Here is a 57,671-nt window from a genome sequence, read left to right on the forward strand (position 1 = left end):
TAGGTTTTAACATCTAGATGTGTATTTTATATCGCCCATTCGATTTGTAATACATTCAGCGTTTTTAACATTTTGTCATATTGTTGCTGCGAAAAAATATGCTTGAATACATTACAAATGCGCAAGATTATGCATAATGGAATGGTCTCTAGTTACACAGGTTAAATTTATGGATCCGTCGCCGTGCGTTGGTCTGATTGAAGATATTCTTACAATCCAGAATGAGGAAGAGAGCTAATGGAATTTTTGTTAGATCCCGGAATCTGGGTTGGTTTACTTACATTAATTATTTTAGAAATTGTACTAGGGATTGATAACCTAGTCTTTATTGCCATTTTGGCAGAAAAACTCCCTCCAGAACAACGTGATAAAGCCCGCGTACTTGGTCTTTCACTCGCATTATTTATGCGATTAGGATTGTTATTTGCAATCTCTTGGTTGGTCACATTAACAAAGCCCCTGATTACCGTTTTTGATTGGACATTCTCTGGTCGAGATCTCATATTATTGTTCGGTGGATTGTTCTTAGTTTATAAGGCAGTCACAGAGCTACATGAGAAATTAGAAGGAAAACCAGAAGTTCAAGTGACAACAAAAGTGGCATATGCCAGCTTTACAGCAGTTGTTGCGCAAATTGTTGTCTTAGATGCGGTTTTCTCTTTAGACTCTGTCATTACAGCGATCGGTATGGTCGACAACATTTATGTCATGATGGCTGCAATGATTGTGGCAATGGCAGTGATGTTACTTGCATCTAAACCGCTAACGGCTTTTGTAAACCGACATCCGACCGTCGTGATCCTATGTTTAAGCTTCTTATTGCTTATCGGTATTAGTTTGATAGCAGAAGGTTTTGGTTTCCATATTCCGAAAGGCTATATCTACTCAGGTATTGGTGTTGCGATTGTCATCGAAGCCTTTAACCAGTTTAGTCAACGCAATGCTCAAAAACACGAAGCGAAAATTCCATTACGCCATCGTACTGCAGACAGTATTTTAAAACTGATGGGTGGGCGCTTAGAAGCTGATCAAGTCGGTAATCAGGCGCAAGAAACCTTTGCAGACGAAGAGCGTTACATGATTGGGGGGGTGTTGACGCTTGCAGAGCGTTCAGTTGCGTCGATCATGACTCCCCGTAATCAAATTTCTTGGGTGGATTTAAATGACACACCTGAGCAAATTCGTGAGCAAGTCCTTTCTGTGCCGCACAGTTTATTCCCTGTGTGTCGTGGTAGCTTGGATAAAGTGATTAGTATTGTCCGCGCGAAAGAACTTATTGATGTTCTAGACAGTGAAGATGATCTAAAAGCATTGATTAAACGTCATCGTCCAATCTTTATTTTCCAAAAGATGAAGGTGATTGATGCGATTAATACCTTGCGTACCTCTAAAGGCTCTTTGGTATTGGTTACGGATGAGTTTGGTGCGGTACAAGGTCTGATTTCACCACTCGATGTGTTTGAAGCGATTGCTGGTGAATTCCCTGATGCTGATGAACAACTAGATTTGATTAAAATCGATGATGCATATTGGAAAGCTTCAGGCATGCTCGATCTGTATCAGTTAGAACTTGAATTGGAAATGCTGGATTTGATCGAAGAAGATGATGGTTATATCAGTGTTTCAGGTCTTATTTTAGATCAGACCCACGGCAATGTTGAAGTCGGGACTGTAGTTGATTTTAAAGGCATCCAATTTAAAGTTACGGCAATGGATGAAAACCGCATTAAAACGGTTGATATCTATTACCAAGCTTAATGCTTAAATTTTAAAATAACTCAAAGACAGCTTTTCGAAGCTGTCTATTTTGTATGACTAGAAAGTATAAGAAATCCTATCCAAGGGGGCTGTAATTCACGATGTTAAAACGTATTATATTTACATGATGTAACAGTCAAAAAACGCTGCATCTTTTGAGCTTTTAGAGGGCTAAAACGGTTCAAAAGTAAAAAATATTGATATGGTTGGTTTTAAAAAAGCATGAGGTTAAATAGTGATTCAATTTAACTCGGGGTTTTAATCATCATAGATGATCTATGAATAATTTTATTTCATTTAATACCGCTTCGGAAAACTTTATAACTAGGTACTTTGAAGAAATTCAAAGTTAATCCATTAAAAAAATGGGTGTTGGTATGGCGATCACTGAGAATATCATTGATTTTTGCAAACTCACGACTGAAGAAAAACATGAGTTGTTTCAACGGCTCTGGGAGTTTGATCAATGTATTTTCCCGACTTCGAAAATTGAGCAACTCTATCAATACATGCATGACCCCGATATTGTTGCATTACCAATTATTCAGTATTTTGAGCAGGATAAACTGATCGGGCAAAACATTGTGCGTATATTAAAAATTATGCATCGCAATCGGCCGATTTTTATTTTTAATTCACGAGCTGGGGTATTGGTTGATTATCGTCGGAAAAACCTGACCTTAAATTCGGCGATTAAAGTGGCGATGCAGCATCAGATTCGATTTCCAGCGATTCCTATGTGGTTTGTGGCTACATTGGCACAACCAAAGGTATATACATTATTTGCCTCGCGCTCTGTTAAGTTTTATCCAAGGCATGGTGTCCCGATGCCCACTGAGTATGCGGATGTTTTAAATAGTTATAAAATCCGTCAGCATGATGTGCAGCATCGCGCTGAGGATATTTTTGTTCATCGTTGTGATTTACCGAAGGTGACGCCTGAGCAATTGGTTCGGCTACGGAAAAAATCTGATGAACATGGTCAATTTTTTATGCAGCACGTGCCAGATTATTTTGATGGCATGGGTTTAATGTGTATTTGTAAATTAAATGTTTCAACTATTTTTGAAGCAAGTATGAATCTGGCAGTTGGGCGGGCAGTTTAATGATGGACATGGATGTGTTATGCGACAAATGACGATATATCGATTATTCGGTTTCGGCGCGGCGATCTTTTTAACGGCTTGTCAGCCAGCAGAGCAAAAAGTACAGGAGCAATCGCAGAAATGTGTTGCCCCCGAAAAACTGGTCAAACAAATTTATGATCAAGAGTTGAAATTGCATGCTTTGAGTAAAGATCAACTTACTGCCTATTTTGAGCCATCGTTAGCGGAACGTATGCAAGCAGAAATTAACTGTAAGCAGTCGCAACAAGCGTGTAATGTGGATTTTGATATTTTCACGGATAGCCAAGATCCGCAGCAAGATTCGAAAAAAGGTGTTCAGCCTAAACTGAGTTTTGATGAAAATAAAAACGTCGTTCGTGCTGAGTTTAAAATTGGTGATGAAGCCAAAGTATTAAATTATGAAATGAGTGGTGGAGACTGTTCAAAAATCAAAAATATTGTTTATGCGGGGGACTATGACCTCGACATGATTTTGAGTAATCCAACAGAAATGATCGAAGATTCAGAAATGTTTGATGCCAATGCTGCAAGTGATAGTACGGCACAGTAAATTTTTTCGCATATTAATTAGTACAAAACAGTATGAATCCCTGAACAGCTTGAGTCCTATACTCAAGCTGTTTTTGTTTTCTCAAGCTATCATAGCTTCATAGTGCATAAATTTGCATGTTGGCAAGTTGATTGAAATCATCTTCATTGAGATTATAAATTTCATCTAAAAATGCAACATTAAAACTGCCGACACTTGAGCTAATTTCATAGGCTTTTTGACCCGCAATCGCAAAGTGCAAATGTGCTGCGACCGTGCCAGCAGTTAGCGTTTCACTCACGGCGCAATAAGCCGCTGTTAACGCACCTAAAGCGCAGCCAGAAGCCGTCACTTTGGGTTGTAAGTAAGATCCACCATTAATCTGTATCACCGCATTCATTTCTTTCGATAAGATGAAATCCGATTCGCCTGAAATTGCCACACATTCACAGTGTTCTAATAAGGGTGCAGCATTTAAGTAAATTTCTGCACTATTGAGCGTGCTATCGACACCGCGTGACTCACCTTGATTACCTGCAAGACCACTGATTTCTGATGCGTTGCCACGGATTATGCTTGGCTTGTACTGGAGTAATTGGTCAACCATTTCAGATCGCCACGGCAAAACGGGGCCATAACCGACAGGGTCAAGCACCCAAGGTTTATTTAAATTTTGTGCTGTTTGTGCAGCAATTTGCATGGCCTGCATTTGTTCAGACGTTGGCGTGCCTAAATTGATATTCAAGGCACTGGCAATTGAGGCAAAGCTTTCGGCTTCAAAGGGATTGTCAATCATTGCAGGAGAAGCACCCGCAGCCAAAAGGACATTGGCGACGTAATTGCTCGCAACTGCATTGGTGATGATGTGCACCAAAGGTTGTTTGGATTGAAGTTCAATCCACGCATTAATGACGCTTTGCAAAAGCGGGCTATTTAAGTCAGTCAATTCACTGTTCATGGTCGTTTCAAAATTTTCAGATTGATTCATCGGTTTCTCCCTTAGCGGGTGAAGTAATGGTCTTGATGTTTACAATTACGGCAGAACAGGGTCACATAATCTGCGGCATCATAATCGACAGAGAGCTCTTGTGAACCACAGTACATGCAGCGCTTTGTGGAATAAAAATTTAAGCGAGGTTCGATTTTTTTCCAAGCATGGCGTATCGGTTGCACAAAGATACTTTCATCGAGTCCTAAAAAGTGAAAGAGCAAAATTTCACTCATTTTATTAAAGGGGAGTTGTGGCGGACGAGGTAGAGTAAAGGTTTCCCATTTTTCCTGTAAGCCACGTTCACGATATTGCTGTAAGGTCTTTTTTAACAGATTGGTGTTAATGAAATTTTCATTACGGACTTGCAGGGCTTTTTGTTTATGTAGGTATTCGAGTGCTGACTGAATCATATAATAAATCTGCCCAACCGCTAGATGGTCGAGTAGGCGATAACAGAACACTTGAAAGCTTTTATTCCCTGCAATTTGAATACCCCATGTCTTACAGTAAAACTGCATGAATTGCACAATTTCTTGAAAAAGTAGGAGATACAAGCATTCTTTCACTTCGTCAGCACTTTTAAAGGGAACACCCAAGGCTAAATTTTCATAAAACCAATGACGGAGTTGCTGCGCTACGCTAAAAAGACTGGGCTCCGAATAGCCATCCAGACGGACATTGATATAATACTGCTCAGCTTGCAATGCATCATCTTTCACAATCAAAATTTGCTCATGTACGAGATGCTTTTTGAGCGACTGTTGAAAGAGATAATTCGGGCTGATGTTGTGATATTTAATCGTATCCCAGTCGATAAATTCTTGATGTGCCGTATGTTCTTGGACATGATTATCCAATAAAGCCAGCAAAAAGAGTTTCTGTAAAAAACTCAGTTCACTTAATTCACGCTCAACGATATCTTTATTTTTAAGTTTACGCTGTTCTTGTAAACGGGTTTCTTTCAGGAGTTTTTTTCGCGCAGCCTGACAGTTTTCACAATGACAGTTGTATTGCTGTTCTGGAAATATTTGATGATGACAGTGGCTACACTGATAAAAATTAAATTCTTGCTCATCTAATTTTTCAGCATCTACCCAATACATAGATGCACGACACAACGGGCATTGCGTACTTTCATCCATTTGTTTGCGTAGAATATTGAACATGTTTCCAGCGTTTCTTGAAAGATTAAATTGATTATACACATCTCTGTTTAAAGACGGGGTTGCAATTTGAGTTGCGGCAGCTCAGGCGAGAAGTCGACATATAAAAAAAGCTGCATAGTGATGATGCAGCTTTTAGTCAGAATGGATTATTAATAGGCGGCTGGGCATGGGATCGATTCGTCCTCCTCTCCAAGTTGTTTGGCTTGTATTAAGGCTTGCACTTTTTTAGACGCGACTTTTTTAGTGCCTAATGCACTATATGAGTTAAGTAATGAACTGACCTCAAAGGCTTTGAGCGGAATCCCTTCGCAAGTCATAAACATTGCAATTACTTGATGGTCGATATTTGCAGCATCAAGCGCTTGCAGGGTCTTCATATTTTCAATACGGATGATGTGTTCTTTAATAAACATAATGCACCTCTTTTTGTTTTAGCCTGATGATTTTGCTTTTGGCAATTAAGTAGATGCAAAACGCATGCTCAAATGTTTTGAGTAGACATTTTAAAGCAGATAAACTTTATAATTATTTACTAAGATATTGAAAATAAATTATTAATTTAAAAGTAACAAAATAATATTGATGCGTATGGCTATGTCTAATGAATTCTCAAAATGCTTAAACTGTTGAAAAAGAAACATCTTGGTGCATCGTTTAAACAGAAGTATGCAATCAAATACAAATTAGAAGATTGATATGAATTACGTACTAAGGTGCTTTTTGGAAGGAATCACCTAAGCGATTGGATTTGAAAAGTATATTTGTATATATTGAGCTTATAATTTTTAATGATCTAGGCTTCTAGGATTGAAACCAAGCGGAATCTACTGAACTTGATACACAGCATGATTCAGCTGGATTTCTAAAGGTTTTGATCTTTTTTTATCCTTTCTTTGTATGGAATACATATGTCAGACGCACTTAAAAACAGCAATATCACCCGTATGCAATTATATAAGCAGCCACAGGGTACGGTTGGTGCGCTGATTATTGGGCATGATCAAACACTGGAAAAGACGATCGAGTTACTTGGCCTGGCGCAGCAACATCAAGTATCTAAAATTTATGTGGCGGGTGCGACGGAAGAAATTCAGCAATTCCTCACCTCAAAAGTCACGGCATTTCAATTTTACTTTGCTGCAGACTATGACAGCGCGCTCGATTTAATTTTCGAAAATCAATAATCCTCTAAGTCTTAAGCAGGAAAGTTTGAGCGCAATAATTTGAAGTTACAGAAGTATATAAAGCACCTGTACTTTCTCTTTCTAGTATCTAGGTACTTTATTTATTTGATGTAGATAAATAATTTCCATATTGCAGTAGCTGTGCTCAACTCAGGCATTTATTTTGCTTAAACATGGCGAAAATATGTGCCAGCCTTTAAATTATTCTATAAAGATGATTGAAAACAACATGCGCTGAGCCCATATATAAATCATTGTAAATGCGAAGACAGCTTATGCATCTTGTCGTATGATCAAGTCATTCACAATGTGTTCAAAAAGCTGATGAAGCAATAACTAAGGAATAGGACGAGATATGAACATTGCGGCAAATCCAGTGGTCGAAGCAGACCAAACTGTTTATTTAAAAGATTATCAAAAACCATCATTTGTCGTAGATAGTATCGATCTTGATATTCAAGTCTTTGATGACCATACCAATGTAAATGCAAAATTAGTGATGCAGCGTCAAACGGCAGGGGATTTGGTGTTATTGGGTCGTGATTTGGAACTCAAATCAATTCGCTTAAATGGTCAAGTTTTGCCAGCAGATGCCTATGTTGTAGATGCAGAACAACTGGTGATTTCAAATGCACCTGACCAAGCTGTCATTGAAACTGAAGTCGTGATTCATCCTGAAAGCAATACTCAACTCGAAGGTTTATACCAAGCGGCAGGCGATTTATTCGTTACTCAAAACGAGCCTGAAGGCTTCCGTAAAATTACCTATTATCCTGACCGTCCTGATGTGCTATCGGTATTTACCACACGTGTCGAAGCGGATAAAAAATTCCCTGTATTACTTGCCAATGGTAATTTGATTGAAGCGGGTGAAACCGGTGAAGGTCGTCATTATACCGTTTGGCAAGATCCAACCAAAAAACCATCGTATCTATTTGCTTGTGTGATTGGTGATTTGGCAGTACTTAAAGACACTTATGTGACGTCTGAAGGTCGTAATGTTGCTTTAGAAATCTATGCAGAAGAAAAAGACATTCCAAAATGTCATATTGCCATGGAAGCTTTAAAACATTCGATGCGTTGGGACGAAGAACATTATGGTCGTCCTTATGATTTAGACAATTATATGATCGTGGCAACCAGTGCATTTAACATGGGTGCAATGGAAAACAAAGGTTTGAATATTTTCAACACCTCTTGTGTGCTTGCTGATGAAGAATACACCACAGATGCAGCGATCATGCGTGTTCAGTCTGTGATTGCACATGAATACTTCCATAACTGGACAGGTAACCGTATTACATGTCGTGATTGGTTCCAACTTTGTTTAAAAGAAGGTTTGACGGTATTCCGTGATCAGTCGTTCTCAGAAGATTTACAATCTGCTGCGGTACAACGGATCGATGACGTTGCTGTGTTAAAAGCTCATCAGTTCCCAGAAGATTCAGGCCCGCTTTCACATCCACCGCGTCCAGATCATTTTGTTGAAATTAATAACTTTTATACCGCAACTGTGTATGAAAAAGGTGCGGAAATTAACCGCATGATGGCGACACTCCTGGGCAAAGAAAAATTCCGTGCAGGTACTGACGAATATTTCAAACGCCACGATGGTCAAGCCGTGACTGTTGAAGATTGGGTGGCAGCACTGACAGCAGGTTCAGGTGTAGATTTATCGAGTTTCTTGATTTGGTATAACCAACCGGGCACACCAAAACTTGAAGCAAAAGGTGAGTACGATGCTGCAAATCAAACCTATACTTTAAGCTTGAAACAAAGCTTAAAAGCGCATCCGAAATATCCAAATTTAAAAGCTGTGCCTATTCCTGTGGCTTTGGCATTGTTTGATGCCACGAGTGGTGAACAGTTACTTCTCAGCTCAGATGCATTGGTTGAAAATGGCATCAAAGATGGCGTGTATTTATTTGATACCGATACTGCAACAATTACATTTAGCGGTGTAAAAAACCAGCCTGTTGTGTCTTTACTGCGTAACTTGTCTGCACCTGTTAATCTTGAATTTAACTATTCAGATGAAGAGCTTGCATTCCTTATGCAGTACGAGCCGAATGGTTTTAACCAATGGCAAGCAAGCCAAACCTTGTTAGAACGTATTTTGTTAAATGGCCATGATGCCGACATCTATGTTCAAGCCATTCAAAATACATTACCGGCATTGGTTGAGCGTGATCCATTACTTGCTTCACGTTTATTCGATGTACCGACAGAGGGTTATTTAGGTAGCCGTATTGATACCGACTACAGTCCTGCCAAAGTGCAGGAACAGCGTGAAGCACTTTTAAGTCGTGTGGCACGTGAGTTAGGTGCTTTCTTTAAAGAGACTTATGCAACTTTAGACCCAGATGCGCAGAAAGAGTTTTCACAAGCTATGGGCGTTCGTGCATTGAAAAACATCATGTTGAGCATGATGGCACGTCAAGGCGATGCATCTGTATTTGAATTGGCTTATGAACAATTCAGCTCAACAGGCAATATGTCTGAACGTCTTGGTGCTTTAAAAGTATTGGTTTGGAATGATGCACCACAAGCACAGCAAGCTTTAGAAACCTTTTATACACGCTTTAAAAATGAAGCTTTGTCGATGGACCAATGGTTTATGTTGCAAGCGGCACATCCGAAAGCAACTGCGGAAACCATTAAGGCACTGACTGCTCATCCTGATTATGACTTGAAAGTACCGAACCGTATTCGTGCGGTTACTGGTGGCCTGAATAGCAATCCTGTCAACACATGGAGCTTTGGTGTGCAGCATATTGTTGAATTAGCTAAATTCCTTGATGAGAAAAATCCAATTGTCGGTTCACGTTTACTGCAAATTTTGTCCCGTTGGTACACTTTGGCAGAACCGCAGCGTAGTGAAGTCAAAGCAAAACTTGAAGCACTTAAACCTGTTGTGAAATCGAAGAATGTGTCAGAAACATTAAACAGTATGTTGAGTGTTTAATCGTTCAACCACATTGTACGATTGATTTGAGTTAAATCAGTCGTACTGAAATGAGCCTATTGCCATGGCTATGGCAGCAGGCTTTTTTATATCCAGTCTTTTTATCCAATCTTTAGCTAGGATTGAAAATCAATCATGTTTAGATGACTGGAACTGAATGATTTTCTCTAATTATTCATTTAAATCACATAATAATTGCAACACAAATCACATAATGGCGTTACAATGATTTCGGTTTATCCTATTTATAACTGTATGCGGTAAGGCATCCAAGTTTATGAATGTTTAGATATTTTTATCTATTTCATTATGCAAGATTTTTGAGGCGAGTCATGTTAGTTAAGGTTGATGATGGTTTTTATTTAAACTCACATCATATTATTGCAATTCGGATTAATAGAGATTTGCTTGATACCTTTGTTGTTTCGGTAGAATACACACCGAACAGTGTGCAAAACACAGGTGTATTTGAAAAGAAATTCAATGCGCGCCGTGACGCAGAACAATACCTACAGACTCTGAATCAAATCATTGGTAAATCGTAAAAGCTAAAGTGCATATCGAATATTGTCTAGATTGAAAGCGATATGATATGCATTAGACTTAGATTGACGTCTAGCAAAAGGGATGAAACGCATCCCTTTTTTTGTGCTTATCTGAGCGAAACTAATGTGAAGAATTGAAAATAAATCATTCTATCGATACAACTCGATTTGCACGTCCGATATTTTCCTGACATGCTGTAGCCATCGAAAATGAGTTAAAACTATATGCGAATCAGTATTGTGGGTGCAGGTCGTGTTGCACATCATTTGCTCAAAGTACTTCATCCACAACATCACATTGTGCAAGTTTATGCGCGAAATCTTGAAAAGGCAGAAAAACTTGCAGCAAGTGTAGGTGCAAAAGCCGTTGATACCCCGACAAAGTTGAATGCTGAGATTGATCTTTTGATCATTGCGGTGAGCGACCAATCGATTGCAACCGTTATTCAGCAAGTTACAGCCTATCTGCCACAGGTTTTGATCGTGCATACTTCAGGTAGCACCAATATCACGGTACTGACCCAGCAGCATTTGCGAGCAGGGGTGTTTTATCCTTTACAAACCTTTAGTTTAGATCGAGATGTGGACTGGACGTCTACACCGATCTTTGTAGAAGCTGCGGATTCTAAAGATTTGAGGACACTAACAGATTTAGCAAACAGCATGAGTCAAAGGGTTTATCAATATGATTCGGCACAACGTTTAAGTCTGCATCTTGCTGCGGTGTTCGCATGTAATTTTAGTAATTATTGTTATGACATGGCAAAGCAGGTTGTCGATGCAAAATACGTCGATTTTAGCTTGCTTTATCCATTGATTTTAGAGACAGCCAATAAAGCGACTCAGGCTGAACCGCGTAACATGCAAACAGGCCCTGCAATGCGTGGGGATCAAAATATCATGCAGATGCACGCCAATATGCTTGAGCAAGCTGATCAAGTCGATCTGAAAGTGGTCTATGAAATGCTGAGTCAGCAGATTTTTGAGCATCATCAGAAATAAACAATCTATAAAGAACAATGAATATTTATTAGCATAGAAATACATGTCAATCAGGATGTTACATGGCAAAAGATTTTAATAGCCCACAAGTGGTCGAAAGTTATGATGCACATATACGTAAATTAATTCCCGGTTATGAACTTGTCCATCAACAGATTCAGGCGGTGTTAAATTGCTATGTCGCTGAAGATGCCCATGTACTGATTATTGGATGTGGGACGGGCTATGAATTGGGCTATCTCATGGCCTTGAATCCAACATGGTCATTTACCGTTACAGAATTATCTGAAAATATGCTGAATCAAACACGGCAAAGTGTTGAAGCTGCTGGACAGTTGCATCGCGTCAAATTTGTTTTGGGCAGTCACACTACTTTTGAGCAGGCGAGTTGTTTTGATGCGGCGCTGAGTATCTTGGTGACGCATTTCATTCTGTTGTCAGAGAAAACTAACTTTTTAGCAAAAGCTTTTGAATTGCTTAAACCGCAGGGCATTTTTGTAAGTTTTGACTTGATGCAAACTCATTCGAATTTTGAGCAGCGTGTCCTACCTGAATTTTGCCAAATGCAAGGTTTATCTGCTGTACAAGCGACAAAAATGATGCAGCGTTTAGAGGATGATTTTGAACTGATTAGCCAGCAGCACTATCAAAATTTACTAACGGAAATAGGCTTTGATCAAATCCATTGTTTCAGCCAAATCTTTAGCTATGCAGCTTACAGTGCTTTTAAAACGTCGATTAATTGAAAAAAATAATAGAGTCCACGATTGGGCGTATGAAGTTCATCGATCAATTTGACAGATATTGATGCCACCTTGCAAGAGTGAAGCATGAAACAAAATTTCGATCATCAGTTTCATCCTTCTTGCACGGTAGCGTGTTCATTTTTTTAAAAAAGAAACTTTTCAGTCAGCGTTAAATCACTTATTGTGCATTTATAAAAAGAATCAATTGGATGAAAATAATGTCAAAAATGGAATTTGATTATATTGTGATTGGTGGCGGAAGTGCGGGTTGCGTACTGGCTGCACGACTCAGTGAAGATCCGAATATATCTGTGTGCTTGCTAGAAGCAGGTGGACAAGGTGATCAGTGGACGGTCAATATTCCAGCTGCATGCGTGGTGAGCTTGCCGACCAAGATCAATAATTGGGCTTTTGAAACTGTGCCACAAGCTGGCTTGAATGGTCGTAAAAGCTATCAACCACGTGGAAAATGCCTAGGCGGTTCATCTAGTATTAATGCCATGATTTATATTCGTGGTCATAAAAATGATTATGATCAATGGGCGGTACAGGGCAATACTGGTTGGTCATACGACGAGGTCTTGCCATATTTTATTCGCTCAGAAAATAACAACCGAATACACAATGAATTCCACGGAAATGACGGCCCTCTATCCGTCACAGATGTACAAAGTGACAATATTTTCCATCAACGCTATACCGAAGCGGCTCGTGCACAAGGCCATAAAGTCCTCGATGATTTTAATGGCGCAGAACAAGAAGGCTTAGGGGTTTATCAGGTAACGCATATCAATGGAGAGCGTTGTAGTGTGGCACGTGCGTACTTATTTCCACATTTAGATCGGCCAAATTTAACTGTATTAACCAAAGCAACAACGCATAAAATTACCATAGAGCATCAAGTTGCGACTGGTGTAGAAGTACAACATGCAGGGCAAATGAAACACCTAAAAGCCAGACGTGAAGTCTTGCTCAGTGCCGGAGCGATGCAGTCACCGCAGATTTTAATGTTGTCTGGAGTGGGAGATCAGGCCGAGCTACAAGCGCATGGCATTGAATTGAAGCACCATTTACCGGGTGTAGGAAAGAACTTCCACGATCATCCCGATTTCATTTTTGGTTATAAAGTCAAAGAATATCAAGGCACATTTGGGGTGTCCTTACCAGGCTCAATTGATATGTTTAAGCAGATCAGTCGTTATCGTAAGGAGCGACGGGGCATGATTGCTTCAAATTTTGCAGAATGTGGTGGTTTTCTAAAGTCTTCACCCGATTTAGCGATACCAAATTTGCAATTACACTTTGTCGTCGCGTTAGTAGATGATCATGCACGGAAATTTCACGCAAGCCATGGTTTGTCTTGTCATGTGTGTCTGCTCAATCCAAGAAGTCGCGGTACGATCAAATTGAGTGGTTCCAGTGTAAATGATCCATTATTGATTGATCCAAACTTTTTAGGGAATGAGCAGGATTTAGAAGATTTGGTACAAGGCTTTAAGTTGACGCAGCAATTAATGATGTCTCCGTCTTTATCGAGTCATTATCAGCAAGATTTATTTACCTCACTGGTCAAAACAAATGATGATATACGTGCAATCTTACGTCAGCGTGTGGATACGGTTTATCACCCTGTCGGTAGTTGTAAGATGGGCGTGGATGAGATGTCTGTGGTTGACCCTGAATTAAAAGTCTACGGGATTCAAAACCTTCGTGTCGTCGATGCCTCTATTATGCCTTCTGTGGTGAATGGCAATACCAATGCGCCGACAGTGATGATTGCTGAAAAAGCCGTGGATATGATTCGACAAAGTCAGCTCCAAGCGCAAGTAGCCTAGTGGTTATTCGTTTTTATGTGATTTGATACAACACAGATAAATCTCAGATCAAAAACAGCAATAAAAAACCACCGCTAACGGTGGTTTTTTATTTCATTCAAAAATTAGTTTACTTTTTTGAAGATGAAGTCATTAATTTTATGGCCTGCTTCAATTCCGCGACGTTCAAATTTAGTTTGTGGACGCCAGTCTGGACGAGGGTAGCTATTGCCTTTACCCGCAAGGTTTTCAAGACGTGGACGTTCTTCAAGAACTTCGATCATCCATTCAGCATACGGTTCCCAGTCAGTTGCTGAGTGGAATGTGCCGCCGATTTCTAATTTTTCTTCAACCAATGGCATACGGTCATGAGATACAAAACGACGTTTGAAATGACGTTTCTTCTGCCATGGATCTGGGAAGTATAATTGCACAGTATTAATACTGTTATCTGGCATTTCACGTAGCACTTGGATGGCATCAGCATCCAATACTCGAAGGTTAGTTAAACCTGCAAGACCTGCTTCATAAACACATTGAGCGATACCCGGAACATGCACTTCAATGCCGACAAAGTTTCGCTCTGGGTTTGCTTTTGCCATTAGCACCAAAGAGCGACCCATACCAAAACCGATCTCTACAGTTAATGGGCGTTCAGGGTGTTCAAAATGCTGACGCAAATCACCAACGGGGTATTCCAAAATTAGATGACCATATTGTTCCAGCGCAGTACGTTGCGAAGTATTAAGTGGCGCAGAGCGGCGCATAAACGTCACGATTTCACGGTGTTCGTTTAGGTTATCCAGATCTACTGCGTGCTGGTCTAATTGATCGTTCGACATAACTTTGGCAAATGTAAAAAATTCGAATGCGGTATTTTAAGTCCTGAGATGCACAAGTCAAATTTTTTACCGTGAATAAATCCGCTTTTTGCTCAATCTCACCGACTGAAGCCGTGCTGAGCATTTGCAATGAGCAGTCAAATGCTCAGCTCAAAAGTGATGAAATAACATTAAGCTAGGCGTTTTTATCGTCAAGATCTTCATTATCAGCACCGTCAAGCTTAAACGGCAAAATGGCCTCAAGCACGGTACAACCCGGCTGTGACTGTATTTTAAATTCACCACCAATACGATGGATTCGCGTTTGCATACTGTGAAGGCCGACATGTAGGCCTTGCTCAACTTCGTCAGGGTTGAAGCCGATACCGTTATCTTCAATACGTAAGATCAGCTGAGTCTCTGTTTCGCACAAACTGACCTGAACTTTGCTTGCTTGACTGTGCTTTAAAATATTGGTCAGGGTTTCTTCTGCGACACGAGTCAAATTGAGACATTGGGTCGCAGAGGGTGAGTGAATCCATTCGGCAGCAAATTTCCAGCTCGAGCTCATGTCTAATTCTTCAAAGAGCTGTACAAAGCGATGGCGAATCGGCGCCGCCCATTCGATCGGGGTGTCTGGAACTTTCGTCCCTATACTTGAACCCGAATCGATAACTTGTCTTAAATCATTTCGGAACAGTTTAAGCATCGACATGATTTGTGGTTTTTCAATTTTGTCATTTTGTTCTAACAGTAAAATTGAACGGACAATAGATCCGCCTAAACCATCATGCAAGTCATGAGATAAATGAATTCGTTCTTGAAGTCGTGCATTTTCAAGTGCGAGTTGATGTTGTTGACCGAGTGAGGTAGCAAGTTTCAGTTCTGCACGTTGTACATTTTCAGTTAAGGTCTTATTAAAACGTTCAATTTGACGGGTGTGTCGAGCTAAACGCAAAGCCAGTACGCCACCCAAAACGAGGGTCGTTAGTGGGCCAGTATATGGTGAGAGCGCATGGCCTTCCATGGTCATCATAAAGTGCGCATCATGTACTGCAATCGGTAAATAAATCAGATACAGCGTTGCAAGCAAATAGGTTTCGGCCATTTTGGCTTTATACGCCAAGTACGGGTAGCTAATACATTTGGCCACAAAGACTAAAACAAAGAAGCTAAAACAAATTTGGATGACGGTCTTTAAATAAGCCTCTGGTGCAAAACCAATACAGATCGCTGCGATAGTGGCAAGGCTTAATAACAGCTTTTGAATTTTTGGGAAGGGGTGGTTTGCAAAATACCACGCACCAATACAGCCAAAAACCGTATAAAAACAGAAAATAATATTTTGTAGACGATCGACCTGTACGGTGGTTAGTAATGCAATTGGCCCATTAAAAATAATACACAGGCTATAAAATACCCAAGCCATGCCTGTAATGGTTAACCATAAGTAAGCTCTTTCATTACGATTGGCGAGCCATGCTAAAAAAAAGAACACGGCCACGACGAAATTAATCATCGTATTCAGTTCGACTAATTGTCGTTGTTCGAGTAACCAAATTTTAAAGGTGTCATAGACTTGCTGGTAATCCCCAATTTGAACTGAACTGAGTCCTGATTTTTGGGTCACCGAACCATACACTTGCACCCAAATGGTATTTACACCTTGCTTTAAACTTGAGCTAGGCAAGTTCAATAGTCTAGGTTGATGTTGGCTTCGCGAAAAATGTTCTGCTGAAATGTAATCTTGCCAAAGTAGGGCATCGTTAATGTAAACCCGACCACTTTGGGTGATGCCTTGTATAGCGATAGCAATGGGTTGATTTAACTGATGGAGGTCACAGTTCAACTTAAATTGGATTTTGTACCAAGCGATACCATGATAATCCGGCCAACGTTTATTCCAAGTGTCTGGAAGCTTTTGCAGATTTTGCCAACCTGTACGTGGGCGCTCTTGCTCGACAGCGCTTTTAGCTGTGGCAATATGGGTAATTTCAACAGGACAATGACTGCTTGAGATCTGTGGGGTGGCATTGGCAAAACTGGGTATAGCGATACAACATAGCAGGCAAAATAGACTCGCTAAGACCAGCAGCCGATTTGCTTGAATGCAGTGTCGTGACCAAAACCAAACCATCAAAATTCCCCCAATTTTGTGTATCCACAATTTAAAAAAATATATAGAAAGTCACATCAAATCTTTGTTTTATTTTTAATAGTTATAATTTTATGAGATGAATTATACAGTTAAATCGAATGAATGGTGAATTTTTCTCTTTTTTATAGGCTTAGTATTATATGTAATGTCATTACACATCAGAGCTTCGATCTTTGAAACCCTTTGCTATATACATCCTGCATAGGGTTTCAATAGGTCACACTTTATTGAAAATTGATTTGATTCAAAGTGAATATTCAAAAATCCATTAGTCACTGACACGGTCAAGTAAAGTGCTACTTGCTTCATTTAAGCCAAAAACCTCTACTTGAATCTGTCTTGACTCAAATTTTTGCACGACATTTTTTAAAATATTGACTGAGGTAATATCCCAAATATGGGCATGACTCAGATCAATTCGCACATGACTAACCCTCTCCTGAAAATCAAAAAATTGATAAAAACTCTCAGAGCTACTAAAGAAAATTTGTCCATAGACCGTGTAACTACGGACGTTGTCTTTAAGTTCTGATATGACTTTTACCGAACTTTCTAATTGATTGATAATAAACAACGCAGAGAGGAGCACACCAACCAATACGCCAAGCGCCAAGTTATGTGTTGCAAGCACCACGATCACCACAGTAATCATCACGACATTAAAAGACATTGGATGCTTTGAAAATTGCTTGACTGAATTCCATTGGAAAGTGGTAAACGACACCATGACCATAATCGCGACTAAGGCAGCCATTGGGACATAAGCCAGCCAGTCTTTTAAGAACACCACCAAACACAACAAAAATATACCTGCAACCAAAGTGGAGAGGCGAGTTCGCGCACCTGAGCTGACATTAATAATCGACTGCCCAATCATGGCGCAACCTGCCATGCCGCCCATAAAGCCACTGACAATATTAGCAATCCCTTGACCACAACATTCCTGATGACGATCACCTTCAGTTCCAGTGACTTCATTGATCACTGTCGTGGTCATCATGGTTTCTAATAGGCCAACTGTTGCTAGGGTAATGGAATAGGGAAAAATAATCGTGAGGGTTTCAAGATTGAAAGGAATTTCAGGAATCAAGAAAATAGGTAAAGTCTCTGGAAACTTACCCAAATCACTCACAGTACGCAGGTCAGCACCTAAAAATAATGCCAAGCCACTGAGGACAATAATGCAAATCAGCGGTGATGGAATGGCTTTGCCAATTTTAGGTAGATATGGAAAAAGATAAATAATCGCAAGCCCTAAAAGCATAAAGACATAGCCCCAACTATCCATCTTTGACATTTCAGGTAGCTGTGCGACAAAAATCAAAATCGCGAGTGCATTTAAAAAACCATACACCACTGACTGCGAGACGAAGCGCATAAGTTTTGCGACTTTAAAATAGCCAGCAATGATCTGAATCACACCAGTCAAAACCGTGGCAGCCAAAAGGTATTGCAAACCATGATCTTTGACCAAAGTGATCATAAGTAAGGCCATCGCACCCGTAGCAGCTGAAATCATTGCTGTACGACCACCAAAAAAGGCAATGGTGACGGCGATACAAAACGAAGCGTACAAACCAACCTGCGGATCAACCCCAGCGATGGCTGAAAAGGCGATCGATTCTGGAATTAGCGCCAGTCCAACCACCAAGCCTGCAAGCACATCGGTACGAATATTGGAAAACCATTGTTCTTTTTTAAGTTGTAACACGGTAACTTTTCATCAAATCTTAAACGCGGCTATGTTAAAACAACTGAGTATAAAAATGCATAACAGATTGACTTGAAATCTTCTTGATTATGGACAATAGTCAATGAGTATATGTGTTTCAGCATTTACGCTTTTTTGCAATTTACAGGTTTGATCACTTGAAAGTTTGACAGAAGAGATTTAAAACATTGAATAGTACATAACAAGGATCAGATATGAAGCTTTATTATTCTCCAGGTGCATGTTCATTAGCATCACATATAATTTTAAATGAAATTAATGTCGATTTTGATTTGGTCCGTGTTGACCTAAAAAACCATAAAACAGAAAAAGGGGTGGATTATTACGAGATCAACCCAAAAGGTTATGTACCTGCATTAGAAATTAACCCAGGTTTGATCCTGACCGAGAACGTGGCCATTTTACCGTTTCTTGCACAGCATGATCCAAAACAAGACTTGATTCCGCCATCAGGTTTAGGTCGTGCCAAAGTTTTAGAATGGCTTGGCTATTTGAACTCAGAATTACATGATGCTTATGCCGTATTCTTTGGTGCTCCACTAGATTCAGACGCTAAAGAAAAAGCTTATGCAGAAATTGATCGTTTATTGACATATATCGATAAAGCAATTGGTGAATCGGATAACGACTATTTGGTCGATGATAACTTTGGCCCTGCAGATGCCTATCTCTTTGTACTGACAAATTGGTCAAATGGCATCGGACATGATTTAACGCCATATAAAAATATCATTGCATTACGCAACAAAGTTGCAGAACGCCAATCAGTTCAAATTGCGATGCGTGATGAAGGATTGATTCCTTAAAAGATGTTTCGCCCGTAAAAGTAATTCGCATTTTTTAAATGATTTTTAAGCCGATTCGACGGAGTCTTACATTTAGCGTTTGAATAAAGGGTTTAGCCTTCGGCTGGAGGTACTTTTGTTTAGGCAAAAGTACCCAAAACCATTGTCATCCGCAAAACTCGTTCACTACCGTCTAATTTTTCAAAGTATCGCAAAAACATTTTTATTAGAAGTAGCTCTGTCTCAAACAATTACGGATGACGATACCGCGTATCATTCTTTTATTTGAATCAAATTACGTTTCTGATTTTACTGCGTAACATCAGTTCTTTAAATTCAGTTTTGAAATTGAATAAACAAACCGCCGAAATTGGCGGTTTGTTTATTGCTAGATTGGCATTGCTCAGGTTCAACTTAGTACTCGAACTGTGTATAGAAATCATCAAAGTTAATATTTTTAAGCGTCAGTTGCTGTGGTGCTTTGAAGGTTGACCATTTGGTTTGAGTTTTGGCATCTTCAAACATATTGCCGCCTACAATTTCCTTACGTTTTAAGGTCGAAAAATTATAGCTTTTCGATGTTTCTTCACCAGAAGCTCGGTGAAAGCTACTGTAGTCAAAACCAATCAGGTCAAAGCGTTGATTTTGCCAACGGAAGGTGTAACTATGTCGGGGCCATTCCCAGCCACCACAAGCCATAAAATAACTAAAATGAACGAGTAAATTGCCTTTACTGATTTGGATGTCTTCTGCTTCAGCAAGTGGATCAAGTAAGCATGAATTCGGCTGCTGAGCGACTGGGATACTATGGTTTTCAACGATACGTTGATATCCCTTTGCGGTTTTAAAAAACACGATGAGTTTTCGTGGATGGTTATGAACGACTTTTCCATCGTCATCATAGGTCACCACATCGACTTTTTGTTTTTCCACGATCATCGCAACATCTGGCATTTGATCTTTGTTTAGGTCGCCAGTCGTAGCCATCAAAATGTTCCAACCTTGCGGTGCAAGTGATTTGGCTGTGCTGGGCACTTGGGCTGACAGCCAACTAGATGCGGCACAAAGACTAAAAGTACAAAATATATGGGATATTTTCATTGTTATTAGGTTTTAAAATCAAAAAAAGGACTCTATAGAGTCCTCTTTTATACCGTGATTGAGTTCTTATTTAAAGAAGTATCCGGTTTCAGGTGAACTGGCATTTGCCATGCGTTTACGCGGCATACGTCCTGCTAGGAACGCTTCACGACCGGCTTCAACTGCTTTTTTCATCGCTGAAGCCATCAGAACAGGGTGTTGAGCTGCTGCAATTGCTGTATTCATTAATACGCCATCACAGCCCAATTCCATCGCTATCGTTGCATCACTTGCTGTACCTACACCCGCATCGACCAATACAGGCACTTTGGCATTGTCTTTAATGATCGAAATAGTATGTGGGTTGAGAATACCTAAACCTGAGCCAATAAGGCTACCTAAAGGCATAATCGCTACACAGCCCATGCTTTCGAGTTCTTGTGCCACAATTGGGTCGTCTGAGGTATAAACCATGATTTCAAAGCCATCGTCAATCAACGTGCGTGCAGCTTTTAAAGTCTCAGTAATATTTGGATATAGGGTTTTCTCATCCCCTAAAACCTCAAGTTTAACCAAATTGTGACCATCTAAGAGTTCTCGTGCCAACATGCAAGTACGGACCGCACTGTTCGCATCGAAGCAACCGGCTGTATTTGGCAAGATCGTATATTTTTCAGGTGAAACCACTGAAAGCAAGTTTGGTTGGTCTGGATGCTGACCAATATTCACACGGCGAATGGCAACGGTCACAATTTCAGCACCACTGGCTTGAATGGCCTGGTCAGTTTCCGTTAAGTCCTTGTACTTACCTGTACCAACTAAAAGTCGTGAATTAAATGTACGTGAACCAATGATAAGGGGTGTATCTTCCATGGGAGCTCCATTTTAGCCGCCACCTACGGCATGAATAATTTCAATATGATCTTGCTCAGCAATTGGAGTTTGTTCCAATTTACTTTTCGAGATGATCATTTCATTTTTTTCAACAGCGAAGCGTTTGCCTTCCAGTTGTAATTGTTGAACCAATTGCAACAGGTTGACACATTCGGTTTGTGTAGCTTCGCCGTTTAAATAGATTTGCATTTGTGGATTCCGTTCTTGCAGCCTTGCCTATTGCATAAGGCCAATTCTGCTGTTGATTATTTTGCGTATTTCAACGCATTCCATGCCAATATAATCCATCCAGCAATCATCAGCGCTCCACCAATCGGGGTAATGGCACCGAGACCGCGTGGTAAGCCAAGAGCCATCACATATAAAGAACCACAGAAGAAGAAAATACCAATTTGTATGAGTAGGAAACTGGCTTTAATTGGAAGTTGGGGAATGACTTTGGATAAGATCGCGAGGGCAAGTAAGCCTAGTGCATGGTAAAAGAAATAGTCCGTTGCAGTTTGCCACCAAGCCAATTGGGCTTCAGTCGCGCGCGCTTTTAATCCGTGTGCACCAAAGGCACCAAGCATCACAGCAAAAGCTAAGTTAAGTGCGGAAATGGCAATCCACATGTGCATTCACCTTAACAAAATTTGCGCATAACCATAGCATATTTAGCGCGCAGGGTTAAAGCAAAAATGCCCAAAGTTTTTGTGTTGTAGTTTGTCATTCAATACTATTCAGACATAAAAAAGAGCATCGAAATGCTCTTTTTTAGAATGACTGGGAAAAGTCTTCAACTTAGTTTGAAGACATTGCGACTTTAATTTTTTCCATCGCATTTTTTTCCAACTGACGAATACGTTCAGCAGATACATTATATTCCGCCGCCAATTCATGCAGTGTCGACTTTTCGTCATCTAACCAGCGACGTTGTAAGATGTTACGTGAACGATCATCCAGCTGATCCATGGCTTCATGTAAAGCTGAAGTACTTTGTTCTTCGTAGTCTTCATCTTCCGCTAAACGCGCAGGGTCGTAACGGTTATCTTCGAGATAAAGGGCAGGAGCGACATGGGTCGAACCTTCATCGTCGTCATCACCTTGAGCTTCAAAGGCAGCATCATAAGCGGTTAAACGGCCTTCCATTTCCAAGACTTGTTCAGGTGTTACATTTAAGTCATTGGCAATCGACTGTGCTTCAGCCAAAGTTAATTTTTTAGATGACTTTTTTAAGCTACGTAGATTAAAAAATAATTTACGCTGCGCTTTAGTGGTCGCAATTTTGACAATACGCCAGTTACGAATCACATATTCATGAATTTCTGCTTTAATCCAATGCACAGCAAAAGATACGAGACGTACGCCCATGTTTGGGTCAAAACGTTTTACCGCTTTCATTAAGCCCAAGTTACCTTCTTGAATCAGGTCACCTTGTGGCAAGCCGTAGCCTGCATAGCTACGTGCGATATGTACAACAAAACGAAGATGCGACATCACCAGCATTTTAGCTGCGTCTAAATCTTGGTCATAATAATAACGCTCGGCCAGCTCTTTTTCTTGTTCGGCCGATAAAATTGGAATCTGATTAACAGTACTAATATAAGCACCAAGATTCACCCCAGGTGCCGATAATGACAGGGGCATCAATTGATTGCTGCTGTCACTCATGTTTTCTCCTTGAGAACTAAAAATGGGTAAGCCCAATAACTAAGATTCATCTTAATCCAATATTTCCGTAAATTATGGAAAATTGGGTATAGAAATGTAAACTTTTATTCAATTATGAAGCAATTTAGTTTAACTGAATCTTTTTAAGATTCAATTAAGTAATGAAACTCAGAATCTGAAATTTTGCGCATTTCACAGTTTAACTGATGTATTTGACAGTATCGTGATACATCTTGTTGGCTGTGCGGATCGGATGACTTTAACAATAAAGATTGGTCTGGACTTTTCTTTAAAGCTTTTTTGAGCATCAATAGTGGCATCGGGCATGGTTTACCCATTGCATCTACAGTTAAAAGCGAATTTTGGCTGTCACTCACGAAGCAGATCCAACATGTTTACATTTCAATGGAAATATTAGCAAATACAGTGCCAAATCCCAACCTAAAATAGGTAAAAATCCTTTGTAATTTATAACTCAAACGATGTGAAAAAATAAGAATATTCAAAAGGAAAATAGATCAAAAAAATCTATTAATTGCGGTAAACCCGTGTTAAGCTCGTTGCGTTGTTAAGATTTTTGTTGGCTGTGAAGCCTCTTAACTCTTGATATATTTGGATGTAACCGGGATTTTGTTGATAGTTTTACAGAATGATTACAAGCTTAGAAATAAAAATATTTTTTTTAACCTTGTTTGGTCTGCTGTTTGCAACACCGGGTGGTCCTTCTTTTTTAAATACGATAAGGATTAACTTATGACAGCTCGTGAACAAGGCGTTGTTAAATGGTTCAACGACACTAAAGGCTTTGGCTTTATTCAACGTAACGGCGGCGACGACGTATTCGTTCATTTCCGCGCAATTATGGGCGAAGGCCACCGTTCACTTCGTGACGGCCAACGCGTAGAATTCAGCGTTGTTAAAGGTCAAAAAGGCTTCCAAGCTGAAGAAGTACAACCTTTAGACTAATCGTCTGAATGTACTCAAAAACGCTCCAATGTAAATTGGGGCGTTTTTTGTTTATAATGCTTCAGCAATTTTGTGATTATTCAATTAGGGCACATCTATATGTCATCAGGTTTTGAAACCTTAAATTTACATCCGAACCTTAAAAAAGCCATTGATGCTTTGGGTTTTAAGGATATGACGCCTATTCAGCAAAAGGTTTTAAAATTTACATTGGCTGGACATGACGCTATTGGTCGTGCTCAAACTGGTACTGGGAAGACTGCGGCTTTCTTGGTCAGTGTGATCAATGACTTGTTGAATAATCCAATTAAGGAACAGCGTTATCGTGGTGAACCGCGTGCATTGATTCTTGCACCAACCCGTGAGCTTGCATTGCAAATTGAAAGTGATGCTAAAGAATTAGTGAAATACACTGATCTCAATGTCATGACTTTGCTCGGTGGGGTAGATTTTGATAAGCAAAAAAATCTATTAAATCGTAATTTTGTCGACATTATGGTTGCAACCCCAGGTCGCTTAATTGACTTTGTGGAACAAAAAGAAGTTTGGCTCGATCAAATTGAATTTTTAGTGATTGATGAAGCTGACCGTCTTTTAGATATGGGCTTTATTCCTTCAGTTAAACGTATTGTGCGTTTCTCACCACGTAAAGAACAACGCCAAACACTAATGTTCTCTGCGACGTTTAGTTATGACGTGCTCAATCTTGCACAGCAGTGGTTGTTTGAGCCCGTTACAGTTGAAATTGAGCCTGAAAAGAAAACCAATGCAGACGTTGAGCAACGTGTCTACATGGTGGCGAAGTCTGATAAATATAAATTATTGGAAGACATCTTACGAGATGAACCAATTGAAAAGGTCATGATCTTTGCCAACCGTCGTGATCAAGTGCGTAAACTTTATGATCATCTCAAAAAAGACGGTTATAAAGTGGTGATGTTGTCAGGTGAAATCGCTCAAGATAAGCGTTTGAAAATGCTTGATCAGTTTAAAAATGGTCAACATAACATCATGATTGCAACAGACGTTGCAGGTCGTGGTATCCATGTCGATGGCGTTTCTCATGTCGTGAACTTTACACTTCCTGAACAGTCTGATGATTATGTACACCGTATCGGTCGTACAGGTCGTGCAGGAACACGTGGTGTCAGTATTAGTTTCTTGTCTGAAGATGATGCTTTTTCACTACCTGAAATTGAAAAAGCTATTGGTCAAAAATTACCTTTAACCCGTTTAGACGGTTATTGCTAATTTTTGCTTCTAAAAAAGCCTGCAGATTTGCAGGCTTTTTTATTTCATGTTGACTATTTCATTTTGAGTTAATGACAAAACTAAATCACAAACTAACGTTTTAGTTTGCACGGCAACTAAAGGTTAGTACAGTTTGGTAATCATCATCTTTGCTGATGCTGCCGCTATTTCCTGTAATGGTGCCAAGTACGCCAGCCGCCGCCTGAATCATTTGACCTGTCTTTTCATCGACCACGCCTTTTAATACACCGTTGTATTCTTGCTTTTCATCTACCACGACAGGGGTCGCATTTTTACCACAGGTACTATTTGCAGCTGCAATTGCATTATTTTTTGCCGCTAAACTGGTTTTACCTACGGCGGTCACTTCATATTGATTATTTGGTTTTTGAATCGCTAAAGATTTTGTTGGCGTAGATGTACATGCAGCTAAAAGCACAGTTGCGCTTAGCGTGCTAACAATGGCAACAGTTTTGTTGAATTTTTTCATGCGGTGCCCCGAGTTAGAAATAATTTGATTTATTTGAACATAAAATTTCTTATAGAACAGGGAACTGCTGTACAAGTTATGCGGTTTTTTTATAGTAAATCTGTGAATAAAGCTGACTTAACAAATAAGCACCGAGTCTGACGTAAACATTCTAGAGTAAGTTATTGAGAATATGCTAATCTTGAGCAAACGTTTTAAAGTACAGTGTATAGATGTCAATTCTAAAATCAGCAGTTGATACAGTTCATCAAAATATTCATCAGCGTCAGTCGATTGGTCATTTAATTGAACCTGCGCCGAATGCTGAGCAATTGGAAAATGCGTTTCAAGCCGCTTTAACGGCGCCAGATCATCATCGTCTTAAGCCTACGCGTTTCGTGATTATTCCTGAAACTGAACGTGAAGCATTTGGTGAGTTGCTTTCACATGCTTTAGCCGATACTGGACAAACAGAAGAAGCGCAGTTGGAACGTGTGAAACACCATCCATTTCGTGCGCCACTCTTGGTTTTGGCTTTAACTCAATTACAAGATCATCCCAAAGTTCCGCATTTCGAACAAATTTTAAGTTCAGGCGCAGCAGTACAAAACTTTTTGCTCTCTTTACAAGCACAGGGCTTTTCAACCATGTGGCGTAGTGGGGCGGTGGTTGAATCTAAATTGTTTAAACAAGCCTTAGGCTTAACGGAAAACGATTTGATTTCAGGCATTATTTATATCGGTACAGCAGTGAAAGCAATTCCACCGCGTGCTGAAATACAGTCTGCTGACTTTGTAAGCCATTGGCATAAAGCAAACCAATAAAAGTGAAAAATAGGTCGATTGAACAAGATCGATCAGTAAAGAAATTAGGATAAAAGAACAATGTCAGAACTTGATTTTGCAAGTCTTGTTAGCCCTGTGTCAGTTGATCAAAAAACTGCACTGCGTGTTACGGTGCTGGGTGGTGGGAGTTTTGGTACTGCGATGGCTAATACTGCAGTACGTAATGGCTGTGACACCATGATATGGATTCGTGATGAGGCGGTGGCTGCGGATATCAATGCAACACATATTAATAAACGTTACTTGCCAGATTTTCAATTAGAAGCAGGTTTGCTCGCTGTTTCAGATTTAGAAAAAGCAGTATGTAATCGTGACATTATTTTGGTGGCCATTCCGAGCCATTCTTTCCGTAGTGTTTTAAAGCAGATCAAACCTTTTATCACGTCACAAGCAGTGGTGTCTTTAACCAAAGGTATTGAAGCCAATACCTTTAGCTTTATGAGCGATATTATTCGTGAAGAACTTCCTGAAGTCCCTTATGGTGTGCTTTCAGGGCCAAACTTGGCGAAGGAAATTGTTGCGGGGCAACCTGCGGGGACTGTGATTGCAAGCCAATCTGAACTGGTTCGTTATGCAGTTCAACAAGCGCTGCACAGTGCATTATTCCGTGTATTTGCAAGTGATGATGTGCATGGCGTGGAATTGGGCGGTGCTCTGAAAAATATCTATGCAGTCGCGATGGGTCTGGCTGCGGCTTATGGTGTCGGTGAAAATACCAAGAGTATGATTTTGACACGTGCTTTAGCAGAAATGAGCCGCTTTGCAGTGAAATTAGGCGCAAACCCATTAACATTCCTAGGTCTGTCTGGTGTCGGTGATTTATTTGCAACTTGTAGTAGTCCGCTCAGCCGCAATTACCAAGTCGGCTTTGCACTCGGTAGTGGTAAAAGCTTAGAACAAGCCACCAAAGAACTGGGACAAACTGCGGAAGGGATTAATACCATTGTGCAAGTACGCGCACGCTCTGAAGAGCTCGGTGTGTATATGCCAATTACTAGTGCCTTGTACGAAGTGATTTTTGAAGGTGCGCCGGCCCTGAACATTGCATTGTCATTGATGAAGAATGGCCATCGCAGTGATGTTGAATTTGTCTTACCACATCAGCAAGTTTAAGTTTGCTGATTAATATACCCGAATCCCGCTTAAGCCAATGATTCCATAATTTGAATTGTTGGTTTATTTTGATGATTAAGTTGATATGCACATAACGATGCGTAAATCCCACTCAGAAATCCATGAATACTACGAGCTTTACTCGTCACTAAATTGTATTGTCCTTTCAATAAGCTGAATAACGTTTCTATCTTATTTCGTTGTCTTAAGTGATATTCATCTGATGCAGATAGTTGGATGGATTGCATGTTTTTTCGATGGTAAGTAATCAAATCAATACCTTGATCTTTTAACCTGCTTTTTAGTTCCTGGCTGATATAACCACGATCTCCATATAGCTTTGCTTCTAAGCCGTCAGCCAATTGCTCAACCATTTTTATGTCAGCTATATGCCCATTTGATAAAGCAGAACAAGCGATTTCACCAAATGGGTTCATCGCAATATGTAGCTTACAGCCATAAAACCAGCCCATTGAGCTTTTACCACGAGATGCTATTTGAGCTAATGATTTATGGCGTTGAATACGTTGATTTTTACAGACTGGCAAAGTCGTTGAATCAATCCACAAATATTGGGTATTTTGACCTTTCATCAGAGCCACATGTAAAGCATGTATTGCTAATTGGTGCATATTGATCAGATGAATCATCCGTTGGTAACATGGTAAGCTTTTAAACAAATGTCTTTTATCTTCTTTTAACCATGTGAAAAAGGCTTTGAAATTGCTGAAATAAGAACATTTATACCAAATGGCAATAAAGCAGATTTCTGAGATCGTCAGATGAGCACGTCTGATTCTTAAAGAATGGTTATTTTGTTTGAGAAAGTTCCAATAAGTTGCTTCAAATTTAAGAAAGAAATCATCAATTACGCAGAATAATTCGGTACTATTGAACATTAGGACTAGAGTTGTGAGTTTTGTGTGGTAACTCAACTGATGGCTCTAGTCTTCTTATTTTCAAGTTTATTTCTTATCCGCGATTCGGGTTAATATGCAATACACATAGCTTTGTCATACTGGCTGTATATAATGTGCGGAATAGAATAGGGAATTTTATGCAACTGACATTGGTTAGGCATGGCGAAGCTGCTCCGCCAGTAATGGGGAATGATGAAAAGCGTCCTTTAACAGCGCGCGGACAAACTCAAGCGGCAGAAACTGCAGCATATTTGAAAGATATAATTCAACCAGACGTTTTTGTGGTGAGTCCGCTACTGCGTGCGCAGCAAACACTTTCATCTTTGCAAAAACATTTTCCACATGTGCCTGTGGTTATTTGTAATGCCATCAAACCGGAAGATGATGCCAAAGTTGCAGTGGAATGGTTGTCACATTTACCGTATGAGTCTATTGTGGTGGTGTGCCATATGAACGTTGTGGCACATATGGCCAGTGTTTTGGTCTCAGAATATTTTAATCCCTATGCTTTGGCAGAAGCGCGTATTTATGAACAAGCGGTCATTGCTCCAGGATTGTCGACACAAATTAAAACGTTTATACCATCAACATAAAAACCAATTAAAACGGCAGAAAAATTAATGTTGTATTTATGGATGCCCGAAGCCAATGGGGTTTGGCAATGGTCAGAAGGGGATTTCTGGAAGCAGTCATCGACACTTGAACAGTTGATTCAGGAAATTCAGCCACATGCGGGAAAGGAAGCGGTTGTTTTCTTTCCGAGTCGTGATGTACAAATCATTCAGCAAAATTTTCCAAAAAACCAATATAAAAAACTTGGCCCAGACGGCGTAAAATATTTACTTGAGGAATATGTCATTTTGCCTTTGGATGCAATGAAAGTATTGCATCATTTTCAAAGTCCAGATGAATTAACGGTCATGGGGATTGCGCATAGTACAGTTGAAACGATGCAGCATGCTTTGACGCTAATTCCTGTAAAAGTCATTTCGTTATTACCTGACTTTTTGGTCTTGCCAAGCCCAGAAGCTGGGCAACATGTTTTGGCAAATGTCAGCGGTCATTTATTGGTCCGAAATGGTGAATATGTCGGGCAATCCGTTGATGATTTGGCTTTGTACTTAGATTATCAAATTGGTCAGCCGAACTATAAGATTTCAAATCTAAGTTCAGATCAGACGCATAGTCTTGAAGCCGCTGTAACGCATGATCACATTGAATCTTTTCATTATGAATTACCCAATATAAAAAAACCGAAACAACACCCACTCAATGTTTTGCCGAAAGCCAAAGCCAATACGGGTGTGAGTGGCTATTGGAAAGCATGTGCAGCTGTTTTGGTTGCGGCTCTAATTACTCAGTTTAGTTATGATGCAGTTCGCTGGTATCAATACAAAAAAGTGGCCAATATCACTGCGGCACAAGCGATTGATCAGTTTAAATATTGGTTTGGTCAAAGCTATCCTGTCACTGAACAAACGCTGAAAAGCCAGTTCGAATCACAATTGCGTCAGAGTCAAACGGGCAATGCACAGGCTTTGTCTTTACTGAGCCGTGTTGGTCCTATTCTAATGCAAAACCAAATTTCTGCAAATCGTGTGAGCTATGAAGCCTCGATGTTAAATATGGAGCTAAAAGCCAATTCGGCAGAAGTACTACAAACCCTAACCAATCAATTAAAACAACAAGGTTTTAAAGTTGAATTAGGGAATATTCAACCAGGTGCCAACGGCGCGATTGGATTGGTGAAAATACAATAATGACAAAAATGGAAAACCTACAGCAACGTATAGATGGGCAAATTGAGCGCATCACTGATTATTTAGACCAACTGTCAACACGTGAACGAGTCATGGTGATCTTTACCACGATTTTTGTTGTAGTGGCAGCGATTGGTTCGGCACTGTTTTATATGAACAAAGCTGCAAATTTTCAACAAAAGCGCGTGAATGAACTTAAGGATACTGTTGTTTGGATGCAAAGTAATGCCGTCACGATGAAACCAGCAGGTGATACACAACTGAGCGCGTTGGAAAAAGTTCAGCGGGTATCGCAACAACAGGGTTTATCCGTGGCATCTCAACAAGTCGGTGAGCAAATACAGATTGCAGTGATGCATGAAAATTATGCAATTCTGGCCAATTTTTTGACTCAATTGGTTCAAATGGGCTTAAGTATTGAAAAGATGGAGTTAAGTTCTGAAGCGGGACAGGTCAAATTAACAGCGAGTGTACAATAATCGGTAAAAATAAAGATCTGCTAAGCATGGTGTTTTATTTGTGCTGTGCCTATAATATGCCGACTTAAAAAGCAGTAGACTTTTATAGATATGTTGTATTCTCTAGCCCGCCCTTTGTTGTTTACTTTAGCACCAGAGCGTGCACATGAGCTGACATTATCGCTGTTGAAATCTTCTCACAAGATGGGAATGATGCGTCAAAACGTGGCGTCTAAACCAGTGACATGTATGGGAATCGAATTTCCGAATCCAGTTGGTTTAGCAGCCGGTCTTGATAAAAACGGTGCTTATATCGATGCGCTGGCGAGCCAGGGCTTCGGCTTTATTGAAATTGGTACAATTACACCACTTCCACAATCAGGTAACCCTGAACCGCGTTTATTTCGTTTACCGAAAGCAAAAGCCATTATTAACCGTATGGGCTTTAATAATGATGGCGTGGATCAGCTGATCGAAAATGTCAAAGCTGCAAAATTTAAGGGTGTACTTGGGATCAATATCGGTAAAAATGCAGTCACACCTGTTGAAAAAGCAGTTGACGATTATCTGATTTGTCTAGAAAAAGTTTATAACTACGCTTCTTATATTACGGTTAATATTTCATCTCCTAACACAAAAAATCTTCGCAGCTTACAAAGCGGTGATGCTTTGACTGAACTGTTAGAGACACTCAAGAAACGTCAACTCGAGTTGGCGGATGAAAATCAACATTATGTACCCTTAGTACTTAAAGTTGCACCAGATCTAGAACCAGAAGACATTAATTTTATTGCCCAACAATTGTTAAAATTTAAAATTGATGGTCTGATTGTTACCAATACGACTTTGTCACGTGAAGGTGTTGAAGGCCTTCCATATGGTGATGAAGCAGGTGGTCTATCCGGTGCGCCAGTCTTTGAAAAAAGTACGGCATGTTTGGCGGCTTTTGCTAAAGTATTAAACGGTCAAATTCCATTGATCGGTGTAGGTGGTATTTTGTCGGGCGCGGATGCTGTTGCGAAACAAAAAGCAGGAGCTAGCCTTGTACAAGTGTATAGTGGCCTCATATATACAGGTCCGACACTTGTAAAAGACTGCGTAGACGCATTGTAAATATCATGAATACCATTGATATCTTTATACTGATTATTTTGCTCATTGGAGGGCTTAACGGTTTGCGTCAAGGATTTGTAAAAGCCTTTGCGAACTTCATTGGATGGATTCTTGCACTTGTCATTGCGGCAAAGTATGCAACCGTCCTTGCACCTTCGATGACATCTTTAAGTACAGATCCAGTGGTACAGAAGATTGCCGCGTTCGCATTTATTGTATTGTTGATTGTAGTCATGACTTGGGTCGCGACATGGTTATTGAACAGTATTTTGAAAACATTAAAGCTCGGTCCGTTAAATCGACTGGCAGGTGGTGTTTTTGGAAGCTTAAAAGGATTGTTGGTGGTGCTGATCACTATGCAGGGGCTAGGTCCTTGGGTAGAAAGTTCACCACATTGGAAACAATCTAAAATGGTTCAGTCATTATTGCCATATGCGCCTTGGGCAACCGAATTGTCCAAAGATGCTGCAAATCAAGCACTTCATCATATTCAGTCTGAAGATGCTCAGAAATCTTCAGACCTCCCATCTGAGTCGCAGAACAAGCACGGACGTTCTGGATCGGGTGAGTCAACAAATAATCCTTTTTATTAACCCTAGCTTGTCTGCGAGGTTGCTATGTGTGGAGTAGTTGGTATAGCTGGTAAATCACCTGTTAACCAAATGTTGTTTGATGCGTTAACGATGTTACAACATCGTGGACAGGATGCAGCCGGGATCGTAACTTGTCAGGATGGTCGTTTATTCCTGCGTAAAGATACGGGTATGGTACGTGATGTGTTCCACACACGTCATATGCGTGCATTACAGGGTAATTATGGTATTGGCCATGTTCGTTACCCAACTGCGGGTTCTTCTAGCAGTGCTGAAGCTCAGCCATTCTATGTAAACTCACCTTATGGCATTACGCTTGCACATAACGGTAACTTAACCAATGCTGCTGAAATTCATGATGACTTGTTCAAGACTGACTTACGTCATATGAACACCGATTCAGACTCAGAAGTATTATTAAACGTATTTGCTCACGAATTGCAAAAACGCGCAAAACTTACACCAAGCGCTGAAGATGTATTCCACGTGGTTTCACGTGTGCATGAACGTTGCAAAGGTGGTTATGCGGTTGTTGCTATGATCACCGGTCAGGGCCTTGTTGGTTTCCGTGATCCAAATGGTATTCGCCCATTGATCTACGGTTCGCGTGAGACTGAAAATGGTATGGAATATATCATTGCGTCTGAATCTGTCGCAATTACAGCGCTCGGCTTTAAGGTTGAGCGTGATATTGCACCGGGTGAAGCAATTTATATTACTGCTGATGGCGTGATGTCGACCAAGCAGTGTGCAGTAGCCCCTGAATATCGTCCTTGTATCTTTGAATACGTATATTTTGCGCGTCCAGATGCAACCATTGACGGTATTTCAGTTTACAAAGCACGTTTGAAAATGGGCGAAAAACTTGCTCAGAAAATTCTACGTGAATGGGGCGATGAGCACGATATCGATGTCGTGATCCCAATTCCTGATACTTCACGTACTTCGGCGCTAGAACTTGCAAATACCTTAGGTGTGAAATTCCGTGAAGGCTTCATGAAGAACCGTTATATCGGTCGTACCTTCATTATGCCGGGTCAGCAACTTCGTAAGAAATCTGTGCGTCAAAAGCTTAACCCTGTAGAGCTAGAGTTCCAAGGCAAAAACGTACTTTTGGTCGATGACTCGATTGTACGTGGTACGACTTGTAATGAAATCATTCAAATGGCGCGTGATGCGGGTGCGAAAAAAGTATTCTTTGCATCTGCTGCACCGATGGTGAAATATCCAAACGTGTATGGTATCGATATGCCTGCCAAATCTGAACTGATTGCGTCTGAACGTAGCGTTGAAGAAATTCGTGAAATTATTGGTGCTGATCGCCTAATTTTCCAAGACTTGGAAGATCTAAAATCTGCTGTTCGCACCAAGAAAGTCCCTGAGTTACAAGACTTTGATTGCTCGGTATTTGATGGTAAATATGTGGCAGGTGGTATTGATGCTGAATATTTGGCAGCATTAGAGCGTAAGCGTAATGACTCTGCAAAAAATGAAAAGCCAGCTTATATCGATGTTAACATTGATGCAGCTTCTGTGGATTTAACAGGTGTTCGCGAAGAATAATCTGCTGAAAACACACTGAAAAAGCGGGAATTTCCCGCTTTTTTCATTTATGATGAGCAAACAAAAGACAATGTAGCTTAAGGGTATTACATTGAGACGTGTGGGTTATGATTTTATAAAAAACAAAAATATGTTTTGGCCTGTCACCATGTGTATGGCGGCAGTGTTTTTGACCGTCGCAATTATTAATGTAATTGTCGGTTTAATTGTGGATTATTATGATTCCACTCAGTCTATCTATTGGCATGTCCTTAGCCCATTTTTAGTGGCGGCTGTGCTGCTGATTATGTTGGTTTCAGTTCTCTATGATTTTTACACCTTTCGCTTAGGTGGTTATTCACTTGCCAAACAGTTAGGTGCGCGTCGTCTGAGTCTGATAGAAAGTATTCCAGAAGAAAGTGTTGCACTGCGTATGACTGAGCAGCTGGCAGATACCTTTCTAATCGATACTCCCGCACTTTATGTCTTACCTGATGAAGTGGGCGTGAATGCGCTCACCGCTGGTTTTAGCCCTCGAGATACATCGATCATTTTAACTTGGGGTGCCTTACAAACCTTAGATGAGATGGAAATGTATGGTTTGCTGAGCCATGAATTTAATAAAATCTTGTCGGGCGAAGCTGCAGAAAATACCCGTTTGAAAATCTTATATAGCGGGTTGACGACCTTTAGTCAGTGGGGCAGTAAAATTGCAAAACGTGGCTTCTATAAAAATGGACAAGCACGGGACAATAAGTTTGAAACCCTCTTTGTAGCGATTGGCGCGGTCATTTGGTTGATCGGAAGCTTGGGTGTTTTGATTTCCCGCTTTATTAAATATATCTCTTTGGGTTCTCGAACCTATCGCAATGATCAGAAAACCAAACGTCTGATTCAAAATGATGCCAATATTCAAACCTTATTAAGGATTTATGTGCATCATTCAGGTTCGCAAATTCATAGTGAATATGCGGAATCGATTTCTCATATGTGTTTTGCAAACTCACTCAGTCCGCAAAACTGGATGAATATTCATCCGAGTATTGAACAGCGCATTTTTGAATTAAATCCAGCGCTCATTCATGATTTACAACTAGAAAATTTAAAAAAACTGCGAAACCAACCGCTATTTTATTTATTCCGTTCACTAGAAGAAGCTAATCCAGATGTTGCAACACCATGGAATTCGCCACAACCATTGCCTTTACTGCGCTTATCACCGATTAGTTTTGCGATACGAGATGCAATTAAACCGTTGAACCCTGAGATTCGTGAAAATTGGCAGCGGCCTGAATTGATCCAACGTGCCTTACAAACAGCAACGGGTTCGCGTGAGGTGATGGTTGCTATTTTAATGATTCGTCAGTATCGAGAGTTTATTCCGACTGAAGCTGAAGTGAGTCGTGCGATTGTGGATGCCTTATTGAATCTTGATGGTCGTGTGCATATCTCCATTTTTCATGAGGCATGTAAAAATATTGGTACCATGCCAGCAACAATTTCACGGCAGTTCTTAACCAAGCTGGCCAAAATTATTCAGGAAGATGGTGAAATTGGTTTGCTCGATGCATTACTACTTGAAACAGTCAAATATGAGTTAAATCTGTTGCCTGCACATACACCTACATCTTTAGAAGATGTAAAACCGAGTATTGTGCGTTTGATTGATGCCTTGTTGCATGTGCAACAAATTAACAGTGATAATCAACTCGAAGTGCGTGAAAAAATCCTCAATCGAATCTTAACGAAAGAAGAACTAGAGTTCTATCGCGATATATCTGATGAGCCAATTGATTTGGCTGAAATCCTAAATGATATTTCTGGGCTGCTGCTGCGTGAGCGTCTAAGCATCCTTGGGGTTGCAGAAGTATGTTTATGGAATGATCGAATTATCACGCAAGATGAGTTAGATGTTTTGCAGTTGCTATATTGGCGTATTGGATTTGAATCAGCTGAGATAGTTGAATTAATGCAAAAGAAAAATAGTTTAATGATCGTATAATTGTATATTGCGGCTTGATTTATGAATAAATTGTTTAATTTTAAGTCAAAAGTAGTCTGAGCAAGTCTACATAATCATTAGAGAAATAGAGTGGTCTAATTGATTTATAAAAGTTCAGCAAAAACCAATGAATCCCGTTAGAATAACAAGCCTTGAATAGGTGAAAATGAAAGCATGATTGGGCATCAGCGAAGCATAATGGCGGCAATGGGAATTGATATATGGATTCCTCAGGCGGCTCCGTGTCAGCAATTTAGCTCAAATATTTGGCGAGATCAGGCGGCTCCTGAAATAGTCTCTGAAATTCTACTCAAAAATGAGCCTCAGCCAACGCCTGTTTCATCACAGACTGAGCTTAAAAAGAACGTTGATATTGTTGTAAATCAATCTGTAGAAGCACCTAAAGATGAACCAAAGGTTGTTGAGCCTGTTGAAGTTCGTCCAATTGTTCAAATCCCTTCGTTTAACTTAGAAGCCATCTGTTTAATGCACTGTGTCATTGTCATTGATGCCACAGAATTAACGGCAGAGCAGCAAGTTTTGTGGAGCAATATTCAGCGCGCAGTCAGTGCCGATTTTTTTGCCTTACAGTGGCCTTTTGGTTGGGTGAATTTGCAAGATGGTCGTGGTGCAGCATCTTATGTACAGGGTTTTATCGATGCGATGAGCTTGGATAAAAATGTCATTTGCCTAGGCGATATTCCGCATTTAGAGCATGCGAAGGTGTATCCATTGGCATCTTTACAGCAAATGATTGAACAGCCTTTATTGAAAAAACGCCTATGGCAATTTATGCAAAATAAGGCAGGACAAAATACTTAAATGACGTAAATGGAAAATTTATGCAAAAAAAAGTAGTGGTTTTTAGTCAAATAGATCAAGAAATAATTCAACGTTTAGAACAGCAATTTAAAGTTTTCCAAATTAGACCTAAATTGGGCGATGTGAATCAGCAAATTCTTGAGCATTCAAAAGATGCTGATGCCATGATCGGTGCGGGACGTTTGTTGAATGCTTCGAATTTAGCGCATACGTCACAATTAAAAGTCATCTCAAGTGTAAGTGTCGGTTATGACAACTATGATTTAGCATTTTTAAATCAAAAAAATATTTGGTTGAGCCATACTCCGCATGTATTGACGGAAACTACAGCAGATTTAGCATTTACTTTGTTGATGAGTGCAGCACGTAAAGTGCCTGTATTGGATCAATGGACCAAACAAGGGCAGTGGAAGCGTACAGTGGGTCCTGAGCAATTTGGTATGGATGTCTTTGCTAAAACTATTGGTATTATTGGCTTAGGACATATTGGCGCAGCGATTGGGCGTCGTGCTCGCTACGGCTTTAATATGAATGTACTCTATCATAATCGCCGAGAAAAAATTGAATTGGCTGAATCGTTATCAGCGCAATATTGTGATTTGGATGATTTGTTGCAACGTGCTGACTTTGTGGTCGTTGCAGTGGATTTAAATGCAGAATCGAAAGCTTTAATTGGTGAACGTGAGTTGGCCTTGATGCAATCGCATGCGGTATTGGTCAATATTTCACGCGGTTCAGTGATTGATGAAGCCGCTTTAATCGATGCATTAAGTCGTGGTCAAATTTTTGCAGCAGGCTTAGATGTTTATGAGCAAGAGCCACTTCAAGAATCGCCATTATTTACATTAGCCAATGTCGTGACATTACCCCATGTGGGTTCAGCAACAGCGGCAACTCGTAAACGTATGGCGGAATTGGCTTATCAAAATCTAGTGGATGTTTTGGTACATGAGCGCGCGCCACGCTATGTGGTCAATCCAAAATTTGAATAAACAATCACAACAGTTTTCTCCATAATTCACCAAAATTCAATGCTATATTCGATGAAGTACGAATATGAAATTTAGAGAATAGACTTTGAAAAAGATTTTACTGGCATGTGGTCTCGGGCTTTGTTCGACATTGGCGCAGACGCAGTCCGTAGATTTTAGTTCATCCCCACAATTTTCTGTGCCTGAAATAGGTAGTGGCGTCGGCTTGTTGGATCAACAAAAAGAGCGTGCCATTGGCGAGAAGGTGTATCGTGAGGTGCATCGTCAACTTCCTGTGACTGAAAATCCGTGGATGGAAGATCGTCTTTTATCTGTCTTTACGCATATTTTGAGCCAAACTCAACTTAATCAACCGGTCGGATTGTTATTAATTAATGATCCACAAATTAATGCTTTTGCTGTACCGGGTGGTTTATTTGCATTAAATGCGGGATTAATTAATTCAGCACGCAACATGGATGAAGTGGCAGGGGTGATGGCGCATGAAATTGCACATGTATCACAACGTCATTACAGTCGTTCACAAGAAGCCTTTAAAGGGCAAGGTTTATTGTCACTAGCCGGTATTTTGGTCGGAGCCTTAGTGGCCTCACAGGCAGATGGTGATGTCGGTGCGGCTGTAATGATGGGCTCACAAGCCGCTTTGATGGATAAGCAATTAACCTATAGCCGCAACCAAGAACGTGAAGCAGACCGTATCGGGATGCAGTATATGTATCGTGCTGGATACAATCCGCAGAGCATGGCTGATTTCTTTGAAGTGATGCATCGTTCTACGAGTCGAGTGAGCTTTCTGCCTGATTTTTGGTTGACGCATCCATTAACCACGGAGCGTATGAGCGAAGCGCGCTTACGCGCCAATCAGTTGCCTCAAGTTAAAACCAGTTTGGTTGATCAAGATTTTGAAATTCTGCGTTGGTATAGTCGAGTACTGTCAGGTCAGGCAACTGAATTGCAATTAAATGCGATGGTGGCGCAAAAGAATTATGCAGCTGAATTGGCTTTAGTGAGCTTACATATTAAACAAGGTGACTTTAGTGCTGCTCAAAAGTTATTAAATGAAGCGGCAAAACAAAATTCATCGCATGCACTTTTTATTATTTTACAGACCGATGTGCTGTTGGGTCAAAACAAAGCGGCCGCTGCCGTGAACGCTGTGAAAAGTTCGGCAATCATCATGCCTGAAAATCGGGCATTAAATTATAAATATGCAGAGGCTTTGATTCGAAACAAAGAATATACGCAAGCACAACTGATTCTACAGCGATTTTTACAAGCAAATCCGCGTGACTTGAGTGGTTGGCGACTGATGTTGCAAATGGCTGATGCAGACAAAGATGCAAGCTTCCGTTCGGTCAATGTGCTGCGATATCGAGCTGAAGTAGAGTATTGGGGTGGGGATGAAGAGCGCGCGATTAAATCTTTGCTACAGGCGCAGCGCATCGCCAAAGACTCGAAAAGTCTTGCTGCGAAAATCAAGCAACGCGTAGACGAAATGCAAAATGAACGGAAATTAAAAATATAAAGATTTCAAATGTGATGCACTTATCTATGTCGATTATAAAGTGCAAATTGTAGTTTTAGTGGTTTAGATTAATCAGTGTAAACTAGCTGGATGTAAAATGTTTATGATTAAGAACTTACAAATGAAAAATATGATTTTGGCGGCCTGTCTGTTGGGCTTAGCAACGAATATTGCAGCAGCTAGTGCAGAGCAATATGTGATCGCTGTGAATGATATTAACGAAAAATATAAAACAGATGTACGCCAATTTTTTAGTCAGTTAGACCCGCAGCAACAGGGATTTAAAGCAGACCAGCAAGTGAAATACTGCAGTATTGTTCAGACTTATGTGAATGATCTTTATCGTGCGGCAGACGAAAATCGTGCATTTTTAGATCGTGAGTACCGTAATATGAATAAGCAGGATGTGATTCAGCAGGTGATCGCATCAAAAGAGATGCAATTATTAAAAAAATATAATGTGCAATGTACCCTAAATTAAAAGCAAATTTATAAGCATTTTAAATCATTACGAGAAACTGAATAAAAATGAAACTCGATGATTTTGATATGCGTCATGGCAGAATTACGCTTCAGTTGATTCAGCGTCACGATGCAAAAGCACTTTATGAGGCGATCTGTCAAAGTATAGAAACCTTACGAATGTTTCCTGCAAGTTTGGCTTGGTCTTTACAAGAACCTAATTTAGATGCTTCATTGGCATTTTGTGATTCGAGAGTGTTGGCTGCGTTAAATCAGGAAAATTTTGTTTATGTGATTCGTGAGCAACAGTCGCATAACTTTTTAGGTGTCATGGATATTCATCAAATCAATTGGTTGGAAAACCAAGCTGCTGTTGGATTTTGGGGAAATGTTGAATTTAAAGGGCAGGGTTTGATGACTGAAGCCTTGCAGTTATTTGTGGATCAATTATTGAATGATCTGGGATTTCAGCAATTAAATGCTTTTGTAGATGCAGAAAACAAGCAAGCACGACGTCTATGTGAACGAGCAAATTTTAGATTGATTGAAATCGAACAAGCTGCAATTCAAAATCCAGTAGATGGAAGTTGGCGAGATATTTTTAAGTATGAAATCGTTAGATGATAAAGAAAAATAAATGATGTATGGATTTGAATTTTTTTTGAATTTGGATAATTTGGCTATTTAAGTCATCAGCGTACTTAAATAGACCAAATCAAACAATATAGATGAAAGATTAAGAGAGTTTCGCTTTAATTTTAGCTGAAACTTGTGCAGGATCGGCACGTCCGGCTATGAGCGGACGTAGAGAGTTCATCACCTTACCCATATCTTTCATGCTAGTAGCTTCTTGCGCAGTAATCGTTTGCGCAATGATGGAATCAAGTTCTTCCTCAGTCATAGCTTCTGGTAGAAATTGAGATAACACCTCAATCTCGGCTTGTTCCTTACTAGCTAAATCATCTCGGTTTGCACCTAAAAAGGCTTTAACCGATTCTTTGCGTTGTTTGATTTGCTTTTCAATGACCGCAAGAACTTGCTTATCGTCAAGCTCTATGCGCTCATCGACTTCGATTTGCTTGATTGCTGCCTGTAGACTACGTATTACCGTTAACTTATCCATTTCTTTAGCACGCATAGCGGCTTTTAAAACTTCAGTTATTTGGTTTTTTAAAGTAGTCATTTATCTTGTCCAGGTTAGTCAATCAATCACAAATTAATCTTAGTAAAGGCGAGTAGTACGTACTGATTCGCGAGCCAATTTCTTTTGGTAGCGTTTAACAGCAGCAGCTTTTTTACGTTTACGTTCTTGAGTTGGTTTTTCGTAGAATTCACGTTTACGAACGTCAGCAAGAACACCCGCTTTTTCGCATGAACGTTTGAAACGACGGATAGCTACGTCTACTGGTTCGCCTTCTTTCAATTTAACTTGTGGCATGAAGAATCCTCATTAAGTTATGGATAAGATCTCGGGTCGAATTACCCTTGATCACAAGTGAAGGTCAGTATTTTACTCATTTACATCTCATATCACAAGTCTATAATAGGTTTCGCAATATTTTGAAATGGGCAAAAGGCAGTTTAATGATCGTTTTAGGCTTGGAAACTTCGTGTGATGAAACAGGACTCGCACTCTACGATAGTGAGCAAGGATTACGCGGACAAGTATTGTATAGCCAAATCAAACTGCATGCAGAATATGGTGGTGTGGTACCTGAATTAGCTTCACGTGACCATGTGCGTAAGTTAATTCCGTTATTAAAACAATTGCTTGAAGAAAGTAAAGTTGATAAATCTGAAATTGATGCCATCGCATATACTCGCGGGCCGGGCTTGATGGGTGCATTAATGACAGGCGCATTGTTTGGTCGTACGTTGGCATTTGCACTGAATAAACCTGCAATTGGTGTACATCATATGGAAGGTCATATGTTGGCGCCTTTGTTGTCTAAAACTCCACCAGAATTTCCATTTGTGGCACTTTTAGTCTCTGGCGGACATACTCAATTGATGGCTGCTTATGGAATTGGTCAATATGAATTATTGGGTGAGTCGATTGATGATGCAGCAGGTGAGGCATTCGATAAAGTCGCTAAAATGATGGGTCTACCATACCCAGGTGGTCCAAATATTTCGAAATTGGCGATCAATGGCGACATCAATGCCTTTGAATTTCCACGTCCAATGCTGCACCAAGGCTTAGATTTTTCATTTAGTGGTTTAAAAACTGCCGTTTCAGTTCAATTGAAAAAAGTTGAAGGCGAAGGTCGTGAGGCGGATATCGCTGCATCTTTCCAAGAAGCGTTGGTTGATACATTGGTGAAAAAATCAGTCAAAGCTTTAAAACAAACGGGTTTAAAACGTTTAGTTATTGCCGGTGGTGTAAGTGCGAACAAGCGTTTGCGTGAGCGCTTAGAGGCTGACTTGGCAAAAATCCGTGCAAATGTGTTTTATGCAGAACCTGCGCTGTGTACAGATAATGGTGCAATGATTGCGTTTGCTGGTTATCAGCGTCTTAAAGCGGGTCAGCATGATGGTTTGTCTGTTACGACTACACCGCGTTGGCCGATGACGGAATTAAGTAATCCAAACGAAGCGTAAAAATCGTTTAAAAAGGAGGCTAAATTAGCCTCTTTTTTTTATTGTGTGTTTCAAAAAAGAGACTGTGGTTTTAGAACAATATTGTGGATATGATGGCTCAATAAATAATTAGAGCCATGTGAAATAATGACAAAAAATAATGAAGCTTTGGATCAATCAAAACCAAATCAAAGTCATATTGACCTAAAGAAATTTTATAAAGGTGTTTCTTTACCCTATGAAACTTTGGATATCCACAATATTCCAGATGGGGCAAAACAAGACCATTTTATTGAAATTCATTGTGGAGGTTTTGGGTCGGAAATTTCCCCACATCCCACTCAAAAATATCAATTTTATGCTCTTACGGATCGAGGTCCGAATACAACCTATGATGTGAATGGAGATAAAGGCAAGATATTCTTAGATCCAAGCTATATGCCAAAAATCAGACTTTTTGAATTGCAGCTCGATGGATCGATTAAAAAATTGAAAGAAATCTTACTCAAAGATCCAACTGGGAGACCTATAACAGGTTTGCCAAATCAGCATTTCGGTGCAACAAAAGAAGTGGCTTATGATCAAAATGGTGTGGTTTTAGCAATTGGCACAGATGAATATGGCTTAGATTCTGAGGGTCTGGTTGCATTAAAAGATGGCACATTTTGGGTGAGTGATGAATATGGGCCTCATCTCGTTCATTTTAATAGCGAAGGCGTGGAAATAGACCGTATTAATGCATACAAACAAGATGAGCGTTGCAAGTCGGGTTATTTTCTTCCAAATGCATTTGCCAACCGTAAGCAAAATCGAGGGATGGAAGGTCTGACGATTACACCAGATCAAAAAAAATTGGTCGGCATCATGCAGTCGACGATGAGTAATCCAGATTCATCAGTCACAACGTCGGACTTGGTTCGTATTGTGGTGGTCAATTTAGACGATGGCTCAACTGAACAATATCTATATCGGCAAGAACTTAAGTCAAACTCAAATACAGCCATTGTCGCGCTGAGTGAAACATGCTTTTTAGTGGCTGAACGTGATGATGATTTTTATAAAGATAATCCAAACGCTTTTAAACGAATCTATAAAATTGATATCGATGCGGCGACAAACCTAGAAAAAGTTCAACTAAGTGATCATTTTCAGCAAAATGAATCTTTAGGATTGCTCATTGATGGGCAAACACCTGAACAATATGTGCTTAATGAGGGGTGGGAGGCGCTAAAAAAATTAAATATTTTGCCTGTGGCAAAGAGCTTAGTTGTCGATTTAGTCGAAACTTTACATTATCCACACGATAAAGTTGAAGGCTTGTGGGTGATTGATGAACAGCATTTGGCAATTATAAATGATGATGATTATGGTTTTACAGAAACGGATGGGATCTTGGAGCAAAAATACCTTGATGCGGAGAAAAGTGTGATTGATTGCAATACCTTATATGTGATTGGTCAACTCAATTTAGTACCATAATTAGTGTGTTCTTAATGATTTTCAAGCAATTGGTTCAATCAAGAGTTTATTAGCATTTAAAAGCAGCCAACGAGGATGTGGCTGCTTTTAGCTGAAATTGTCTGACTGGCTTTGCAGAACTTATATTTTCAGATCATAAAAATATTGTAGACGTTATTTTGCCAAAGCCTTTAGATTTACAGACCCAATCCAATGCTTTGAAAACTGATAAGCAGCACGCCCTGAACGCTGCCCACGAGACTGACACCATCTTAAGGCTTCAGCACGAACTTCGCTGGTCATGGCTAAATCAGCCTTGGCAAGATAGTGTTCCACAATTTCGAGATATAAATTTTGATCCATTGGGTAAAACGACAGCCACATCCCAAAGCGGTCAGAAAGAGATATTTTTTCTTCAATCGCTTCTTGTGGATGGAGTTCAGTATATTGAGGAACATCTACCTTGGTTACAGGTGTATTTTCATGCATGAATTCAGGTAATAAATGGCGACGGTTGCTGGTAGCATAAATAATAAAATTACTTGAACCTGATTGTAATGAACCGTCCAAAACACTTTTTAAACTGCGATAGTTTTCATCTTCAGCATTGAATGCCAAATCATCACAATATACGATAAATTTTTCAGGGCGATTTTTAATTAAATTTTGGATTTCTGGTAAATCAGATAGATCATCACGCTCAATTTCAATTAAACGTAAACCTTGGTCTGCATAATGGGTGAGCAGAGCACGGACGATGGATGATTTACCTGTACCACGAGAGCCAGTGAGTAAAACATCGTTGGCAGGTAAGCCTTTTAAAAACTGTAAAGTGTTTTGAATCACTTTTTCTTTTTGACGCTCAATTCCTTTTAAATCTTCTAAATACATGACTTTGGGCTGTTGAATGGCTTTAAGCTGTTTATCTTGCCATTTAAAAGCGATACTCGAAAAATCGGGTGCTTGTTTAAGCTCAGGCAAACTGTGCTGTAGTTGTAAGAGTACAGTAGATAGTGATTGAAGGATGTTGTCAGGTAAATCAATTGTAGCCATGATAAGTCAGCTTGTCGTGTCTTGTTGTTGGTTAGTATATGACAGCAGTGTACATCAATAATGCAGTTATAATCGCCTAAATATGTCAAAGTTAAATGATTGTTCTGGCAGATCAGCGCTATTCGAACAACCAAAAAGTTGTTATAAATCTAGCTGAGTGAACAGTTTAAAGTGTGCTGAGGGATAGTCATGTTGTTTACAGGGTTTTCAAAAAGTATTAATCCACATCAGGCATATCGGATAAAAAAATTAAAGCGTCAGCTCGACCGTGCTGAATGTTATGAAGAATGGAAAGATATCGCACTTAAAATAGATGAAGAATCGGGTGCGCAAGAATGGAAATTCGATAATAGTTCACCGTATTTTGATGCAGAAATCATCACACATCGTTTAGGGTTACTGAGACGATATCGTGCTCAGAAACGTACTCGAGATTTGATGTACATTTTAAGTGAAGGTTTAACTTATGATGTTGGCAATATTGCTCATCCTTTACTGTTTACAGAAGCCTACGTCGGCACCAAAAAAATTATTGAAGACTATGTTGATGAGGTGAGTAAAAGTTTGGCATTTATCGCATCTGAAGAATGCGTTTGTCTTGATGCTGCACAAAAAATTGAATTCTTTGAACAAAGCCAAAAAGCCTATGGTCAACCTGTTTTGATGTTTTCAGGCGGTTCAACTTTAGGTTTGTTTCATACCGGTGTGTGTAAAGCACTGATGGAACAAGATTTGATGCCAAAAGTTCTGTCTGGTTCCAGTGCTGGCGCAATTATGACCGGGATGTTGGGTGTCTCTAAACCGTCAGAGTTTACCAATTTATTAAACGGACAAAATTTCTTTAGTGAGGCATTTCATTTTCGTAAATTGACTGAGTTAGTGCAGGGTAATGGCGGTTTGGCAGATGTAAAATATCTGAAAAAGTTTTTGGTTGAAAACTTAGGTGACTTAACTTTTGCCGAAGCTTATAAGCAATCTGGTCTGCATATCAATGTGGCAGTTGCGCCTTATGATGCATCCCAAGATGCACGAATTATGAATGCGTATACATCACCCGATTTGTTGGTTTGGAGTGCAGTGTTGGCATCTTGTGCAGTGCCCATTCTATTTCCACCGGTACGACTGACCAGTAAGCGTTATGACGGGCAATTTACGCCATATATGTCGGCAACGCGTTGGGTGGATGGCAGTGTGCGCAGTGATTTCCCACAGGAGAAAATGGCGCGTTTGTATAATATTAATTACAGTATCGCTAGTCAGGTCAATCCGCATATTGTGCCGTTTATGCAGGATGATGCTTCACGCTTTCGTAAAAGCATGTTGAGTTGGCCTGAGCGGATCGTTCGTCGTCAAGGTAAGGTGATTAGTAAAGGGGTGATGGATTTTGCCCGTGAGCGTGCAGGAAGTATCCCACCTGTAAGACGTTTGCTTGATCATGGTTATGGCGTGGTGGATCAGCGTTACTATGGTGATGTCAATATTGTGGGGAAATATGGCTTAAGACACTATAGTTATATGTTGCAAAATCCTCGACCTTATCTGTTTAAGGTATTGCAGCGTGAAGGTGAAAGAGCCACTTGGCCGAAGATTTCATTAATCGAAACGCAAGCCCGCATTGGTAAGACCATTCAGCATTGTTTGGAATTATTAAATTATCAAAATGAACCCAGTCAACGACATGCAGAATTTATTGCGGTTTAAATCCACAGATTTAGCGCAAACCATTTGCGAGCCAAAAACCAAAACCAAAAGTTTGGTTTTTGGCCGTCGTCTATATCAATTTCAATTCAACCAACAACGTCATTGGCTCAAGGCGCAAGTCAGTGACAGCAGCCCTGAACATGTAGCTAGTTTTGGTCGAGAAATTGAGCTGTACCAGCTATTCAATCAAGCGTCTACACAAAACAGTATCACGCTACCTTTTCAAGTGATAAAAGAGACGCATCTCAGTATTCAGCAAGAGCCTATTGATCGCCTATTAATACTGCCCAATGCTGAGCCTTGGTTCTTACAGCCTGCATCGAGTTTGAGCATCGAACAGGTGAGGCAGGTGCTATGGCAAGCTCTCGATGTGGTTGAACGATTAAGCTTGCACGGTTGGATACATGCAGATTTAAAACAAGAGCATTTTGTGAATTGGCAAGGGCAGTGCAGACTCATCGACTTTGAGCAAGCGCTACCATTAGATTTTGATCAGCAAAATGCCTTAACTGCGACACCACGTTATATGGCTCCAGAACTTTTCCATGGACAAGCAAAATCTTTGCACAGTGATATCTATGCGCTGGGGATTATTTTCTTGGAATGGCTGACATCACAGCGTTTAGAGGCGAAAAACTATGAAGATTGGGCCTATTTACATTGCCAACGCTTAAAGCTTGATCTGCCGATGCAATATCAAGGGTTTAATCAGCTATTGCAACACATGTTGATGAAGCAAAAAAATGACAGATTGGTGGATTTTTATCGCTTAAAAAGCGACTTAGTTGCTGAATTTGCTTAAGAAAAATACAAAAAAGGCACTATTGTTTTTTATTTAAACAAACAATATGCTTTTTTATAAAAAAGGCTTGTCATGTAAGGGTGATCTCTATAATATACACAGCCATCGGGGACGTGGCGAAATTGGTAGACGCACTGGATTTAGGTTCCAGCGCCGCGAGGTGTGAGAGTTCGAGTCTCTCCGTCCCCACCACTGAATTACTAAACATGAGTTTAGTAGTGAAGGTCGCAGAGGATTGGTGTAATGGTAGCATGACGGTCTCCAAAACCGTTCGTCAAGGTTCGAATCCTTGATCCTCTGCCAAGTTTTAAAAAGTCTGACATTGTCAGCAACCCTGTTGGGGACGTGGCGAAATTGGTAGACGCACTGGATTTAGGTTCCAGCGCCGCGAGGTGTGAGAGTTCGAGTCTCTCCGTCCCCACCACTTAATTTATTAAGTTGCCAAATAAACAGGTTTTTAAAACAAATTAAAGTCTGACATTGTCAGCACCCGAGTTGGGGACGTGGCGAAATTGGTAGACGCACTGGATTTAGGTTCCAGCGCCGCGAGGTGTGAGAGTTCGAGTCTCTCCGTCCCCACCATTAGATTAAGCAAGGTTTTATACCTTGCTTTTTTTGTTTTTGAAATGCGAAAAAATCAGTGTCTTAAACATGGTCTTTTCTGAAGACATAATCTAAAGAAATAAATCTAATGAAAGGAAAGATGATGAACCAAGAGATACAGCAAGATGTCTTATCTTGTTTTTTTATTGTCTGAAATTTCTCTCGTTAAAATGAATCAGTAAAACAAAGGTGAAAAAAAGCCCGAATATACGGGCAAATTTTGAAATGTGGATTCGAATCAATCGAATTAAATCATTTATTTCAAATCGTTCGAATAAATTATAGAGAAGATTACGCCTTTAAATGATCTTCAAACTCTTCACCGAGCTGCATGGCCAAAGCATTACCAGACAAATCTACAGTCACTAGACCATATTCTTTTTTAAAACTGAATGTAAATCCACGATTATCTGCCAATGTGCGAACAGAATATCCTAACTTTTCTAACCAAAGACGGAAGGCAACTAAATTTTTTGCTTTAACCACTTTTTTCACGAGCGAACTCCTTATCAATCATTAAAATATTAAATAGGGGTGTCAAAATATTTTTTAAAGGGGAAATGGAAAACTTTTATTTAAAATATGAAATTTTGATGGATAAATAAACAGATTATCGGCTTGTAAACTGTATAAACTCATTTAACTTGCTGTTTTATAAAAAGCTAAACTTAATGTAAGTAAATATAACGTATTTTAAAAATTTGGTTTTTAACTGCTGGCTTAAAATCTGTCCTATGTGCATAGAGAAGCTGTGCGCAAAATAATCGATTGCTTAACTTAAATCACAGTGGATAAGGTGTGCGGTATTGATTGCAAAAATGCGGCTTATTCAAAGCCTAATTCGCTGGATAGGTGAGCTTGCAAAGCTATTTCTCATCAAGATTTGTCGAAATGCTTTTATACTATGTCCCATCGATATAAATAGATTGAATGCATGCAAAACATTGAGCACGATGTCAAAGCAAAAATTGAACAGATGCAACAAGCGGGGCAGACGCCTATTGCGGTGATGCTTGGACATGAAGATTGGTTGGTCTTTTCGGAGCAATCCAAAGTGGCATATACGCCTTTTGGCAGTGCGCGACGTTATCAGCCTGCATTAGGTGGCTTATTGATGGTGCGTATCGATGAAATGCAAGCGGTTCGAGTTGTGACTCAAGCTGAATTGGACGAATTTGCTGCAAGCAATCAAATTTTATAAATATAAAATGATAAATCGACCCGAAACATTCATCACAAATAAAACAGTTTATTTGTGATGAAATCTAAAATGCTTATAACTCGCAATCCAATTAAAAATTGTCTTTGAGTTCTCTTAAGCGCTGAAACGCTTCAACACTTTCTGCGCGTAAAAATGGATTGGTTTCTAGTTCTAATTCAATGCTGCTTGGCAAAGTACATTGTCCAAGCATGCGTAGGGATTCAACCTCATCAAAACGCTGTTGTATGGCAAGGTTGTCGGGTTCAACATGCCGCGCAAACTGCGCATTCGACAGGGTGTATTCGTGAGTACAATACACTTGAGTTTCTGCAGGGAATGCGGCAATACGGTTCAATGAATCGTACATTTGTTGAAAAGTACCTTCAAATACACGTCCACAGCCCATAGCAAATAATACGTCGCCACAGAAAAGTGTATGAATGTCATCGATAAAATATACGATATGACCGAGGGTGTGGCCGGGCGTTGCTGTTATTTCAACTTCAAGACCATGAAATTCAAAACGGTCATTATGATCGAGAGGATAATTCACCCATGGAATACGGCTCAATTCTGCACGGGGACCGTAAACAGCAATGTTTTTATCCTGAATAAGTTCTGGTACGCCACCGACGTGATCTTTATGCCAATGCGTTAGCCAAATTTGCGTAAGATTGAGTTGATGTTCCTGACAATAGCGCTCGACCAAGGCAGCTTCAGTAGGATCTACTGCAATGACATCATGGCTTTCGGTGTGTTCAAGCAGCCAAATATAATTTTGCAGTGAATTTTTGACATCCAATGTATGTATTTTAAACGTCATATCCATTCATTCAATATTTAAAATTAAGTTAAAGTTAGCATGAAAATGCTCAAAACGGATGATTATTGATTTTCAACCTTAGGTAAACGACAGAGTTCATAGCACTATTTTAGTCTGGTGTCTCGTCTACAGATACGGGATTACCAATGGTATAAAAGTGCCCGCCAGCAACATGGTGTAGGCTTTTCCATTCATCTGCTACTTCATGATAATACCAATGTCCGTTACGGAAGACGCGGTCGTCTGCATAGGCAGCAATGACTTCGCCAATAAACAGATCGTGCGCTTGTTGATTGTGCGGCTCAGGAATAAGTTTGCACAGTAGCCAAGCAGCACAACCTTCAACCACAGGAATATTTGAGTTATTAAATTGAAATAATTCCACGCCACATTGGCGTAATTTTTCTGGCGCATCACGTTGGCTCATCATGCCAAGTGCATAGACCAGTTTGAGTTGTTTTAGTGTTGGTACTTGTAAGGCGAAATAGCCTGAATTCTCGATAATCTCACGTGTTTTAGTTGATTTATCCAGTACTACCGTCACTTTTGCAGGATTGAACTCTAAGGCGCATGCCCATGCCGCAGTCATCACACCGGTATGGGTTTGATCCTGAGCAGAGACGAGCACAGTCGGCCCATGATTTAAAAGTCGGTATGATTTTTCTAAAGGAACAGGGTGAATATGCGTTTTCAAAATTGTACCTATATTTAAGTTCATCTAAAACTTAGATGTTTTATTAAAAAGTGTTGCTACATAGCATATAACGCATGAAATATTTTCAAAAGCCTTTAATATAAATCACTAAATCAGGAGTTCTATCAATGAAAATGTATCAAGTGGACGCATTTACCCAAGTGTTATTTAAAGGCAACCCAGCGGCGGTTTTGGTGTTGGATGAATGGTTAGATGAACACTTGATGCAACAGATTGCTTTGGAAAATAATCTGTCTGAAACTGCATTTGTGAAAAAAATTGACAGCAGTAATTATGAAATTCGTTGGTTTACACCGACCACTGAAGTGGACTTTTGTGGACATGCGACATTGGCCAGCAGTTATGTGCTTTTTGAGTTTTATACTGCAGAAAAAAATATCCAATTTCATGTCAAAAATCTCGGTATTTTTAGCGTAAATAAAGCTGAAGATGGAAAAATTCTGATGAATTTCCCTGTGCGTCGGGCACAGGTCGTGAGCGAATATCCTGAAGAGCTACGTCTAGGGTTGAGTCAACCTTTTAAGCAGGTTTATCAGAATGCGCAGGCGTATATCGTGGAATACGAAATGGCTCAACAAGTCTTGGACGAACAACCGAATTTTGAAATTTTAAAACGTCTTGGCAAAATCCGCACCGCCATCACAGCGCCGGGTACGATCACTGATGTTGCAATCACTGCGGCAGCCCAGCAATATGACTGTATTTCACGCTATTTTGCACCGGGTAATGGCATCAATGAAGATCCTGTTACGGGTTCTATTCATACCGGAATCGTGCCAATTTGGGCAGAACGTCTAGAAAAACGTCAAATCTTGGCGTATCAAGCATCGAGTCGTGGTGGTGAGTTACATTGTCAAATGCTCGAAAATGACCGTATAGAAATCTCAGGCTATGCGTGTTTATATATGCAGTCGGACATTTATATCTGAAAATAAATCAAATACATGCTGTCTCATTCTGCAGCATGTATTTAATAAAAAGTAACTATTAATCCAGAAAAGCTCAGCATAAAATCAAAACCAATCTGATCGACAGCACTGCGCTGATCGATGCTAAATATAAAGGACACTTGAATTACATGCGTATTAAACATTTAACGCTTTCACTTTTTTTTGCAGGTTTAAGTACAAGCCTCTTTGCTCAACCTGTATTGGTTAAAACTGAACAAGCCATTGAAGAATATAAATTAGACAACGGTTTTCGTGTGGTTTTGGCGCAAAACGATAAAGAAAGCAAAGTGTTTATGAATACGGTGTATTTCACGGGTTCATTAAATGACCCTGAGGGCAAAGGTGGTTTAGCGCATTTGCTTGAACATTTGGCCTTTAAAGGCACTGAAAATGTCAAAGGTGATGAATTTCAGCGTCGCTTAGACCAATTCACGCTGATGACCAATGCCAGTACGGATTATTATTCAACGAAATACACCAATGTGATTCGTCCTGAACAAAGTTCAATCGATCAAGTTTTGCATTTGGAAGCAGAACGGATGGACAAATTGGTACTTCAGGAAAAATTTGTACCGACAGAAATTGATATCGTTAAGCGTGAACGTGAAATTCGTTTAGATCAGCCATTTTCAGTGTTAATCGACCAAGTTTTAAAAGAAGCCTATGGCAATCAATCTTTAGGTCGCTTACCGATAGGTGATTTGAAAGAACTTCAATCGATCAATATGAACGAATTAAACCAGTTCTATCGCCGTTGGTATGTGCCAAATAATGCAGTGATGGTGATTTCTGGTAAGTTTGATAAAGCGGCTGTATTAAAACAAATTGATCAACAATTTAGCCCAATTGCCGCACGCCAAATTCCTGAACAGGCCAAAGTCCCTAAATTAGATGGAACGAAATTAAAGCAACGCGAATTTACCGTTCATAAGGGCAGTGACTTTGGCAAATTTAATATTTATTTAAATGGTGCAGTCGAACCGATTAAAACCGCTTTGGCGGTATCTCCAACTTTGTATACCTTACAGCCAAGTGGGCATTTGTATCAAAGCATGGTGGAAACAGGGACAGCAACCGCAGTTCAATCCACCACATGGTTAGATAAAGATTTTAATTTGGTGTTTATGGGGGCGATATATGGCCCAAGTCATGATGCAAACAAAGTGGCAACCAGTCTGGCACAAGGTGTAGAGCAGAATAAAGCCTTTAATGATGTTGAGCTAAACCGTGTTAAAAGCTTGACTCGAAATATGGCTGACAATGTCAAAAATAGCGCAACAGCACTTGGCGAGCGTCTTAGTTCTTATACTGTGGCTTATAACGGGGACTGGTCTCAATATTTCAGAGACTTAGATAAAGTACAAAAGCTGAGTGTAAGCGACGTGAATCAAGTGTATAAGGATTTTCTAAAGCCTGAATACCGTGTCACAGGAAATATTCTACCAACACCTGAAGACCAGAAGAAAGCACAGCAACAGGCTGCGTCAAAACCTGCTGAAACTTTAGATCAGCAAGCGCCTGCAGAAGAGCCATTGAAAGATGCGAGTGTTTATCGTGCTGAAGTGAAGCAATATGTTGCAGAGTCTAAGCAATATTTAAATCAGAAAGAAAAACAGATTCTGCGAGCTAAATTTAAAAACGGCATTCAGTATGCATTGTTTCCAACTAAAACACGTGACGACAAGACCTATGCTACGATTGCATTGGATTTTGGTACAGCGCAAAGCTTAATGAATAAAGGTGAGTTGCTAGGTTTGACAGCTTATCTCATGTTCCGTGCATCTAAAGATCAAAGCTTGCAGCAAATTGCCGATAAAATTATTGATGTCGGTGGTGGTGCAACGGTCAGTGCAAATGATAATGGCTTCATGATTCAAGTGGTTGCACGTAAAGAAAAGTTTGCTGAATTTTTGCAATATGTCATTGATGTTATTAAAGCTCCAGCATTTGAAGAGTCACAATTTGATTTAATCAAAGCGCAAAGTTTATCGAGTTTAGATCGACCTTATACAGAGCCGGATACCGTTGCTGCAATGACGCTGTCGCGTATTGTCGAGATCTATCAACCGGGGGATATTCGTTATCACTTCGAACCGGAACTTACGAAAAAACAAATTGAGTCGGCTACACGTGATCAAGTGCAGCAGTTACATCAAAAATTCTTTAAAACACAGCATGCACAAATTGCGGTAACAGGTGATTTTGATACCAAGCAAATAGAAAAAATTCTGAAAAAAGAATTTGCAGATTGGAAAACCAGCGAGCCATATCAACGCTTAGAGTCTACATTTACAGCGTATCCTGCACAGAAAGTGCATGCATTGTCTGAACAGCGTGAGTTTGGTAGTTACCAAGCCATTATGACTCTACCTGTAGGTGTAGAGCATACCGATTCTCCTGCGCTACAAGTATTACGCCACATACTTGGTGATTCACAGTTGTCTTCACGTTTAGCTCAAGAGTTACGTGAAAAGAATGCACTGGTTTATGGTTTTAGTGCAGACATTAATTTTGATGAATGGGTGAATTCAGGTGTACTGAGTATTGATGCAAACTACACTGCGGGTAAATCAGCACAAGTTTCTCAGTCTGTTCATAAAGTTTTGCAAAACTTATTGAAAAATGGCGTGACGGAACAGGAAGTAGAAGCAGCCAAAGCCAGTATTTTGAAAAAGCGTTTAACTGCACTTGAAGATGACCGTCGCATTCATAGTATGTTGATTCCACAGTTAGAAAAAGGTCGTGATTTAAACTATCGTGAAAAGCGTGATCAACGCATTGCTAGTTTGACCAAAGCGGATGTTGATGCTGTCATCACAAAATATATTCAACCTGAGCGTTTGGTTGAGGTGATGGCTGACCAATATGGTCAAGCTGTAAAATCTACTCAAAAATAAACCGAATAAAAAAATCCTCCAGATGGAGGATTTTTTTTGAGCCGCAATGGATAGCTTGATAGCAAAATAGCTTAATGAACTTATAGGCGGTAGAACTGACGCGCATTTTGTTGGAAGACTAAAGTCAGCGCATCAGGATCATAACTCGCGACCGCATCTGAAAAGGCGTCAATAATATTCACCAAGGATGCACTCACACTATCCATCGGGAAGTTAGAGCCAAACATCACACGGTATTTCCCAAAGCATTGTAGAGCATGAGAAATAAGCGGAAAGGCGCAATCGAAAATCTCTTGTTTGGATGCAAGGCGTTGTTCTTTATGAAACTGATGACCCAGCACCGGCATGAATAATCCAGACATTTTGGTATAAACATTTGGGCAACTTGCCAGTTCAGCTAAATCATCTTTCCAACGAAACAAGATATTGTCACGTGAAGTTTGGGTTAAGCCTGTATGTGAGCCGACAGGTCCAAAGGCACCGACAGGTGTCCCAAAATGATCCAGAACGATAGATGTTTCAGGGAAAGCACGTGCTAAAGCGGTTAAATCACGAATTTGGTCTGAATAAACCCATGCATCAAAACTTAAATTCATTTGAGCAAGAGCTTCAAAACCTTTCATAAATTTTTTATTGGTATAGAGATGCGGTTCATTGGTCCATGCATGAACTTTTGGGTCTTCATGTACAGCTGCCATTTTTCGTATGCCACGAAAATGTGGGGAGGATTGTTTATGCATTTTAAGAATTTTCTTAAAACTACTGTCACATGGGTCTGCAGTGCCGACTATGGCGCCAAGTTTAATTTTTTGAGCGTTAAAGTCTAAGGATTCAATAAACTTGGTTTCACCAACCACCCCTTTGCCTTTATGGTCATGCCAGCTCGCTTCTACATGTACGATTTGATCAACCAAATAATGTCCTGCATCTTGCTTATAATTTTTAGGCAAATACGGTGTCGTCACATGTTTGGTTAAGCCAACCGTGTCAATTAACTCTTGCGGCTTAACTAAGCGCATCATTTTGTCGAGCAAGTAGGGGTGTTTACCCAATAATTTCACGGCAAGTGAAGCGGCATGTGGGGTATTGTATGGATCCCATTGATGTATATGTGAATCCACGATGGCAAAATCGAGCGTCTGCATTGCTATCCTTGTCCTTAAAACCATGTCCATTTCTTGCGTATTTCATTGTATTTTCAAATATACAAGGTACTGAAAATAGCATGAATGATGAAAATACAACGTTATGACTAAATATTAAATCAAAGCTTTGTGAAAGAGAAGTTGTATAAAAAAAGCCCCGAAGGGCTTTTGATTAATGCTGATGATCGTGGTCGTGATCATGCTTGTTTGCATGGAATTCTTCGTTATGACGGAAGCGAAGATAGTTTTCAAACTGTTCGCAATATTCATCATAATTATCTTCAAGCATCATTTGAAATTGTTGAAGAATATAAGACATTACTTGATCTTTGGCATCACGCATTTCTTTGCCATCTTTGAAGCCATTTGCAGCAACCCAAGTATTAAAACGAGCGGTACCAAATAACATGGCAGCGCTCACTTGACCGCGCATTTCTGCCGGTTTGACTTGAGAACCCTTTTCAACACGACAAAATTCATTGGCTTGTTTAATAAATTCATCCGCACGTTCAAAGAAAGCTGCATTCAACGCTTCTTCTTCGGTTACATCAGTAGCTTCAATCTTTTGAACCATGAATGTGTCCTAGCATAAAAATCTAATGCAGTATTATAGGCAAAGCCTTGCAGAAACTAAACCTTTGACTTAATCTAAAAAATAGCCTAAGTAAAATGGAATGCTTCATGCAAGATGCAATCGCAGTGCAAAGTCTGAAAAGTGATATTGGATTACTTCGACAAAATGTTTGGCCGCCCTCAACCTTAGCCAATGTAGAAGGGCTGCCCATTTATTATGGTACAGCGTCTGAAGTAGCCGAATATTATGCGCAGTGGACTGGCTTAATTGAACGTGCTCAGGACTTATTTCAGCCCTTTATGGAAGATGAAGTCCTCGATGCAGTCCATTTGCCGAGTCATTTGAATCTGCCGCTTTTTTATTTTCATGTGGATCGTATTCGAATCAACAAAACACGGGCGAAAGAATCTAAAACCTTTCGTGGTATTGCAAGTTTGGTTGAAAAATGTGGGCAGTTTGAAGCAGATCAAATTCAAGCGATGCGACATTGGCTAGACAGCGATGACACTGCAGCCTTGGTCGGACACCGTGAATTTATTGACCTCAGAACCTATGTATTTCAACATGGGCAAAGTGATTATACCCGTACTCGTTTTTATGTGAATGGCATTGTACTTAGTGTCGAAAACGAGTTTAAATTGGTGGATGCCCGTGACAAACCACGTAAAGCCCGTAGCGATAGCTATAGTGACCCTTTAGCAGATAACAATACGTGGAAAATCTTTGGGAAATATCGTTAATTAATAAATATCGTTAATTACTGATGTTACGCAGTAACATCAGAAGCGCCATTTGATTCAAATAAAAGAGCGATACGCGGCAACGTCATCCGCAAGTGTTTGAGACAGAACTACATCTATTTAAAGATGTTTTTGCGATACTTTGAATAAGTAGACGCTAGTGAACGAGTTTTGCGGATGACAATGGTTTTGGGTACTTTTGCCGAATGAGAAACAACGTTTCGTAAGAGTACCTCCAGCCGAAGGCTAATCCCTTTATTTAAACCCTAGATGTAAGACTCCGTCGAATAGACTTAAAAATCATTTTAAAAATGCGTAATTACTTTTACGCGCGTAACATCAGTTAATTAAATATGTTGACGATATTACTTAGAACGTGAATTTAGTTCGCTGCACAAGGATGCTTTGGATTATGTAATCCACGCCCTAATGTGAAAATAGCCACTATGGCAAATGCCGAAATTGAAAGTTTGGCTCATGCAGAGCAATTGACTGATTTTTATATGACCTTATTGCAAGGGATGACGATACAAGCACGTGATGGTATGGCCTTGACACAATTACAACGCATGGTGAGTAATGCCATGAAATCATGGGGGTTATTAGCACAAGGTTAAATCAGTATGGATTATGAATTAAACCCCCAATA

Annotated in this window: 57 protein-coding genes and 4 tRNA genes; 39 read left to right on the forward strand and 22 right to left on the reverse strand. The window is 40.0% G+C overall.

Annotated features, from left to right (window positions below; translation table 11 throughout):
- Positions 1–237 precede the first annotated feature (237 nt).
- From FTT88_RS02705 to FTT88_RS02715, 3 genes are all read left to right on the forward strand, one after another.
- The gene (locus FTT88_RS02705; RefSeq protein WP_180003045.1) at positions 238–1,758 is read left to right on the forward strand and encodes a transporter associated domain-containing protein; all 1,521 of its coding nucleotides are present in this window, start codon (positions 238–240) and stop codon (positions 1,756–1,758) included.
- Between the two features lie 377 nt (positions 1,759–2,135).
- Entirely contained in the window at positions 2,136–2,864 is a 729-nt protein-coding gene (locus FTT88_RS02710) for a hypothetical protein (RefSeq protein WP_180003042.1), read from the forward strand.
- A gap of 19 nt (positions 2,865–2,883) precedes the next feature.
- The gene (locus FTT88_RS02715; protein WP_180003040.1) at positions 2,884–3,435 is read left to right on the forward strand and encodes a hypothetical protein; all 552 of its coding nucleotides are present in this window, start codon (positions 2,884–2,886) and stop codon (positions 3,433–3,435) included.
- 97 nt (positions 3,436–3,532) lie between these two features.
- On the opposite strand, the gene thiM is transcribed toward FTT88_RS02715, so the two are convergent.
- The 3 genes from thiM to FTT88_RS02730 all read right to left on the reverse strand — a co-directional run bounded on the left by thiM (position 3,533) and on the right by FTT88_RS02730 (position 5,984).
- The gene (gene thiM, locus FTT88_RS02720) at positions 3,533–4,402 is read right to left on the reverse strand and encodes a hydroxyethylthiazole kinase (RefSeq protein WP_180003038.1); all 870 of its coding nucleotides are present in this window, start codon (positions 4,400–4,402) and stop codon (positions 3,533–3,535) included.
- A gap of 11 nt (positions 4,403–4,413) precedes the next feature.
- Positions 4,414–5,571, reverse strand: coding sequence for a hypothetical protein (locus FTT88_RS02725; RefSeq protein WP_180003036.1), 1,158 nt, complete (start codon positions 5,569–5,571; stop codon positions 4,414–4,416).
- A 149-nt stretch (positions 5,572–5,720) separates the two neighbouring features.
- Positions 5,721–5,984 carry a hypothetical protein gene (locus FTT88_RS02730; protein WP_078193641.1) on the reverse strand — a complete coding sequence of 88 codons (264 nt, stop codon included), beginning with the start codon at positions 5,982–5,984 and terminating at the stop codon, positions 5,721–5,723.
- A gap of 495 nt (positions 5,985–6,479) precedes the next feature.
- On the opposite strand from FTT88_RS02730, the gene FTT88_RS02735 reads away from it, so the two are divergent.
- The 6 genes from FTT88_RS02735 to FTT88_RS02760 all read left to right on the forward strand — a co-directional run bounded on the left by FTT88_RS02735 (position 6,480) and on the right by FTT88_RS02760 (position 13,848).
- Positions 6,480–6,755, forward strand: a complete 276-nt coding sequence (locus FTT88_RS02735) for a hypothetical protein (RefSeq protein WP_180003034.1) — start codon at positions 6,480–6,482, stop codon at positions 6,753–6,755.
- 355 nt (positions 6,756–7,110) lie between these two features.
- A complete protein-coding gene (gene pepN, locus FTT88_RS02740; protein ID WP_180003033.1) occupies positions 7,111–9,720 on the forward strand; it encodes an aminopeptidase N in 2,610 nt (869 codons plus the stop codon).
- 332 nt (positions 9,721–10,052) lie between these two features.
- Complete coding sequence (locus FTT88_RS02745; RefSeq protein WP_180003031.1) at positions 10,053–10,265, forward strand: hypothetical protein; 213 nt, start codon at positions 10,053–10,055, stop codon at positions 10,263–10,265.
- Positions 10,266–10,490: 225 nt separating this feature from the next.
- A complete protein-coding gene (locus FTT88_RS02750; RefSeq protein WP_180003029.1) occupies positions 10,491–11,267 on the forward strand; it encodes a Rossmann-like and DUF2520 domain-containing protein in 777 nt (258 codons plus the stop codon).
- A 62-nt stretch (positions 11,268–11,329) separates the two neighbouring features.
- On the forward strand, positions 11,330–12,013 hold the full coding sequence (locus FTT88_RS02755) for a class I SAM-dependent methyltransferase (protein WP_180003028.1): 684 nt from the start codon (positions 11,330–11,332) through the stop codon (positions 12,011–12,013).
- Between the two features lie 218 nt (positions 12,014–12,231).
- The gene (locus FTT88_RS02760; protein ID WP_180003026.1) at positions 12,232–13,848 is read left to right on the forward strand and encodes a GMC family oxidoreductase; all 1,617 of its coding nucleotides are present in this window, start codon (positions 12,232–12,234) and stop codon (positions 13,846–13,848) included.
- Positions 13,849–13,952: 104 nt separating this feature from the next.
- Here FTT88_RS02760 and trmB read toward each other — a convergent pair whose 3' ends face one another.
- The 3 genes from trmB to FTT88_RS02775 form a co-directional block, all read right to left on the reverse strand.
- Complete coding sequence (gene trmB, locus FTT88_RS02765) at positions 13,953–14,669, reverse strand: tRNA (guanosine(46)-N7)-methyltransferase TrmB (protein WP_078188891.1); 717 nt, start codon at positions 14,667–14,669, stop codon at positions 13,953–13,955.
- A 175-nt stretch (positions 14,670–14,844) separates the two neighbouring features.
- Complete coding sequence (locus FTT88_RS02770; protein WP_180003025.1) at positions 14,845–16,785, reverse strand: sensor histidine kinase; 1,941 nt, start codon at positions 16,783–16,785, stop codon at positions 14,845–14,847.
- A 289-nt stretch (positions 16,786–17,074) separates the two neighbouring features.
- Positions 17,075–18,517, reverse strand: coding sequence for a SulP family inorganic anion transporter (locus FTT88_RS02775; protein WP_180003024.1), 1,443 nt, complete (start codon positions 18,515–18,517; stop codon positions 17,075–17,077).
- A gap of 215 nt (positions 18,518–18,732) precedes the next feature.
- On the opposite strand from FTT88_RS02775, the gene FTT88_RS02780 reads away from it, so the two are divergent.
- Complete coding sequence (locus tag FTT88_RS02780; protein WP_180003023.1) at positions 18,733–19,344, forward strand: glutathione binding-like protein; 612 nt, start codon at positions 18,733–18,735, stop codon at positions 19,342–19,344.
- Between the two features lie 393 nt (positions 19,345–19,737).
- Here FTT88_RS02780 and FTT88_RS02785 read toward each other — a convergent pair whose 3' ends face one another.
- The 6 genes from FTT88_RS02785 to FTT88_RS02810 form a co-directional block, all read right to left on the reverse strand.
- The gene (locus FTT88_RS02785; protein ID WP_180003022.1) at positions 19,738–20,310 is read right to left on the reverse strand and encodes a hypothetical protein; all 573 of its coding nucleotides are present in this window, start codon (positions 20,308–20,310) and stop codon (positions 19,738–19,740) included.
- A gap of 180 nt (positions 20,311–20,490) precedes the next feature.
- Positions 20,491–21,276, reverse strand: coding sequence for a thiazole synthase (locus FTT88_RS02790; protein WP_180003021.1), 786 nt, complete (start codon positions 21,274–21,276; stop codon positions 20,491–20,493).
- A gap of 12 nt (positions 21,277–21,288) precedes the next feature.
- Positions 21,289–21,486: a sulfur carrier protein ThiS gene (gene thiS, locus FTT88_RS02795; RefSeq protein WP_111885686.1), complete on the reverse strand. Its 198-nt coding sequence runs from the start codon at positions 21,484–21,486 to the stop codon at positions 21,289–21,291.
- 56 nt (positions 21,487–21,542) lie between these two features.
- Entirely contained in the window at positions 21,543–21,908 is a 366-nt protein-coding gene (locus tag FTT88_RS02800; protein ID WP_180003020.1) for a DUF423 domain-containing protein, read from the reverse strand.
- 169 nt (positions 21,909–22,077) lie between these two features.
- Positions 22,078–22,947, reverse strand: coding sequence for an RNA polymerase sigma factor RpoH (rpoH, locus tag FTT88_RS02805; protein ID WP_078188879.1), 870 nt, complete (start codon positions 22,945–22,947; stop codon positions 22,078–22,080).
- Positions 22,948–23,090: 143 nt separating this feature from the next.
- Positions 23,091–23,285, reverse strand: a complete 195-nt coding sequence (locus FTT88_RS02810; RefSeq protein WP_078189214.1) for a sulfurtransferase TusA family protein — start codon at positions 23,283–23,285, stop codon at positions 23,091–23,093.
- Positions 23,286–23,700: 415 nt separating this feature from the next.
- Between FTT88_RS02810 and FTT88_RS02815 the strand changes: the two genes are divergently transcribed.
- Both FTT88_RS02815 and rhlB read left to right on the forward strand, forming a co-directional pair.
- Positions 23,701–23,913, forward strand: a complete 213-nt coding sequence (locus tag FTT88_RS02815) for a cold-shock protein (RefSeq protein WP_005014923.1) — start codon at positions 23,701–23,703, stop codon at positions 23,911–23,913.
- 99 nt (positions 23,914–24,012) lie between these two features.
- Complete coding sequence (gene rhlB, locus FTT88_RS02820; protein WP_180003018.1) at positions 24,013–25,164, forward strand: ATP-dependent RNA helicase RhlB; 1,152 nt, start codon at positions 24,013–24,015, stop codon at positions 25,162–25,164.
- A gap of 100 nt (positions 25,165–25,264) precedes the next feature.
- Here rhlB and FTT88_RS02825 read toward each other — a convergent pair whose 3' ends face one another.
- The gene (locus FTT88_RS02825; protein WP_078188876.1) at positions 25,265–25,654 is read right to left on the reverse strand and encodes a hypothetical protein; all 390 of its coding nucleotides are present in this window, start codon (positions 25,652–25,654) and stop codon (positions 25,265–25,267) included.
- A 212-nt stretch (positions 25,655–25,866) separates the two neighbouring features.
- On the opposite strand from FTT88_RS02825, the gene FTT88_RS02830 reads away from it, so the two are divergent.
- A complete protein-coding gene (locus tag FTT88_RS02830) occupies positions 25,867–26,457 on the forward strand; it encodes a nitroreductase family protein (protein ID WP_171525909.1) in 591 nt (196 codons plus the stop codon).
- A 60-nt stretch (positions 26,458–26,517) separates the two neighbouring features.
- The gene (locus FTT88_RS02835; protein ID WP_180003016.1) at positions 26,518–27,591 is read left to right on the forward strand and encodes an NAD(P)H-dependent glycerol-3-phosphate dehydrogenase; all 1,074 of its coding nucleotides are present in this window, start codon (positions 26,518–26,520) and stop codon (positions 27,589–27,591) included.
- Positions 27,592–27,620: 29 nt separating this feature from the next.
- On the opposite strand, the gene FTT88_RS02840 is transcribed toward FTT88_RS02835, so the two are convergent.
- Positions 27,621–28,490, reverse strand: a complete 870-nt coding sequence (locus FTT88_RS02840; protein WP_005137615.1) for an IS982 family transposase — start codon at positions 28,488–28,490, stop codon at positions 27,621–27,623.
- A 158-nt stretch (positions 28,491–28,648) separates the two neighbouring features.
- On the opposite strand from FTT88_RS02840, the gene FTT88_RS02845 reads away from it, so the two are divergent.
- The 12 genes from FTT88_RS02845 to FTT88_RS02900 all read left to right on the forward strand — a co-directional run bounded on the left by FTT88_RS02845 (position 28,649) and on the right by FTT88_RS02900 (position 40,404).
- Positions 28,649–29,104, forward strand: coding sequence for a histidine phosphatase family protein (locus FTT88_RS02845; protein WP_078193626.1), 456 nt, complete (start codon positions 28,649–28,651; stop codon positions 29,102–29,104).
- 27 nt (positions 29,105–29,131) lie between these two features.
- Positions 29,132–30,271 carry a type II secretion system protein GspL gene (gene gspL / locus FTT88_RS02850; RefSeq protein WP_180003014.1) on the forward strand — a complete coding sequence of 380 codons (1,140 nt, stop codon included), beginning with the start codon at positions 29,132–29,134 and terminating at the stop codon, positions 30,269–30,271.
- The gene (gspM, locus tag FTT88_RS02855; protein ID WP_078188869.1) at positions 30,271–30,750 is read left to right on the forward strand and encodes a type II secretion system protein GspM; all 480 of its coding nucleotides are present in this window, start codon (positions 30,271–30,273) and stop codon (positions 30,748–30,750) included. Before gspL ends, gspM begins: the two co-directional genes overlap by 1 nt.
- 90 nt (positions 30,751–30,840) lie before the next feature.
- Positions 30,841–31,842, forward strand: a complete 1,002-nt coding sequence (locus tag FTT88_RS02860; protein ID WP_180003012.1) for a quinone-dependent dihydroorotate dehydrogenase — start codon at positions 30,841–30,843, stop codon at positions 31,840–31,842.
- Positions 31,843–31,847: 5 nt separating this feature from the next.
- Positions 31,848–32,435: a CvpA family protein gene (locus tag FTT88_RS02865; protein WP_078188866.1), complete on the forward strand. Its 588-nt coding sequence runs from the start codon at positions 31,848–31,850 to the stop codon at positions 32,433–32,435.
- A gap of 24 nt (positions 32,436–32,459) precedes the next feature.
- Positions 32,460–33,998, forward strand: a complete 1,539-nt coding sequence (gene purF, locus FTT88_RS02870; RefSeq protein WP_078193623.1) for an amidophosphoribosyltransferase — start codon at positions 32,460–32,462, stop codon at positions 33,996–33,998.
- A gap of 91 nt (positions 33,999–34,089) precedes the next feature.
- On the forward strand, positions 34,090–35,979 hold the full coding sequence (locus FTT88_RS02875; protein ID WP_180003010.1) for a M48 family metalloprotease: 1,890 nt from the start codon (positions 34,090–34,092) through the stop codon (positions 35,977–35,979).
- A gap of 174 nt (positions 35,980–36,153) precedes the next feature.
- Complete coding sequence (locus FTT88_RS02880; protein WP_180003008.1) at positions 36,154–36,801, forward strand: hypothetical protein; 648 nt, start codon at positions 36,154–36,156, stop codon at positions 36,799–36,801.
- A gap of 20 nt (positions 36,802–36,821) precedes the next feature.
- On the forward strand, positions 36,822–37,793 hold the full coding sequence (locus FTT88_RS02885) for a D-glycerate dehydrogenase (protein WP_180003006.1): 972 nt from the start codon (positions 36,822–36,824) through the stop codon (positions 37,791–37,793).
- An 85-nt stretch (positions 37,794–37,878) separates the two neighbouring features.
- Positions 37,879–39,318: a M48 family metalloprotease gene (locus FTT88_RS02890; RefSeq protein ID WP_180003004.1), complete on the forward strand. Its 1,440-nt coding sequence runs from the start codon at positions 37,879–37,881 to the stop codon at positions 39,316–39,318.
- Positions 39,319–39,439: 121 nt separating this feature from the next.
- Positions 39,440–39,799 carry a hypothetical protein gene (locus FTT88_RS02895; protein ID WP_180003002.1) on the forward strand — a complete coding sequence of 120 codons (360 nt, stop codon included), beginning with the start codon at positions 39,440–39,442 and terminating at the stop codon, positions 39,797–39,799.
- Between the two features lie 47 nt (positions 39,800–39,846).
- Positions 39,847–40,404, forward strand: coding sequence for a GNAT family N-acetyltransferase (locus tag FTT88_RS02900; RefSeq protein WP_180003000.1), 558 nt, complete (start codon positions 39,847–39,849; stop codon positions 40,402–40,404).
- Positions 40,405–40,516: 112 nt separating this feature from the next.
- On the opposite strand, the gene FTT88_RS02905 is transcribed toward FTT88_RS02900, so the two are convergent.
- A complete protein-coding gene (locus FTT88_RS02905; RefSeq protein WP_078193617.1) occupies positions 40,517–40,963 on the reverse strand; it encodes a GatB/YqeY domain-containing protein in 447 nt (148 codons plus the stop codon).
- 39 nt (positions 40,964–41,002) lie between these two features.
- On the reverse strand, positions 41,003–41,218 hold the full coding sequence (gene rpsU / locus FTT88_RS02910; RefSeq protein ID WP_001136722.1) for a 30S ribosomal protein S21: 216 nt from the start codon (positions 41,216–41,218) through the stop codon (positions 41,003–41,005).
- A 146-nt stretch (positions 41,219–41,364) separates the two neighbouring features.
- Between rpsU and tsaD the strand changes: the two genes are divergently transcribed.
- On the forward strand, positions 41,365–42,381 hold the full coding sequence (tsaD, locus tag FTT88_RS02915) for a tRNA (adenosine(37)-N6)-threonylcarbamoyltransferase complex transferase subunit TsaD (RefSeq protein WP_078193616.1): 1,017 nt from the start codon (positions 41,365–41,367) through the stop codon (positions 42,379–42,381).
- A 126-nt stretch (positions 42,382–42,507) separates the two neighbouring features.
- On the forward strand, positions 42,508–43,839 hold the full coding sequence (locus FTT88_RS02920) for an esterase-like activity of phytase family protein (protein ID WP_180002998.1): 1,332 nt from the start codon (positions 42,508–42,510) through the stop codon (positions 43,837–43,839).
- Positions 43,840–43,992: 153 nt separating this feature from the next.
- Here the strand turns inward: FTT88_RS02920 and FTT88_RS02925 are convergent, their stop codons facing one another.
- Positions 43,993–44,871, reverse strand: coding sequence for an ATP-binding protein (locus FTT88_RS02925; RefSeq protein ID WP_180002996.1), 879 nt, complete (start codon positions 44,869–44,871; stop codon positions 43,993–43,995).
- 189 nt (positions 44,872–45,060) lie between these two features.
- Between FTT88_RS02925 and FTT88_RS02930 the strand changes: the two genes are divergently transcribed.
- The 6 genes from FTT88_RS02930 to FTT88_RS02955 all read left to right on the forward strand — a co-directional run bounded on the left by FTT88_RS02930 (position 45,061) and on the right by FTT88_RS02955 (position 47,956).
- Positions 45,061–46,572: a DUF3336 domain-containing protein gene (locus tag FTT88_RS02930; protein WP_180002994.1), complete on the forward strand. Its 1,512-nt coding sequence runs from the start codon at positions 45,061–45,063 to the stop codon at positions 46,570–46,572.
- Positions 46,550–47,374, forward strand: a complete 825-nt coding sequence (locus FTT88_RS02935; protein ID WP_180002992.1) for a protein kinase — start codon at positions 46,550–46,552, stop codon at positions 47,372–47,374. Before FTT88_RS02930 ends, FTT88_RS02935 begins: the two co-directional genes overlap by 23 nt.
- A gap of 107 nt (positions 47,375–47,481) precedes the next feature.
- Positions 47,482–47,566: transfer RNA gene (locus FTT88_RS02940), tRNA-Leu, on the forward strand.
- Positions 47,567–47,603: 37 nt separating this feature from the next.
- Positions 47,604–47,677, forward strand: a tRNA-Trp gene (locus FTT88_RS02945).
- Between the two features lie 36 nt (positions 47,678–47,713).
- Positions 47,714–47,798: transfer RNA gene (locus FTT88_RS02950), tRNA-Leu, on the forward strand.
- Positions 47,799–47,871: 73 nt separating this feature from the next.
- Positions 47,872–47,956, forward strand: a tRNA-Leu gene (locus tag FTT88_RS02955).
- Positions 47,957–48,268: 312 nt separating this feature from the next.
- On the opposite strand, the gene FTT88_RS02960 is transcribed toward FTT88_RS02955, so the two are convergent.
- A complete protein-coding gene (locus FTT88_RS02960) occupies positions 48,269–48,472 on the reverse strand; it encodes a hypothetical protein (protein ID WP_078188846.1) in 204 nt (67 codons plus the stop codon).
- A 481-nt stretch (positions 48,473–48,953) separates the two neighbouring features.
- Here FTT88_RS02960 and FTT88_RS02965 point away from each other — a divergent pair, with 481 nt between their 5' ends.
- The gene (locus FTT88_RS02965; RefSeq protein ID WP_171525918.1) at positions 48,954–49,178 is read left to right on the forward strand and encodes a hypothetical protein; all 225 of its coding nucleotides are present in this window, start codon (positions 48,954–48,956) and stop codon (positions 49,176–49,178) included.
- 91 nt (positions 49,179–49,269) lie between these two features.
- Here the strand turns inward: FTT88_RS02965 and gloB are convergent, their stop codons facing one another.
- Together gloB and FTT88_RS02975 are read right to left on the reverse strand one after the other, a co-directional pair.
- Entirely contained in the window at positions 49,270–50,001 is a 732-nt protein-coding gene (gene gloB / locus FTT88_RS02970) for a hydroxyacylglutathione hydrolase (RefSeq protein WP_180002990.1), read from the reverse strand.
- Positions 50,002–50,110: 109 nt separating this feature from the next.
- Entirely contained in the window at positions 50,111–50,719 is a 609-nt protein-coding gene (locus tag FTT88_RS02975; protein ID WP_180002988.1) for a flavin reductase family protein, read from the reverse strand.
- A gap of 104 nt (positions 50,720–50,823) precedes the next feature.
- Between FTT88_RS02975 and FTT88_RS02980 the strand changes: the two genes are divergently transcribed.
- Complete coding sequence (locus FTT88_RS02980; RefSeq protein WP_180002986.1) at positions 50,824–51,645, forward strand: PhzF family phenazine biosynthesis protein; 822 nt, start codon at positions 50,824–50,826, stop codon at positions 51,643–51,645.
- Between the two features lie 149 nt (positions 51,646–51,794).
- Positions 51,795–54,563, forward strand: coding sequence for a pitrilysin family protein (locus FTT88_RS02985; protein WP_180002985.1), 2,769 nt, complete (start codon positions 51,795–51,797; stop codon positions 54,561–54,563).
- An 80-nt stretch (positions 54,564–54,643) separates the two neighbouring features.
- Here FTT88_RS02985 and FTT88_RS02990 read toward each other — a convergent pair whose 3' ends face one another.
- Both FTT88_RS02990 and FTT88_RS02995 read right to left on the reverse strand, forming a co-directional pair.
- Complete coding sequence (locus FTT88_RS02990) at positions 54,644–55,708, reverse strand: amidohydrolase (protein ID WP_180002983.1); 1,065 nt, start codon at positions 55,706–55,708, stop codon at positions 54,644–54,646.
- 172 nt (positions 55,709–55,880) lie between these two features.
- Positions 55,881–56,282: a DUF3144 domain-containing protein gene (locus FTT88_RS02995; protein WP_078188837.1), complete on the reverse strand. Its 402-nt coding sequence runs from the start codon at positions 56,280–56,282 to the stop codon at positions 55,881–55,883.
- Between the two features lie 107 nt (positions 56,283–56,389).
- On the opposite strand from FTT88_RS02995, the gene FTT88_RS03000 reads away from it, so the two are divergent.
- A complete protein-coding gene (locus FTT88_RS03000) occupies positions 56,390–57,022 on the forward strand; it encodes a hypothetical protein (RefSeq protein WP_180002981.1) in 633 nt (210 codons plus the stop codon).
- Between the two features lie 446 nt (positions 57,023–57,468).
- Complete coding sequence (locus FTT88_RS03005) at positions 57,469–57,639, forward strand: hypothetical protein (RefSeq protein WP_180002979.1); 171 nt, start codon at positions 57,469–57,471, stop codon at positions 57,637–57,639.
- Positions 57,640–57,671 lie beyond the last annotated feature (32 nt).

The sequence above is a fragment of the Acinetobacter sp. YH01024 genome (genome assembly GCF_013420195.1).
In the GTDB taxonomy this organism is placed as follows: Bacteria; Pseudomonadota; Gammaproteobacteria; order Pseudomonadales; family Moraxellaceae; genus Acinetobacter; species Acinetobacter amyesii.

What these genes read in the sequence shown, in the direction of transcription:
- rpoH (WP_078188879.1), bottom strand. Translation starts at nt 22,947, where the DNA reads ATGAGTGACAGCAGCAATCAATTGATGCCCCTGTCATTATCGGCACCT.
- FTT88_RS02845 (WP_078193626.1), top strand. Translation starts at nt 28,649, where the DNA reads ATGCAACTGACATTGGTTAGGCATGGCGAAGCTGCTCCGCCAGTAATG.
- FTT88_RS02990 (WP_180002983.1), bottom strand. Translation starts at nt 55,708, where the DNA reads ATGCAGACGCTCGATTTTGCCATCGTGGATTCACATATACATCAATGG.
- FTT88_RS02980 (WP_180002986.1), top strand. Translation starts at nt 50,824, where the DNA reads ATGAAAATGTATCAAGTGGACGCATTTACCCAAGTGTTATTTAAAGGC.
- FTT88_RS02835 (WP_180003016.1), top strand. Translation starts at nt 26,518, where the DNA reads ATGTCAGAACTTGATTTTGCAAGTCTTGTTAGCCCTGTGTCAGTTGAT.
- FTT88_RS02760 (WP_180003026.1), top strand. Translation starts at nt 12,232, where the DNA reads ATGTCAAAAATGGAATTTGATTATATTGTGATTGGTGGCGGAAGTGCG.
- FTT88_RS02860 (WP_180003012.1), top strand. Translation starts at nt 30,841, where the DNA reads ATGTTGTATTCTCTAGCCCGCCCTTTGTTGTTTACTTTAGCACCAGAG.
- FTT88_RS02880 (WP_180003008.1), top strand. Translation starts at nt 36,154, where the DNA reads ATGATTGGGCATCAGCGAAGCATAATGGCGGCAATGGGAATTGATATA.
- FTT88_RS02710 (WP_180003042.1), top strand. Translation starts at nt 2,136, where the DNA reads ATGGCGATCACTGAGAATATCATTGATTTTTGCAAACTCACGACTGAA.
- gspL (WP_180003014.1), top strand. Translation starts at nt 29,132, where the DNA reads ATGTTGTATTTATGGATGCCCGAAGCCAATGGGGTTTGGCAATGGTCA.
- FTT88_RS02885 (WP_180003006.1), top strand. Translation starts at nt 36,822, where the DNA reads ATGCAAAAAAAAGTAGTGGTTTTTAGTCAAATAGATCAAGAAATAATT.
- FTT88_RS02995 (WP_078188837.1), bottom strand. Translation starts at nt 56,282, where the DNA reads ATGGTTCAAAAGATTGAAGCTACTGATGTAACCGAAGAAGAAGCGTTG.
- tsaD (WP_078193616.1), top strand. Translation starts at nt 41,365, where the DNA reads ATGATCGTTTTAGGCTTGGAAACTTCGTGTGATGAAACAGGACTCGCA.
- gspM (WP_078188869.1), top strand. Translation starts at nt 30,271, where the DNA reads ATGACAAAAATGGAAAACCTACAGCAACGTATAGATGGGCAAATTGAG.
- rpsU (WP_001136722.1), bottom strand. Translation starts at nt 41,218, where the DNA reads ATGCCACAAGTTAAATTGAAAGAAGGCGAACCAGTAGACGTAGCTATC.
- gloB (WP_180002990.1), bottom strand. Translation starts at nt 50,001, where the DNA reads ATGACGTTTAAAATACATACATTGGATGTCAAAAATTCACTGCAAAAT.
- FTT88_RS02780 (WP_180003023.1), top strand. Translation starts at nt 18,733, where the DNA reads ATGAAGCTTTATTATTCTCCAGGTGCATGTTCATTAGCATCACATATA.
- FTT88_RS02905 (WP_078193617.1), bottom strand. Translation starts at nt 40,963, where the DNA reads ATGACTACTTTAAAAAACCAAATAACTGAAGTTTTAAAAGCCGCTATG.
- FTT88_RS02935 (WP_180002992.1), top strand. Translation starts at nt 46,550, where the DNA reads ATGCAGAATTTATTGCGGTTTAAATCCACAGATTTAGCGCAAACCATT.
- FTT88_RS02715 (WP_180003040.1), top strand. Translation starts at nt 2,884, where the DNA reads ATGCGACAAATGACGATATATCGATTATTCGGTTTCGGCGCGGCGATC.
- FTT88_RS02895 (WP_180003002.1), top strand. Translation starts at nt 39,440, where the DNA reads ATGAAAAATATGATTTTGGCGGCCTGTCTGTTGGGCTTAGCAACGAAT.
- FTT88_RS03005 (WP_180002979.1), top strand. Translation starts at nt 57,469, where the DNA reads ATGGCAAATGCCGAAATTGAAAGTTTGGCTCATGCAGAGCAATTGACT.
- FTT88_RS02705 (WP_180003045.1), top strand. Translation starts at nt 238, where the DNA reads ATGGAATTTTTGTTAGATCCCGGAATCTGGGTTGGTTTACTTACATTA.
- thiM (WP_180003038.1), bottom strand. Translation starts at nt 4,402, where the DNA reads ATGAATCAATCTGAAAATTTTGAAACGACCATGAACAGTGAATTGACT.
- FTT88_RS02755 (WP_180003028.1), top strand. Translation starts at nt 11,330, where the DNA reads ATGGCAAAAGATTTTAATAGCCCACAAGTGGTCGAAAGTTATGATGCA.
- FTT88_RS02920 (WP_180002998.1), top strand. Translation starts at nt 42,508, where the DNA reads ATGACAAAAAATAATGAAGCTTTGGATCAATCAAAACCAAATCAAAGT.
- trmB (WP_078188891.1), bottom strand. Translation starts at nt 14,669, where the DNA reads ATGTCGAACGATCAATTAGACCAGCACGCAGTAGATCTGGATAACCTA.
- FTT88_RS02790 (WP_180003021.1), bottom strand. Translation starts at nt 21,276, where the DNA reads ATGGAAGATACACCCCTTATCATTGGTTCACGTACATTTAATTCACGA.
- FTT88_RS02965 (WP_171525918.1), top strand. Translation starts at nt 48,954, where the DNA reads ATGCAACAAGCGGGGCAGACGCCTATTGCGGTGATGCTTGGACATGAA.
- FTT88_RS02725 (WP_180003036.1), bottom strand. Translation starts at nt 5,571, where the DNA reads ATGTTCAATATTCTACGCAAACAAATGGATGAAAGTACGCAATGCCCG.
- FTT88_RS02810 (WP_078189214.1), bottom strand. Translation starts at nt 23,285, where the DNA reads ATGGGTAAACCATGCCCGATGCCACTATTGATGCTCAAAAAAGCTTTA.
- thiS (WP_111885686.1), bottom strand. Translation starts at nt 21,486, where the DNA reads ATGCAAATCTATTTAAACGGCGAAGCTACACAAACCGAATGTGTCAAC.
- FTT88_RS02745 (WP_180003031.1), top strand. Translation starts at nt 10,053, where the DNA reads ATGTTAGTTAAGGTTGATGATGGTTTTTATTTAAACTCACATCATATT.
- FTT88_RS02975 (WP_180002988.1), bottom strand. Translation starts at nt 50,719, where the DNA reads ATGAACTTAAATATAGGTACAATTTTGAAAACGCATATTCACCCTGTT.
- FTT88_RS02985 (WP_180002985.1), top strand. Translation starts at nt 51,795, where the DNA reads ATGCGTATTAAACATTTAACGCTTTCACTTTTTTTTGCAGGTTTAAGT.
- purF (WP_078193623.1), top strand. Translation starts at nt 32,460, where the DNA reads ATGTGTGGAGTAGTTGGTATAGCTGGTAAATCACCTGTTAACCAAATG.
- FTT88_RS02730 (WP_078193641.1), bottom strand. Translation starts at nt 5,984, where the DNA reads ATGTTTATTAAAGAACACATCATCCGTATTGAAAATATGAAGACCCTG.
- FTT88_RS02735 (WP_180003034.1), top strand. Translation starts at nt 6,480, where the DNA reads ATGTCAGACGCACTTAAAAACAGCAATATCACCCGTATGCAATTATAT.
- FTT88_RS03000 (WP_180002981.1), top strand. Translation starts at nt 56,390, where the DNA reads ATGCAAGATGCAATCGCAGTGCAAAGTCTGAAAAGTGATATTGGATTA.
- FTT88_RS02840 (WP_005137615.1), bottom strand. Translation starts at nt 28,490, where the DNA reads ATGTTCAATAGTACCGAATTATTCTGCGTAATTGATGATTTCTTTCTT.
- FTT88_RS02930 (WP_180002994.1), top strand. Translation starts at nt 45,061, where the DNA reads ATGTTGTTTACAGGGTTTTCAAAAAGTATTAATCCACATCAGGCATAT.
- FTT88_RS02800 (WP_180003020.1), bottom strand. Translation starts at nt 21,908, where the DNA reads ATGTGGATTGCCATTTCCGCACTTAACTTAGCTTTTGCTGTGATGCTT.
- FTT88_RS02865 (WP_078188866.1), top strand. Translation starts at nt 31,848, where the DNA reads ATGAATACCATTGATATCTTTATACTGATTATTTTGCTCATTGGAGGG.
- rhlB (WP_180003018.1), top strand. Translation starts at nt 24,013, where the DNA reads ATGTCATCAGGTTTTGAAACCTTAAATTTACATCCGAACCTTAAAAAA.
- FTT88_RS02815 (WP_005014923.1), top strand. Translation starts at nt 23,701, where the DNA reads ATGACAGCTCGTGAACAAGGCGTTGTTAAATGGTTCAACGACACTAAA.
- FTT88_RS02830 (WP_171525909.1), top strand. Translation starts at nt 25,867, where the DNA reads ATGTCAATTCTAAAATCAGCAGTTGATACAGTTCATCAAAATATTCAT.
- FTT88_RS02900 (WP_180003000.1), top strand. Translation starts at nt 39,847, where the DNA reads ATGAAACTCGATGATTTTGATATGCGTCATGGCAGAATTACGCTTCAG.
- FTT88_RS02750 (WP_180003029.1), top strand. Translation starts at nt 10,491, where the DNA reads ATGCGAATCAGTATTGTGGGTGCAGGTCGTGTTGCACATCATTTGCTC.
- FTT88_RS02785 (WP_180003022.1), bottom strand. Translation starts at nt 20,310, where the DNA reads ATGGCTACGACTGGCGACCTAAACAAAGATCAAATGCCAGATGTTGCG.
- FTT88_RS02925 (WP_180002996.1), bottom strand. Translation starts at nt 44,871, where the DNA reads ATGGCTACAATTGATTTACCTGACAACATCCTTCAATCACTATCTACT.
- pepN (WP_180003033.1), top strand. Translation starts at nt 7,111, where the DNA reads ATGAACATTGCGGCAAATCCAGTGGTCGAAGCAGACCAAACTGTTTAT.
- FTT88_RS02825 (WP_078188876.1), bottom strand. Translation starts at nt 25,654, where the DNA reads ATGAAAAAATTCAACAAAACTGTTGCCATTGTTAGCACGCTAAGCGCA.
- FTT88_RS02770 (WP_180003025.1), bottom strand. Translation starts at nt 16,785, where the DNA reads ATGGTTTGGTTTTGGTCACGACACTGCATTCAAGCAAATCGGCTGCTG.